We start from the raw sequence: 57671 nt of genomic DNA, 5'->3' as shown, positions 1-57671 counted from the left end.
CCTCTGTAAATGCGTATGGTAAGAAAAAAGGAGTTAAACTATGAAGCGATTCATTTATTTTTTAATGATTTGGAGCAACGTAATGGCTGCTTATTGCCAAGCTAATGACGAAGAAGAGACTCTCATTCCCAAACTGGTTGTAAGAGGGGAGGCGACGGTCTTTAAACCGGCAGACCAAATGGAGCTGACGGTAGGAGTTGTGACACAAGATGCGGATTCGAAAAAGGCTGTGAAGGATAACAATGAGAAAATGCGTCAAGTCTTGGCCAATTTAAATACGGTCGGCTTAGATCAGCAAGAGTATCAAACTGGCCGCTTCCGCGTTATTCCCATTTATCGTTCCGTTGATGACAAATCGCCGACTGGACCGACGATCAGTCACTATGAAGTGAGCAATACCATTCATATTAAAACACAGAAGCTCGATTTAGCGGAAAAAATCATAGGCGCTGTTGTGCAAGCCGGATCAAACCGAATTGAACAGATCAATTTTAATATCAATAATCCCCAGACTTACCGTAGCGAAGTGATTCACTTGGCTACTAAAAATGCCATTTCCGATGCACAGGCTTTGGCTGATGCAGCGCAAGTGAGTCTTATCAGAGTCTTATCCTTATCCCTGGATCAAGCGCAAAGCCATCCTCCTATGCCTATGATGCTGGCTAAAATGGCTAATGCAGATATGTCTTATGATGTGCCCATTGAAGCCGGACAAGTCGAAATCCATGCGGCCGTGAATGTGATTTTTGAAATTGGTCCTGTAAACAGCAACGACAAAGTAAAAATGAAATGAAAAATAGCATTTTGTCTAATGAAGGCCTTTTCTTGCCGCCTGAAAACGGCAAGAAAAGACCTTGAATACTAAGAGGATGTCTTAAAAATCCTTAAAAGTAGTTTTAAGACATTCTCTAAGAGCCAGAAACTTTTAAAAGATAGTCTTTTGCGTGTTGAAGAGCTTCAAGCAGCTTTTGCGGAGCTTTGCCTCCTCCTTGCGCTGCTTGCTGTTTTCCTCCTCCGCTTCCTTCGACGATAGGCATAATGGCCTTGATAATTTCATGCGCCGACACGCCCTTTTTCACCCAATCGTCGCTAACTTTGGCCATGAGCTGGCATTTATCCGGCAAGGCTGTGCCCAATACAATCGCTCCAGAGGAGAAGCGTGCGGACAGCAGGTCCAAGCAAAAGCGCAGTTCTTCAATGGAGCCAGAAACTTCTGCAATGACCATCGGCAATTGAGACGTTTTATCTGCTTGGGCCAATAGGCTATCAACCAGAGTATTCAATTGGTTTTTTTTCAATTCCTTTATTTCTTGGGCAAATTGCTTATTCTCTTCCAACAGTTTTGATAGACGTTCTTCAATTTGATGAGAAGGGACTTTCAGCAATTGGGCAACGTGAATGAGCGTATCCTCTTCCTGACGCTGCAGCATTTCTGCTTCCTGGCCGGTCACCGCTTCAATACGGCGGATGCCTGCAGCAATGCTGCTTTCCTTGGCAATGCGGAACAGGCCAATGTTCCCGACTGCCGACGTATGCGTTCCTCCGCATAATTCCTTGGAATAATCAATGTCGATTACGCGTACGCTCGAGCCGTATTTTTCTCCAAAGAATTGTTTGATGTCGTCTCTTTTTTGCGCTTCTTCATATTTAATTTCGTAATATTTAACAGGCGCATTTTCCCGGATTTTCTCATTCACCAGATCTTCAATATGCCGGAGCTCATCTAAAGTCAGGGCTTTGTGATGGCTGAAGTCAAAGCGTAGGCGCTGGGCATCGACAACAGAGCCGGCTTGCTTGACATGCTCTCCCAGTACACGATGTAACGCCCAGTGAAGCAAGTGGGTGGCTGTATGGTTGTTGGCAATCTTTTGACGGCGTTCGCGATCGATACTAGCCGTGACCGTATCTCCGACTTTAAGTGAGCCTTTCTCCAGTTTTCCTTGGTGAGCAATCAATCCCTTATAAGGCGCGATGCAATCTACGACAGTAAAAGATGAAAGAGCATTCTCTAATGCCCCTGTGTCTCCTACTTGTCCGCCCATTTCGGCATAAAAAGGCGTCTCGGATAGAATCACCAACGCCTCTTGACCTTCCTCTAGTTGGGAAACAAATTGACCTTCTACCACTAGCCCTAGCACTTTGCTATCAGCAAGGGCATGGGTATAGCCTAGAAATTTTGTCTCTCCATTCTGTTTAACGAAATCCGCAAAGATATTCTCCCCTGCGATTTGATGGACGCTCTTATGTACGCTGCGCGAGCGCTGCTTGGCTTCTTCTTCCAGCTGCTGGTAGCGTGGCTGATCCAAGCTAAGGTCGGAATCTTTGGCAATCAGCAAGATTTCCTCAAGGGGAAGCCCATACGTATCCTTTAATTTAAAGGCGTCATCTCCGCTGATCACGCGGTCGCTGGCTTGCGCTTTCTCAATGACTTGGTTGAGAATATTCCCCCCTCTTTTCAAAGTGCGGATGAACGCTTCTTCTTCGATGGTCAGAATTTCGGCAATGCGCTGCTGGCCTTTGATCAGCTCAGGATAGTCGCTTCCCATTGTTGAAACCAACTGGGGAAGCACGTCTGCTAAGAAGGGACGGTCCATGCCTAGTTGGCGTCCATAGCGGACAGCTCGCCTAAGCACTTTGCGTAAAACATATCCGCGGTCTACATTGCTAGGCTGGACGCCGTCGGCAATCGCGAACGCCAGGCAGCGCAAATGGTCGGCTATGACGCGGAAAGCAGGAGCGCGATTATCGTTGGGATGATAGGGAAGTCCTGTAATGGATTCCACTTGGGCAATAATGCTACGCAAGACATCTGTTTCAAATAAGCTATCCACTCCCATTTTTAAGCTGATCACGCGTTCTAGTCCGGCTCCAGTATCAATAGAAGGCTTGGGTAAAGGCTCTTTTTCTCCGCTGGGCTGGCGGTTAAATTGCATGAAGACCAAATTCCAAAACTCTAAGAAGCGCTCTCCATCTGTATCTTCAATAGGCTTAGACGCTTTTCCAAAATGGGATCCGCGATCATATAAGAGCTCTGAACAGGGGCCGCAAGGACCCGTATCTCCCATGGCCCAAAAATTTTCCTTTTCTCCGAAGCGCGTGATGCGCTCGGCAGGTACATATTGTGTCCAGATCTCAAAGGCTTCATCATCTTCTCGAAAAACAGTCGGCCAAATGCGGTCAGGTTCAAAGCCAAAAATCTTAGTGGAGACTTCCCACGCGAATTGGATGGCTTGTGCTTTGAAATAATCGCCAAAGGAAAAATTTCCGAGCATTTCAAAGAATGTCAAGTGGCGGCTGGTATGGCCCACATTTTCCAAGTCATTATGCTTGCCTCCCACGCGGATGCATTTTTGACTGGTAGCGGCCCGCTTATAATCCCGATGGCTATTTCCTAAGAAAACATCCTTGAATTGGTTCATGCCCGCGTTGATAAAAAGCAAGGTGGGATCGTCATGAGGGACAACGGACGAAGAAGGAATGACGGCATGCTGATGATCTTTAAAATATTGTAAAAATTGACGGCGAATGGTTTGTGTTAACATAAAATTCCATGACATGTTAAGCGATTAAAATCTAAGTTTTAAGCGACTGCATTAAGTTTTGCCTGATTGCTAGAGAGGCAGCCTTTTCACTGATTACGGATTACCCTCATTTGAGCTTAACGCACTGGCGTAAAAGGCTGGAAAATGCCTACTAACTTGAGTGTTTTTACCCTTTCGACTGCGTTAGAGCCTCTAATACATGATAAGCAGGTCCATATTAAGGACTCGCTAGTCTTTTCTTCTCTGCGAGGGTTTTCACGCAGTCAAAAGGGTAAAAACACTCAACACTCGGTTACTACTGCCAAATGCTAGCAAATAATTTTAATCAGGAAAGAAGTAATCTTAATCTCTATCTCTCTAAATTTCAACTTTATTCTAAATGAAAAAGGTCTAAATTAAAGCCATTAATTAATGAATTGTTTATGGGAAAAAGTATTATAATGAATGCTTGATAAACGAAGCTTTTTATAAAGAGAAAGACATAGGAATTAATTCCTTACTTTTCTCTGTATGCAGAAGAGGGATTCATTGCCTAATTAGCGAGGTACCCTAACAAAAGATTAAAAGATCTGATAGTTTAGCGACCTTGGTTGGTTGGCATAAGAGGCAAAGGCCTGTACTTGCATTTGATCGCTTGTGTCATCGGGCGGTGGACAAGGCTTGCTATCTCTTATTGCCATCAGCATTTTACCCAGCATATTTTTTCCGGTCCCATTGCTATTGTCCGACCAGTAATTATCCCGCGTTGCCTGATTGTGCTCTAATAAATAAGCTCCTTGGGTGTCTTGCAAAAGTTGAGTTAATTCAGGATTTTGTTGAAATTTTGCATTGAGGACGTCCCACATGACTTGGTCTCGCACCCCATTGCGCCAATTAGAAGCAAACACGTTGGGATATTTGCGCTCAAGCTCTCGATTAAGCTGAAAGGCCTTTTCACCGTCGCAAGTAAAAAATTCACGCATTTTGGGATCGTTGAGCAGGCTTGCATGATTATTATTTTGAGCGGCTAAATAATATTTGCGCCATTGAAAAGCCGCCTCTGAGCACTTGAACGTATGCCCCCAAAGTTGAATGCCATGAGGACAGATCGCAAAATTGCCCAAAAATTCTGTAGGACCTGATTTATAAAAGCAGACTAATTTGGTGCCTTGCGGATTAATTGGAGCCTGTGCAATCGCTCGCACTTGCGTCTGTTGGATAATGGCCGAAGAAGGAAAAGAAGAGGAATCTGATGGATTTGCATTTGATAAGGGGACATGCGGAAGAAGATTGGTGCGGATATGCGCAGCCTTAGCAGCGCCCCATCCATCCGGCTGGTTGATTTTTCCATTGATCAAGGCTTCTAACGTTTGCCTAGGCTGAGGACTTTGTAGCGCTTGATCAAATAAGGAAACAAGAGTTGCTCTTTGATTGTCTCTCAAATGTTTTCCCATCGTGCGATTCATTTCATTTGTCAAGACTGTCTTCAAAGAAGACGCAACAGGATTCGAGGGGGTAAGAAGGTTGCGATTTCTGACTTGGCTAATTCTTTGTAAATGGGGATTATTTGTTCCTGTCAATTCTTGGACTTTTCTTTGCCTAAAATAATAAGAAGCGCCCAGGAAGGCAACTAAGCCGCCGACTAAAAAAAAGAGAGAGCCGATTGCTGTAGCCAATATGATTTTATTGACATCTTTTTTATCAAGCACATGATGCTGGGAATTATATTCCACTGAAAAAGGACGGCTAGTAAAAAGATTGACTTGCATACGAATAACCTGAATTTAGATGACTTATATTTATTACAATTTAATTGTTAAATTGACTTGAAGATTCTGCAAATTAAATGTTAATCAAAATATTTTATTCAGGTGTTGTAATTATATTTTAATATATTTTGTAAAAAAAGCAAACCGTCTGAAAAAGTTTAGAAGAGCCATTCGATGCTAGTTATTTAACAATGAATAGGCTGAAACCAATCTTGGTAAGTATGCTGGGCTTTTTGGGCTAACCAAAAGAGACCATTCAAGGGATCCAAAATAGGCAAGTTTTCTGTTAAATTGCTAATTTGGCTGGCAAGCGGTAAAGCGGGGGATTTGTTGGCCTGTGCTTTAATCACTTCGATCATTTGCCCTCCCCAAGGCGGATAGCGGCCTGGGGGAAGGGGAGAGAGGATAGTCGTTCCTTCCGATAGATCTACTTGTAGAGAACAGATATGGCCGATCGGCAAGACGACATCTAAAGTTTCTCTTCCTGCCTGCTGGATGGCGGGTAACTGCGGACCGATGGCTTGTTCTACCTGCGTTAAACCGGCCTCCAATTGACCTAAAATAAAGGCTGTCGTTTTATCTGTATCTAGCTTGGTCAGGATGCGGTCGGCCAATAAGCGTCCCTTTGCAATTTCTTGCCGCAAAAGCGCTTGATCGTTCCGTAGTTGTTGCTGATAGCGCTCCCAATCCGCTACGAGTTCCGTAAAAGCGTCATATTTGGCTTGCGGATCTCCATTGGCCAATAAATACGCATCCCTTAAACACATGCTAAGCTTAAAAGCCTCCCATAAGACGGACGCGGCGCATCGCAGAACTTTTAGCGTTTGCTGCATTAAGCCCATCACTTCGACTTTCAACCAAAGCTGAAAAGAAGGGGAAAACTGGGTCGGTTGGCTGATCGACGGTTGATTCCAATTGACGCGATGATAAGTGGGAAAATGGCAATAGAAAGTCTGTTGAAGATGGCGATAAGACTGATAAAGCCGATGATATTGATGGAAAAGGTCTTCTGCGCATTTAGTGATAAGAGCGACTTTTAGAGCGTAGGACCCAACTGTTGTATAATCGCTTATCAGGTGGAGGGCAGCTCCATAAACAGCCGGATGGCCGGCATTTCCTTCCTGGGCTCTTTGAAAAAATGCATAACTTTTAGCCGTGCGGTAATAGAGGTGAGCCTTGCCGAAGAGATCTGCAGTCGTATGCAAAAAAGCGGGAATGGGATAGTGCGTCTGGACGTCTTCGCAGACAGTTTCCTTAATGGCTAGAAAAACATTGTCCATAGAAATGATGGAATCCTTATGCGGCATGCATAGCGCGCCTGTCCATTCACTATATAGAATTAATATTTTCTTTGTCAGTAAAGTTTTAAATTGAGATAGGCCCTAAGCGACATGCATTCCGGTTCAGGACCGCGAAAAGGACTCACTTCCCATGCAAAGGAAGAGGAGTTTTGCTTGCCACTTTTTGAGCTTTATCGGTAGATTAATAGGTCAAGATTATAAATCCTTAAGTAATGGTTAAAAAATGAGTACTAGTCTTCAACCCTCAGACCTGAAGCTCGCTTCATTAGAACTTATCAAAAAGACAAAAGTTTTAGACTCTGATTTTAAGTTGGTTATGTCTAAAATTGCCAATACCATCCGGGGGCTTTCCATGGATGCCGTGCAAAAGGCGGATTCCGGCCATCCGGGGCTGCCGATGGGATGCGCTGAACTAGGCGCTTATTTATATGGGGCTGCTCTGCGCCATAATCCTAAAAATCCCACATGGCTTAATCGCGACCGTTTTATTTTATCAGCAGGCCATGGGTCGATGTGGCTGTATGCCTGCTTGCACTTGGCCGGATATAAAGTTTCTCTAGAAGATATTAAGCATTTTCGGCAACTGCATTCCGTTACTCCTGGGCATCCTGAATCTTTTATGACGGAAGGCGTAGAGACGACGACGGGGCCATTGGGCCAAGGGGTTGGCAATGCGGTCGGACAGGCATTGGGTTTTAAGCTTCTGGCTGCCAAATTCAACACGGACAACCATAAAATTTTTACTAATAAAGTTTATGTTTTAATGGGCGATGGCTGTGTGATGGAAGGCATTTCGGCAGAGGTTTCTTCTCTTGCGGGACATTTAAAGCTGGACAATTTGGTCGCCCTCTACGATGCCAATCAAGTTTGCTTAGACGGTCCTTTAGCTGAGGCGTGTTCGGAAGATACAAAGGCGCGCTACCTCGCCTATGGGTGGGATGTTTATGAAATCGACGGCAACGATTTAGACGCCATCGATGCCGTTTTTACCAAAATCCATCAACGGCAAGAGCGTCCTTGTCTGATCATCGCGCGCACAATTATCGGGAAAGGCGCTCCTAATAAAGCGGGAACTTATAAATCGCACGGGTCTCCATTAGGACCAGAAGAAGTAAAAGCAGCCAAAGAAGCCCTCGAAATTCCTCAAGAAGAGTTTTATGTTCCTCAGGCTGTTATGAATTTTTTCCAAAATAAGCTCATCCATGATGCCCAAGAAGAAGAAAAATGGCATCAAACTTTTGAAGCTTGGACGAGGGAAAATCCTGAGAAGGCTAAAGAATTAGAGGCGATGATGCGCCATCAAGTCCCGCAAGACATCGAACAGAGATTAGCCCAGTTGGCCATCAAAGCGCCTATTTCAGGGCGCAAGGCTTCTCAAGAAGTGATCAACTTGCTAGCTGATTCATTCCCCCAACTCTATGGTGGATCGGCCGATTTGTCCTCATCTGATATGACTTCAATGAAAAAATTTCCTTTGGTAGGCCCGGGTCAATTCCAAGGACGCAATATTAAGTATGGTGTCCGCGAATTCGGCATGGCGACCATGGCAACGGGCCTTTATCAGACAGGGCTTATCGTTCCCTTTATTGGAACGTTCTTAGCTTTCTCGGATTATATGCGCAACGCCATTCGTTTAGCAGCTTTGCAGCATGCTCAAGTGATCTACCAGTTCACGCACGATTCGATCTTTTTAGGAGAGGACGGGCCTACCCATCAACCGGTTGAACACTATGCGGCTTTAAGGGCAATTCCTCATTTGCAAGTGATCCGTCCGGCCGATAGCCGCGAAGTTAAAATGGCCTGGATTGCTGCTCTAAAATACAAAGGACCCACAGCCTTGATTTTATCCCGTCAAAATTTGCCTGACCTGGAAGCGACGGATATTCCTTATGCAGAAGGAATGGGCCGCGGAGCTTATATTGTGAAAAAGGAAAAATCGAAGCCCGATTTTACCTTGCTGGCAACGGGATCCGAGCTGTCTTTAGCCTTAAATGTGGCGGAGGAGTTGGAAAAGTTAGGCAAGTCTGTGCGCGTCATCTCTATGCCCTGCTGGGAACTGTTTGAAAAGCAAGAGGCTGATTATAAAGAGAGCTTGCTAGGCGGAGACATCGGCAAACGTGTCAGCATTGAAGCCGGAGTGGATCTTGGCTGGCATAAATATATCGGCCGAGACGGAATAGCCATTTGCATGGAAAGTTTTGGCGCATCAGCCCCAGCTAGCGTATTGGCCAAAGAATATGGCTTTACGGTGGAAGATATCCTGGAGCGGATTTTGTAATGCTGAGCATTATGGCATGAGAAAACTCGTGTTATTTAGCCAATTTTCTCTCAACTTTCCTCTGCGATCTCTGGGTTTGGTTTCTTAGCCGATTGAGAGGTAATTTCAATGGCTATCCATTGATAACCACAGAAAACAGAGATTGCAGGGGAAATATTAGATATTGTTAAGCCAGCGAGTGAGTTTATCGATTAAGAGTTGAATAGATTGAAAAGGAAATTTTTCATTTTCATCTATGGCTATTATTTCTGTAAGGAGGTGTATTAAAACCCATAATAACTTATATTTGAGATTATTTTTTCCCTAGGAAGCGATAGGAAATAGCGGACAATATTGAGCGCATATGGCTATCTCCTATTGCTTTTTAGGAAAAAGAACTCGAATCTAGGTCATTAGCGGTTTTAATATACCCTCTAAAAGGCGGTTCATCATGTTTCCTTTGCCCACTCCATGTCATGCTAGCCACTCTATTGATCTACGGGAAAAGCCCGCGTCTTCCAATTCTTTGCTATTGCAGGCTCTGCAAGGGACCAATCACGCGCGGCCTCCAGTTTGGCTGATGAGGCAGGCGGGACGCCACTTGGCTTCTTATCGGGCGTTGCGCCAGAAGTATGATTTTCTTGAAATGTGCCATCAGCCTGAATTGATTGCTGAAGTCACTATGATGCCCATTAAAGCTTACCAAGTCGATGCGGCGATTTTATTTTCCGATATCCTTGTTATTCCGGAGGCCTTAGGGCTTGGGGTCCGCTTCGAGGACCGCGTCGGGCCTATCATTGAAAGGCCTGTCTCCAGTCGCCAAGCGGTCGAAACCCTTCACGATCCTGTAGACCTTTCCGCCCTGCATTTCGTTCAGCAAGGCATCCAGTGTTTAAAGCCTCAATTAAAAGTGCCCCTTATTGGTTTTTGCGGAGCTCCCTTTACTGTGGCGAGCTATATGGTCGAGGGGAAAACGAGTCGGGATTTTAAAAAAACCAAGCAATGGATGCTTAGCGATCCGCAAGGGTTCCACCAGCTTTTGCGTAAAATTGCCGATTGGTCGATCGCTTATCTGAATATGCAAATTGAAGCTGGTGTCGAGGCTTTGCAGATTTTTGATTCTTGGGCCAACTCCTTGGCTTATGCCCAGTTTAAAGAATTTTCACTCGCTTATCTGGACCTGATTTTAAAAGGCCTCAAGCGATCTGTCCCGGTCATCCTGTTTTGCCGAGGCTCTTCTGTTTTTGCTCCCGAATTAGCCGAGATCCGACCGGCAGGAATCGGACTGGACTGGAATTGCTCCCTTTCCCGCATGCGGCAATTTATTCCCCTTCCCACAGCCCTGCAGGGAAATTTAGATCCTGCCATCCTCTATGCACCGCTTCCCGTTATCGAACGCGAAGTCAATCGGTTGCTTGATGAAATGCGAGGCGACCCGGGATTTATTTTTAATTTGGGACATGGCATTGCGCCCGATGTATCGGAAGAAGCGGTCCGCACACTTGTTCAATGCATTCAAAAGAGGTAGAAAATGGCACGCCAAATAATCATTTTAGGAGCAGGCATCAGTGGACTGGCAACGGCTTGGTTTTTAAAAAAACAGCTTGGTGCGGAAGCTAATCTAACTGTATTGGAAAAAAACTCGCGGATAGGCGGCTGGATTCAAAGCGCGCAAGTCGATGGCTTTTTATTTGAACAAGGCCCGCGCAGCTGCCGCTCGCGAGGGGCAGGGCGCAAGACGTTGGAGCTTGTAGAAGCCTTAGGCCTGCACAAGCAAATCGTCACTGCCCATCCTGCTGCTCGCGATCGTTTCCTCTACTGGAAAGGCCGTTTGCAGGCGCTTCCACGCCATCCATTCGCTTGTCTTTTTTCTCCTCTCATGAAGGGATGGATGCGCACGTTATGGCGCGATTTGAAGGCTGCCAGAGGGAGAGGGGATGATGAAAGCATTTATTCTTTTTTTAATCGGCATTTAGACCCGGCATGGACCGATCGCTTAATTGATCCCTTTGTATCGGGCATTTATGCCGGCGATCTGAACAAGCTTTCGATTAAAAGCTGCTTTCCGCTATTGGACAAATGGGAACAGGAGCAGGGGTCTCTTTTAAAAGCCGCTTGGCGTCATCCGAAACGTCCTCCTTCTTCCAGCGCTTTTGTTCGTGCGCTTGAGCGCTCTTCCCTATTCTCTTTTCAAGATGGTCTAGAAACGCTGCCCCGCGCTCTTGCTGCTCAATTGGAAGGGACGATTCGCTTAAATTGCGGCGCGCAATCCCTGGCTTTGAATAAAAACGGAGTAAAAATCAAACTGGAGAACGGGGAGGAATTGGAAGCCGATCAACTCATTTCTACTTTGCCGGCGCAGCCCCTCTCTTCCTTATTGTCTGCGTCTTTGCCAACCCTATCGGCGGTTCTCCATAGACTGAATTATGCGACTGTTTTTGTCGTCAACTTGGGATATCGGCAAAAAGTGCTCAAACAAGAAGGATTTGGCTATTTAATCCCCTTTCAAGAAGGCGAGCCTGTATTAGGCTGCGTCTGGGATTCTTGCGTCTTTCCCCAGCAAAATAGACAAGAGGGAGAAACGCGGTTGACGGTCATGATCGGAGGAACACGCCATCCTTTGCCAGCGGCACAATCTGACTCTGATCTCCTTCAGCTGGCCTTATCCGCTTTAGAACGCCATTTACATATTACTCAATCGCCTGATAGCTTTTCCATTAAAAGCGCTTGCCAGGCTATTCCGCAATATGAAGTAGGCCACCAAGAGTGGATCCATCACGCAAAAGAACAAATGTCGGCTTGGCCGCACGTCGTCTTGAGCGGCACTCCCTTTCATGGCGTATCCGTCAATGATTGCATTGCCGAAGCAGAACAAGTTGCTCTGCAGTGTGCATTGCAAAAATGAACAGTTTTTTTATAATTAGCATTTACCGTTATTGGTTGCTAAGTTTTGATCTTTATGTTACAATAAAAATGAAATCATTGATATTTCGCATGCATCTATCTGAGAACCTGAGTTTGATTTTTTCTTGCCTTTCGACTGCGTCAGAGCCTTGGAGAGGAGCAAATGACGAGTAGATCCGTATAAAAAAATAGAGACCTGCTCGCCATTTTTCATCTGCATGAGCTTTCATACTGGTTCAAAAGGCAAAAACTCAAAACACAGGTTGAAAATGTAAATGTACTTCCTTTGAGATAGAGATTCTCTTATTTTTTCCTTTAAATTTTTGACCTGAGTTTTTGGGTTTATCTGTTTGGGATGTAGGGGGAAGGGGAGTGAGAGGCAAGGCTAGTTGATGGGCTTTGCTTGGCATCTTTCCTGGCCCATTCCTAAATTTCGAGCAAATAAATCCAAAAAATCAGGATATAAGTCATGAAAAACGGACGTTTGACCCTTAATCCTTAATCAATCGAGCTTAAGACCGGTAATTGAAGAATAGAGTCGAAGGGACGTAAAAAGTGACGGATATTGGTTAGCTTCACGGGCTGCCAAAGTATTTGCTGCTTCTGCTGGCAGATTTCACATTAAAAGATTAGCTTTATAAATCTCGGTTCTTTTAATGTTTTTTTTTGCAAAAAATAGACATGCAATCTAAATTGAAACAAAGTTAGCCGAAGCATTTACCTCGATATTTCATAAAAAAAAAGTGAGTTCGACATGTTTGATAAATTCACTAACCGAGCTAAGCAAGTCATTAAATTAGCTAAAAAAGAAGCTCAGCGTCTTAATCACAACTACTTGGGAACCGAACATGTTCTTCTAGGCCTGCTTAAATTAGGTCAAGGTGTAGCTGTCAATGTCCTGCGTAACTTAAATATTGATTTTGAGACTGTCCGCACTGAAGTTGAAAAGCTTGTTGGCTATGGACCTGAGATTCAAGTCTATGGCGATCCAGCTTTGACTGGTAAAGTGAAAAAAGTGTTTGAATTTGCCAATGAAGAAGCGGCTAATCTTAATCACAATTATGTGGGAACAGAGCATCTTTTATTAGGCTTGCTTAGGCAAACAGATGGAGTGGCGGCCCAAGTTCTAGAGAACTTGAATGTGAACTTGAAAGAAGTGCGCAAAGAGGTCTTAAAAGAGCTTGAGACATTTAACTTGCAGCTTCCTCCCATCAGCGGATCAGGAGTAGGGCCGCAAGGGCAAACGCCTAGCGGGCAGAACAAGCCTCCTTATGATAAGGCTGCTCAAGCCGGCACAAATGATAAAATGCCGGCCCTTAAAGCGTATGGCCATGATTTGACAGAGATGTGCCGGGAAGGCAAGATGGATCCTGTCATTGGGCGCAAGGAAGAGATTGAGCGCCTCATTTTAATTTTATGTCGCCGCCGCAAGAACAATCCTGTTTTAGTAGGAGAGGCCGGGGTTGGTAAGACAGCAATTGTAGAAGGCTTGGCTCAGGCCATTGTAAAGGGAGATGTCCCGGATACGCTGCGCAAGAAGCGGCTGATCACGCTTGATTTGGCTTTAATGATTGCGGGAACAAAGTATCGCGGTCAATTTGAAGAGCGCATTAAAGCGGTGATGGATGAGATCAAGAAGAATGGCAATGTCTTGCTTTTCATCGACGAATTGCACACGATCGTCGGGGCTGGAGCGGCCGAAGGCGCTATCGATGCCTCCAACATTTTAAAGCCGGCTTTATCGCGCGGAGAGCTCCAATGTATTGGAGCCACGACGATTGATGAATACCGCAAGCACATCGAAAAAGATGCGGCCTTGGAACGTCGTTTTCAGAAAATTATGATTGCGCCTCCAAGCGTCGAAGAAACCATTGAAATATTAAATGGCCTTAAGCCTGAATATGAAAGACACCATAAGGTCATCTTTACTAATCAGGCGATTCAAGCGGCCGCTATCTTATCCGATCGCTATATCCATGGCCGATTCCTGCCAGATAAGGCGATTGACTTGATCGACGAAGCTGGCGCTAAGATGCGTATTTCCATGATGAATCAACCTCAAGACATCAGTAAGTTTGAGGCTGAGATCGAAGCGACGCGCTTGGCAAAAGAGGAATCCATCAGCAAACAGGAGTATGAAAAGGCTGCTAAGTTGCGCGATAAGGAAAAGACCCTGCGCGAGCAATTGCAGCAGATCCGCGCTGAATGGGAGATCAATAAAGAAGAGCACGAAGTCATTGTCGAAGATGAAGACGTGGCAAGCGTTATTGCTAAGCAGACGGGGATTCCGTTAAATCGCTTGACGGAGGGAGAACTGCAAAAAGTTCTCAAAATGGAGGACATCTTGCGCGAGAATATCATCGGGCAGGAAGACGCCATCAAGACGGTGTGCCGGGCAATTAGGCGTAGCCGTGCGGATATTAAAGATCCCAATCGCCCCATTGGAGCTTTCCTCTTTTTAGGTCCAACAGGAGTTGGAAAGACGCTATTGGCTAGGCTATTGGCCATTAATATGTTTGGCGGCGAAGATGCTCTCATCCAAGTCGATATGTCCGAATACATGGAGAAATTTGCCGTCAGCCGTATGACGGGATCTCCTCCCGGTTATGTCGGACATGAAGAGGGCGGTCAATTGACTGAACAGGTGCGCCAGCGTCCTTATTCCGTTGTTTTATTCGACGAAATAGAGAAAGCGCATCCCGATGTCATGGACCTGCTCTTGCAAATCTTAGAAGAAGGCCGTCTGACGGACTCCTTTGGAAGAAAAGTTGATTTTCGCAATACGATCATCATCATGACATCCAATTTGGGAGCGGACCTTATTAAGAAAAGTACAGAGATCGGTTTTGGAGCGGTTGAAAGTACGCTCGATTACGATCGCATCAAAGAGAAAATTGAAAGCGAAGTGAAAAAGCGCTTTAAGCCAGAGTTTCTCAATCGTCTTAACGATGTGGTGATCTTCCATCCGCTTAATCGTGATAACTTACTGCAAGTGATTTCTTTAGAAATCAACAAACTGCAAAAACGCTTGGGCAAGCGGGAAATGTATATCACTTTAGACGAAGAGGCCAAGAACTTCTTAGTGGATAAAGGATTCCAAGTAGAGATGGGAGCCCGTCCATTAAGACGCACCATTGAGCAATACCTTGAAGATCCATTGGCTGAAAAGATGCTCATGAATCCCAATGAAGGCCGCCGCTGCCTGGTGACGGTTGAAAATGGAGAGATCAAATTTATTGATGAAGAAATTTTTCCAATTACTAAGCAGAAAACGCCTGCTTCATCTTCTAAATAAAAAGCTGGAAGAGAGCTTGCCTTGAGCTCTCTTCCTTTTGATCCATAGGCAAAGGCGGTTATGGATAGTTCTTTTCCCGAGCCTTATCGTTCGATTCGCGACCTTCCCTTTGACGACCATGGTTGGTTTTACAATCACATTCCCCTCCAGCTTTGCTTAGCTGTCAAGCCAGCTCGGACAGTTATTGAAGTGGGATCTTGGCTTGGCTCGTCCACGCGTTTCATTGCGTCTTTATTGCCTGAAGAGGGGAAGGTCTATGCCATTGATACTTGGCGAGGATCACCGAACGAACCGATTCACATGCAAGATCCACGCCTACCTCATCTCTATCAATTATTTTTATCTAACGTTAAGCAGGCTGGATTGGCGCACAAGATTGTCCCTATCCGGATGGAGTCTCTAGAAGCGGCCGAAGCATTGAATGTGCAAGCCGACCTCATTTACTTAGATGCCGCCCATGATACGCCAAGCGTCTATGAAGATATTATGGCATGGCATCCGCATTTAGCCGATCACGGAATTTTATGCGGGGATGACTTTGACTGGGAATCCGTCCGGATTGCCGTCATCAAAACAGCTGCCATTTTAAAGAAGAGGATTGCCTATTACCGCCGTTTTTGGTGGTTTGAAGACCAGACTTGAATGCTAAGAGGGTATATTAAAACTGTTCAGTCGTTATAAATTTGCAAGTAGGGCAGGGCGGAAAGAGGCTGGCCATCGCTGCTAGGGTCTTATTCTATTCGCTAAATAAAAAGGCGATTTTCTCAGTCTCACATCCTTTTACTGTCAGGCGTACATACAATTCGCCGCGCTCAAAGCCTCCCATTTTGGAATCAATCAATTTGCCTATTTCGATTGCTTTTTCCAATTCATTTTGTTCTATATAAAAAAAAGCTGCGCGGTAAAAAATATAGCTTTTGGCTCTTTCATCGGTTTCAATGATTTTTGCTATAGCAATAGCCCGCTCTATTTTTTTCTTGCCTATATAGAAAAACGCAATCTCTTGCCTCATTTTATTGCGGGCTAGGGGATCTTTTAGCTCAGAGACTGCAGCTAATGCCTGTTCTGGCAGCTCTAGTTGAATGCATTCATTAATAAATAATATAAGGCCATTATCGCTGCTTTCAAAACGCGGTAAATGGGTGATGCGTTTAGCTATTTCTTGAGCGTGATTCAAATGACTTTTTCCTATATAGCTAAGAAGAAGATGCGCTTTTATTCCTTCTTCTAAAGGGCGGCTTAATGCAGAAGAATGCTCATGAATCATCGAATACATGGACCAGATTGTACGTCTATTGCAAGCCATATGCTTAAAATTATTCTCAACCTTTGCTTCAAGTTCTTCATTGGTAATGGTTAAATAGGCGCTGGCTTGCTGAGCACATTTCTCGATTTCTTTCCAATTCTCCATCTTCCAGTCTGTCATCTTTTGCCTAATCTTATTTCCCCAGGCGGCTTTAATATTTGTCTGAAAGGGAAGGCCTGTCAGTCTAGCTAATGGTCGCCAAATCGCATCATCTCGGCTTATGCGCTGTAATTGCTTATTTGCACCCGCCAATCGAACAAGATCCGGTCGGTCTAAAAAGGATGTAACATTAAAAATAAGTTCTTCGGGAAAATCACAAAAATTTAAATTATGCATTAAAACCTCTTAAAGTATTGATTTTTATAAACTTATATTCAATCTATTTTAATTCATTGAATATTATTTAATTAGTAAAATGTTGTTAATTTGTTAATTAAATAATATTTATTTTTTTTGATTTGTTGTTTGTTTTATTGATAAAAACAAATAAGTTTAAAACTAAGTCTACCTTTTTATTCAAAAGGTCTTGATGGAATTGAAGGCTCTTTCGAGGGGAGAGTGGAATTAGCAATTCGACTACCGTCGTAGTCATGTTCTACAGAATTATGGGAAGAAATTTTAGGTGTCTTCTCTTTTGCAGCCTGAAATGTCTCTATTTTTATTTCAAGTCTGAAGGACTCTTTCAAAGAGACTTCTTGGAAGAAAAGGAAAGAAGGAAACGCAGTTGCAATTTTTTTTAAGGGACAATATAAAAGAAGATCCTCAATTTTTTTCTCTAGGAAAAGAGAATAAAGGATGGGGTGTAAAATCATCTTTTTGCCTAAAGCATATGCCAATGATGAATTTCATCTTCCCTTAATTAAATCGCTTTTCCGAAGATCAATAAGCGATCGAGAAAATTTATAAAAACAGTGGCAGATTTATACCAAGCAAGAAGAATGGCATGAGAAAACTATTATTATTTCTATTTATGTTTCCCTTTACCTTATTTGCCGCAACGAAAGTGGGGATCATTGGAGATTCCATTTCTGTGGAAACAGGAGTCAGCTACGTGGATTTCTTAAAAGAAAGGTTAGCTGCAGAGGGTAAACAGGTAGAAATCATCAATCGCTCCTTTAGCGGAGCTAAATCGGATACGGCCATGCAAATTGCTGTGGGGCTTATCACAAAAGAAAGGCCGGATTATATCCTTATTTTTTTGGGGATTAATGATGCGGGTTGCAATACCTCTCAAGACATTTTGCAGCATAACTTTGAGGAAGCGTTTTCTAAAATTGGAACAAATTGCAAGAAGGTAATCTTAGGTGGGGTGAATTGTGAAAGGGTTAATTCTTCTTATAATATAATTTTAGTGCAAACATACCTTCATTTAATCGAGAGGTATCATCCGCATGCAGTTGTTCTTCTCCCGGAAGAGGTTTTGCCCTATACAATCGACGGAATCCATCCCAATCCTATAGGAGCGCGAATGATCGCCAATAATCTTTATTATGCTCTGCAGGAAGTCGGTGTCTTTTAGATCTTAGTTCAAATAAAGAGGTGACACCCTTTTACATCTCTTAACAGGATTCCCTCAATCGAATAAAGGGCATTAAACCAAGTAAGGTGGAATAGGAGGCAAGGGCAAGGATGGAAAAAGTTTGAGGGCTTGTCACTGGTTAGACAGGCTTGTCAGTCCTCTTCCTGATCCAGAATGGTTAAAGCGATCATGCGTGCGCTTTGGCGATAGAGCCTTCCCATTCCTTGATAAAATGAAGCAATTTTTCTTTTTCGGGTTTGGTCTGAAATAACTCTAAGGCTGCTGGCTGGCTGCTCAGGTGGGCAATTTTGGCTAAAAGGTGTAAGTGGCGTTTATCTTCGCACGCAAACAAGAAGAAAAGGGTATGAACAGGCTTGCCATCCAAAGCCCCATATTCGAGAGGTTCTTTTAAAAAGACGGGGATGACCACATCATGATGAGCGTCTAAGAGAGAATCGCGCGTATGGGGGACTGCAATTCCATTATTGAGGGCCGTTGGCATCATATTTTCGCGATCGAGAAGAAGGTCTGTCATCACATCGGCATCGACATGCAGATGTTTGGCGACCTTTTTCATGGTCGTTCGGATGATATCTTCTTTCGTTTGACCAGAGATATGATGAAGCACCTCGCCTTTATGAATGGCGCGAAAGAGGCTGAATTGCTTGCTTCCGCCTGAAGCGGGCATTTTTTTTATAGGCACAGAAATTTCGATGTCTTTTTTTTGGGTAAAAGGAGAGGCTCCATAACTCTTATCTAGCTTATGAGCCATTACCCAGCTTTCAATTTCAGTACGAGAAAAATAATAATGTTGATTAATTCGATAAGTCGGAATTTTACCATCCGTAATCCAACGGCGAATGGTTGTTTCCGATACATTTAATAAATCTGCAACATCCTTAATTTTTAGATCCATACTTACACTCTTTGGCTATCAAAACAATAAAAGCAGCTTTGAATGATCTTATACCTATTTTAGTTAATATGATCTATCAAATTGTTTGAAATAATTCAATAATATCGGTTGGATCCGTAGAATTTAACAATTTTTTCCGTTTATCTTCATCCTTGATGGCTTGAGTTAAACTTGATAATAACTGCAAGTATTCTGTTTGTTTATCATCCGGTCCTCCAATCATGAAAATAAGACGGACGGGCGCTTCATCTAAGGCTTGCCAATCTACGGGTTTTTGTAAAATTCCAATAGCAATAAAAAAGTGGTCATAGGCTGGCAGTTTGGCATGCGGAATGGCTACACCCATTCCAATTCCCGTTGAAACAATTTTCTCTCTTTCAATGATCGCTCGATAAAAAAGCTCTTCATCTTTTAATTTGCCTGCTTGATAAATCACGTGAACGAGCTGGTGGAGGGCGCTGTCTCGATGATCGGCATTCAAGAAAACGATGAGCCGAGGATCCATGTAATGGGAAAGTGGCATTTTCATCATGATTTAACTCTATTTACTTTAACCCGTATGTCCAAAGCCTCCCATGCCACGTTGAGTGAGGGCAAGTTCGGATGAAAGCACGAAATTAGCTTTTAAAACTGGGGCCAAAATAAGTTGGGCAATGCGCATGCCTGGCGTGATGGTAAATTCCTGGGTCCCATGATTGATTAAAATAACTTTAATTTCTCCGCGGTAATCAGCATCGATTGTACCGGGCGTGTTTAACACGGTAATTTGATGTTTAAGAGCCAATCCGCTTCTTGGGCGAACTTGGATCTCATATCCTTCCGGTATAGCGACACGCATGCCTGTTGGAACTAGGGCTGATTGTCCGGGAGGGATAATAAGGGGCTCTTTCAAATACGCTTTGACATCCGCGCCGGCAGCGCCAGAAGTCATATAAAAGGGCAATAATTCTTCATCTTCAATTAAAGTGGGAATATCCAATGTGCCTTGGGATTTATCGTGCATAAGACTTACTCGTTAAATTAAAATTTTGATTCTTTTGAGAGGGAAGATTTTTTATTGGAAAGTTTATTAAGAGAGGAATTGGAATGATTATTGAGTTCTCCTTCTTCTAAAGGATTGCCTTTTAAGAAATCGATTAACTCCGATAATTTTTGCTTCAGCTCTTGCCGTTTAACAATGCAATCAATCATTCCATGCTGAAGTAAAAATTCGGATTTCTGTGCTCCTGGTGGAAGTTGCTGACCAATTGTTTGTTCGATGACCCGTGGCCCCGCAAAGCAAATTAACGCGTTGGGCTCGGCAATAATAATATCTCCCAAAGAGGCAAACGAGGCTGTTACTCCGCCTGTGGTTGGATTAGTCAATACAGAAATATAAGGCAGGCCCGCTTCATGCATTTTAGCTAAAGCAGCAGAGGTTTTGGCCATTTGCATTAAGGATAAGATCGACTCTTGCATGCGGGCTCCACCTGATGTGGAAACAATCACCAAGGGCAAGCGTTCGTGAATGGCAAGCTCAATCAAGCGGGTTAGCCGTTCACCTACAACCGATCCCATTGAGCCACCCATGAAATTAAAGTCTAACACGCCTAAAGCGATTTTGTGTTTATTGAGCAGGCATGTCCCCACAACGACAGCTTCATTATGGCCCGATTTCTCTTGAGCGCTTGCTAAGCGATTGGGATAAGGTTCCGTATCGACAAATTTTAGGGAGTCGATAGGCTGAAGATTATTGAATAAGGGTTCGAAAGTGTCGGCATCGCTCAAACTTTTAATGCGCTCGTCGGTTGGAAGGCGATAGTGATAGTCGCATTTCGGACAACAATTTTGATTTTGCTCTAGTTCATTGGTATGAATCAGCTCATTGCAATGCGTACATTTAAGCCAGCCGCTAAATCCATCCTTTTTAGTCGTTTGAATTTTAATTTTTGGCTTATCTCTAGAGAATAATCCCATCGTGAACTCTTGTTTTATGAATGTTTGACTTTTATTAATCAGAAATTTGAATAAAGGTGTCTTTAACGCTGAATAATAAAAGTTTAGAACAAATATCTATGCTTTTATCGACAAGCTAGGGCATATCTGCCTTTAAAAGGGTGTATTCAAACCCATACTAACCTCAAATATAGGTCATTAGCGTTTTTAATACACCTTCTAATAGATTGTCTGTATTTGCGCGTTTTTTTGACTAGATTAAATCAATTGAATCAAAACAAAGTAATATTAATCGACACGGCGGAATAATACAAGAGCTTTTCAATAATAGGCACTTAGAAGGTTTAATAACCTGAGTTTGGCGTTTTTTTATCCTTTGGACTGACGGGAAAAGCTCTTGCCATTGTTCATTTCCGAGACTTTGACGCAGTCGAAAGAGCAAAAACTCCACACTCAAGTTAATAACCTAAAAAATGCCCACAGAATTAAATTCCTGATTCTCTATTTTTCAAAGTTCCGCTTTGCGAGAACTTTCTCATATAAAAGCCAGGCATCAAATTATGGGATGCCTGTCAGACAAGCTCTTATGGATTGGATAAATTTATTTGCTTTATTTCCCCATTTTTCAATCCATAAACCAATTGACCATCTTTAAAATGAAGGCATGTAATAGAACAGTTTTCTTGTTGTAAAACCTCTTGCTTTGCAGTAGGCAGTCGCATGTCTACGACAGTTATATCTCCTCCTGATGTTCCGACTAAACAGGTGGTGGTGGAAGGAAGGACTGCTAAATCCACGATATCCCTATTTGAAAATACTGTATTTAACACACAATTTTGATTTAAGCGCGTATCTAAAAATTTAATTTCCTTTTTTTCCGCTCCTATCAATTCCTGAGGATTCAGAAATTGTACAGCGATAACTGTTCGCTGAAAGCGCCAATTTGTCCAATATTGAGTTTGCCTGTCTATATCCCAAAGTTGAACGGTGCGGGTGCTGCTTCCGCAGGCTAGATGAGGATATGAGAAATCTAAACTTTCAATTCTTCCATTAGGGCCTTGCAAAGTCACTTTTGGCTCAAAAGTATCCTTGTCATAGACATTCAAATGACCTTTGTTGCTTCCTATAAAGAAGTATTTATCTTTGAATTTTAATTTATATTCAGCTCCTAACAATTTATCGATTTTATAGTGGAATTGAACCTTGGATTCTTGTCCTTTTTCCTCTGTTTGGCTTTTCCATATTTGTATGGCTCCAGAAGAAGAGGAGGTCGCAAGAAGATCATCTTCGCAGTCCAAGTGGACGAACTGTTCATGTGGATCCGGCAAGCCATAACAGAAAAAAGCAGAGCTAGCTTCTCGATCTTTACTTTCATTGGAAATAAACATATTTTTTATGGTGCAAGCGACCAATCCATTTATCGTTTGCCTAATGCTAAGTATAGGGAAAAAAGAATTGCCATTGCCTAACTGACCATAAAGATGACTCTTAAGAGTTTCTTTCTTAGAGACAAGTATGTCAAAATCGAAAGAAAGAAGGTGAGAAATTTTTGCGTTCGTATCGACCGTGGATTTTTTCTCTGCCGAAGCGTGCAGCTCCTGTGTCGCCTTGCGTTTTTTCCTGCGCGCGGAGGTTGGAATAACAGGACCATAATCAACTTCATATAGTAGTTGAGCAAAAAGCTCTCCAATTCTTTCCTTTGCCAATTCAGTTTGCTCGATCTCTTGTAAGGATTGGAGGATGGATTTATTCTGAGGCAAGCCAAGCTGATTTCCGAACTCTTTCTTTAGGAGGGCTGTTCGTATCTCCTGCTTTTTTTCCCAAGCGGCTAATTCTTCGCAATTTAATGAAAGCTTGCATTTTACTTTTTCATGGAAATAGCAGTCTTTTTCCGATAGACCGGGAAAAATTGCCTTTGCTAATTTCATTAAAGTAAGAATCTCTTGTCTTTCCTCTATGAGGCTTTCAATTCTGAAAGGAAGCGTGTCTTTTACACAAGGGGTAAATTGATGGTGTTCTTTTAACACTTGCATAATTCGATGGATATTGTCTAAAGAATCGTGGCAAGAGACTTTAAGCTTGGGAAAAAAGCAAGAGGCTTCACGTGGATGACTACAGGCAGAAATAATATGCATAGATTATCCTATTAAAAAATTATAGATAGATAATAAAAAATAGAGAGGGGAAATAATAAGGAATGGGAATGATTTTTTAAAATTAAATAATTTAATAATTTTATTAAAAGAATTATTCTAACTATTCACATCAACTTATTAAAAAGAGTTAAGGGAAGGGAAAGGAGTTGAAGAAAAAATTAAAAGAGTGTGCACCCGCTAAAGAGGGTGCACTCAAGAGGAGAGAGTCTATTTAGATGCAGCTTTTTGATAGCGCTCGGCGACATTTTTCCAGTTTACAACTTGCCAGATGGCTTTGACATAATCAGCTCGGGCATTTTTATATTGAAGATAATAGGAATGTTCCCATACGTCAATGCCTAATAAGGGGACTAATCCTTTGGTGGAAAGAGGATCTTGGTTATCGCAAGTTGCCAAAGTTAGGGTGTTTTTATTTTTGTCATATCCTAACCATCCCCAGCCGGATCCTTGGATAGCAACTGCTTTGGTGCTGAGGTGGTCGATGAGCGTTTGTAAAGAGCCGAATTCGCGATTAATCGCATCTGCTAACGCTCCTTCTGGAGGGGCGCCGCCATCCTTATTTTTAGGAGAGAGGTTCGTCCAGAAAATGGAGTGATTAACATGGCCTCCTCCATTGAATTTAATTGCTGATTGCAGAGCAATCATAGCAGCTAAATCTTGCTTTTGTTGAGCGTCGGCATACTGTTCTAAGGCTTTATTGAGATTGTTGACATAGGCTTGGTGGTGCTTCGTATAATGCAATGTCATAATTTCTGCGCTGATGACAGGTTCTAAAGCGCCAAAATCGTAAGGAAGAGGGGGCAGTTGATACTGCTGAGAAGATCCTTGTTGAGTCATATCCACTCCTTTTAAAGATTGTTTTTTCTTAAATAGTCTCTTTGAATGGCATTTTGGCTTAAGAAGACTAATTAAGCAAGATCGAATTAGATTGTGAAAGATATGCTTTTAGGCAGGAGGCTGTTATAGGGCCAATCGGCGTTAATTGCTTATGCGCAGGAAGTGAACCGAAAATTTGCACAAAGGCCTTGACGGTCGATGGGCTAGTAAAAACAATTTCGTCAAAGGCGTCTACATCTGGCAAATAAGAGGGGTAATGAGGGAGCGTATCGTAAAGAAGGCAGTCTTGAAAGGCAATCTTGTGCCGGGAAAAGTAATTTTTTAAGACGGGGCGGGATTGAGCGGAATGGGGCCATAAAAAGAAAGCATCTTTTAAGGACATGGAATCCATCTCGTATAGAAGCCCCTCCGCCGTCTCTTCTTTGGCCACCCGCATGGGATGGATGCCGCATGCGGATAAATGAGCAGCGGTTGCGCGGCCAACAGCCAATGTGGATTTTTGGGCCCATTCTTGCAAAGAAAAGCCGAGCCGGCAAAGATAGTCTTGTAAAATGGGGATGGTGCTTTTAGAGGTCACGATGACATGTGTATACTGCGCAAATTGGCTAAGCACAGGCTGGATAGCCGGATCGCTTAGCGGGCGAGGGACGATCTCGATCAAGGGCACATGCGTGACGTTTCCCTTTCCTTGATAGTGATGCGGATCCAGGCCTGTGTAAAGGATCTGCTTGGAAGCAAAATCTTGGGGATCAGCTGCCATTTTTTCTGACGTCTAAACAGGCAAATAAGGTTCTCATTTCTTGGTCTCCTTCTAAGGCAACAACGGCTAGTTGACCTTGTCCTTCAGCCGTAGGGCCCGGCAAGCGAATGCGATTGAGATGCGTCAAGCCCAACCGGATGAGAGCCGCCTCGGCTACGACGACGCCATCCGCCTCTTTTCGTTCAAGCTTGGCCAAACGCTGTTCAATTGTGCCTCTCAGATCGCAAAAAGATAAGTCAGTTCTTAACAGTTTGACGCATTCTTCCCTTCGGGCAGAAGAAGTGGCAATGCAAGCCTGAGAAGGCAGACTCGCCAAGGTTTCGCCATCCCTTAGGACGAGCACATCAGCAGCGTCTACGCCTTTTGTCAGGCAAATGAGGGAAAGTCCTTTTGGAAGAGGGGCAGGCAAATCTTTTGCTGAATGAATGCCTAAGCGAAAATGCCCGGACAAGATGCCTAGATCAATTTCTTTGGTAAAAAAATCCGTTTTATCTAATGTGCGCAAAGAGGTGCTTTGGTCTTGGTCTCCTGTCGTCGATAAAAAGTGAACGATAAAATCAACTAAAGGGTGGTATTGCTGCAAGGCCTGCAGCACCTCTTTGACCTGTACCCGCGAAAGAGGGGAGGAACGCGCTCCCACCGGAATGGCCATTTGAATGACTGAAGCGTATTTATTTGAGCACTGCATCGACGGCCTCCTCCACAAATTCGACCCCTTGGATGGCGATTTTCTGACGGATATCGTCGGAAATGCCTTTGAGATTGCGTTTGGGGATAATGCAGCGGCGGAATCCCATGTGAATGGCCTCTTTCAGACGACTTTCTAAACGGGGCACGCTGCGCACTTCTCCTCCCAAACCCACTTCTCCGACGACGGTTGTTTCCGGATCGATGATGCGGTTGCGCATAGAAGAGGCGGAAGCGAGCAAAATTCCCAAGTCAATGGCCGGTTCGGTAATGCGCAATCCTCCAGCGACCGAAACAAAGACATCGCACTTGTGCAATTGGTAGCCCATGCGTTTTTCCAGAACAGCCAATAAGAGGGCCAGGCGGTTTTGGTCAAGCCCCGTACATCTGCGCGAGGGGGTGCTGAAAACTGTATCGGTGACAAGTGCTTGCACCTCGATTAAGATGGGGCGCGAGCCTTCTAAAGTCGGAATGATCACAGAACCGATTACCTCTTTGCGGCGCTCTTCCAAAAAGATTTCCGATGGATTGGGGACTTCGATTAAACCCGATTGCTTCATTTGAAAGACTGCAATCTCGTCAGTGGGGCCGAAGCGGTTCTTGACCACGCGGATCATGCGGTAGTTGTGCTGCTTGTCACCCTCGAAATAAAGCACAGTGTCAACTAAGTGCTCCAAGACGCGCGGGCCTGCAATTTCGCCGGACTTCGTAACGTGTCCGATCAAAAAAGTGGCAATGCCTCGTCCCTTGGCAAGGTGCATAAATTCTGTGGTCGTCTCGCGTACTTGAGAGACAGAGCCGGGGGCTGACGTGATTTCGCTTTTATAGACAATCTGGATAGAATCGACGATGAGAACATCCGGATTGAGCTGGTCAATTTGAGATTTAATCAAAGAGAAGTTGGTCTCGCAAAGCAGCAATAAATTATCCGTTTGGATGCCCAAACGCTGGGCTCGCAAAGACGTTTGCTCAACAGATTCTTCGCCGCAAATGTAAAGGACGATCAGACCTTGTTTGGCTAAAGCATAAGAAAGCTGAAGCATCAAAGTCGATTTGCCGATGCCGGGATCGCCTCCGACAAGGGTTAAGGAACCTGGCACAAGCCCGCCGCCGATCAAGCGATCGCATTCGCCGATATGCGTTAAAATGCGGGGGGTCTCTTGCAGTTTGACCTCTTGGAGCTTGACAGGCTTGCTCGTTGCCACCGGTTGCGCCTCAAAACGACGAGGCAAAGATGACATTTCTAACTCTTCATGAAAGGTATTCCATTGGGTACACGAGGGACATTGTCCCAGCCATTTGAGCTGTTTATGTCCGCATTCTGAACAGTACCAAACGCTTTTTTGTTTGGCCATGGCAAGCCGCTCCTTATTCAAAATTAAGAAAAAATCTCGGGAAGGTTGAATCGTGAAAGCGCATCGGCTGCGGCCGCTTGTTGAGCCTCTTTTTTTGAAGCTCCCGTGCCACGGCCTAATTCTTGCTGGTTGATGAGAACGGAAATTTGAAACACTTTGCTGTGGTCGGGGCCGGATTCTTGCAGAACATTATAGACGGGTGTTTGCTGATACTTTTTTTGGCAGTAGTCTTGAAGCAGCGCTTTCCAATTTCTCAAAGGGGTTGCTAGAATGGCTTCAATCTGTTTGGTGAAATTCGCAAAAATAAATTGCTTGGCGGCTTCAATGCCTCCGTCCAAATAAATTGCTCCAATGATCGCCTCAAAAAGATCGGCTAAAATGGATTCGCGCCCCCGTCCGTCATTCATTCTCTCGCCTTTCCCCAATAAAATGAAAGACGCAATATTGAGCGTCTGAATGTAACTGACGCACGAACTGGCTTCTACCAATCTGGAACGCAAATAAGACAATTGTCCCTCTGGCGTAGTCGGCAAATAGCGGTAAAGGTAATCGGAAATGAGCATGCCCAGAACGGCATCCCCTAGAAATTCCAAGCGTTCATTATGCTGAGTGATTTCTCGGTTTTCATTAATGAATGAGCGATGGACAAAAGCTAAAACAAGCAAAGAGCGATCTTTGAAAGAATAGCCTAACCGAGTCTCAATGACAGAAGCGTTTTGAATTAAATGTTCAATCTGATTCATGTAAAGTATTCTAGGCAACAATCTCTTTTTCTGCTAGCCTTATTATTGCTTTAAATAGACTTTTATTTATCTGATTAATTAGGACTTATGAAATTTGCTATAGCTAAAGAACATAAAAATTTCTTTCAAAAACAAGGAATGATCGAATTTGAAGGTTTTATTTCAAGCGATCAGCTCGCTTTATTTAATCAAGCGATCGATCAGGCATTGGAAAGCCGCATGGATATTCCAGCTGAAAGATTGCGATTGCAGTCTTCGGAAAATCTTTTCCTTCAAGGACGGGACTTATGGCGCGCTAATGAATCGCTCCGCAAGCTGGTTTGCCAGCCCCGCCTAGCGGAGATTGCCTCTGAGCTTATTGAGAAAAAGCCTTTGCGATTAGGCTATGACCAGCTTTTTCCGGCGCGCTATCAAGAAAAATTTTCACCCTCTCCTCAGCAACGCACTTATGCCCAATTTTTGGCTCAAACGACAAATTTGGAGACAATTAGCAGCTTGCAAGGCGTGGCATGCGGACTCATGCTTTGCCTCGGCGCGGCAGGCAATACCGTTAGGGAAAGCGAACCGGCCTTAGAGGGGCTAGATATTTTTCCCAGCAGTCCGGGACAAGCGATCTTTTTTCAGCCGCAAGCAATGGCTAATTTGGAATTTCTCTATGCGCATCCAGGGCATCGCTTTTATCTCATCGTTTATGCGCAGGCGTCTGCTTATTATCAATTGCAGCCGCAAGATCCGCATACGCATGCCTTGAAGCATTTAGGCTATGTTTTCAATGACAAGCTCAACGATAAACTCAATCCAATCGTCTATCGCTAAATGGGCTGGCAAGTCATCGATTCAGGCTCTCTTCCTCCCGGCCAAATTATGGCAAAAGATGAAGCGCTGCTCCATCAATTGGATAAGCAAAGCGATCCTATTTTGCATTTTTACGAATGGGACAGAGACTGCTTGACTTATGGCTATTTTACGGATCCAACACGTTATTTAGACCTAGATGCCATCGCTTCCCATAAGATAGAAATGGCCCGCCGTCCTACCGGCGGAGGGATCATTTTGCATTTAACGGACTTCGCCTTTTCCGTGTTGGTTCCAGCTTCCCATCCCCATTTTTCCTTGAATACTTTGGAAAATTATGCCTATGTCAATCAATGCATTGCCAAAGCTGTTGTCCTTTTTACCGGAAACCAAGTCCAACCGGAATTATTAGCCGAAGAGGAAAACTGCACAGCTGCCTGCCTAGGATTTTGCATGGCAAAGCCTACCCAATATGATTTAATTGTACAGGGGAAAAAAGTCGGGGGGGCTGCGCAGCGGCGCACCAAACAGGGATTTTTACATCAAGGCAGTCTTTCTTTGGCTTTTCCTCCTGCTTCCCTTTTAGAGTCTATCTTAAAGGATAAATCACAGGTGTTAGCCGCCATGCAGCAGCATACCTATCCCCTATTGGGAAAGGAATGGACTTTTTCTCAGCTTTATCTTGCCAGGCAGGAGTTGAAGCAGCTTATTCAAGCAGCTCTCCTAGCTTGATTTTTGAAAAACTAGCCTTCTATCTTTTGATTAGATTCATTTTCAAGCTTTTTATAGTGGGGCATGAGGGGACGATGGGCATGATTGATTAGCCAATATGCGATTCCTAAAGCCACAATGATCGCGCCCATGGCCAACATGTGAAACGCGGAGGTATGGGCATAGTCCAAGATGATAATCTTTCGCGCAATTGCCATCAAAGCCGTTGCAATGACCAGGCGCAAATGCCCCATGTCTTTGCGCAAATATAAAATAATATTGAGAAAGATTTCTATGGCAATCAAGACAACGAGAAAGCCGCCGAAAGCCTCCAAGAGGGAATCGATATTAATTAGGAGAAAAGGGGTCTCTTTAGCTTTCTGATATAAAATAAATGCGACATCTAAGATGGACCAAATAATCACCAAGGCCATCAAGCAAGCGAGGATTTTTAAGCCAAATAGCAGAAGCTTTTGCAAAAAATTGATGAAGGGGCTCTTCACTTCTAGAGGAAAATTGGTATCGCTATCGTCTTGCATGCCGGCTTCTTTTCCCTTATCTAATTGTTGAGCGAATGCTGTTTTAATGAATAATTAGAAATTCAATTTTTGAATTCGCTTTGATGTAAAGCTATTCCTTTACTGCGGTCTGTACATCTTACGCGATATAAATTTCTCCGCTATATTCCCAAATAACTCAAACTATAGGTTTTATCGAAGAGTAATTTATTGTGTGTAGCTTCAAGAAGGAATTTTACACAAGAAGAAAGACAAGGATATTTTAATTTTTTTTAATAAACAGTCGCGTTGAAAATCTTCCCTTCCCTCTCATTTTAGATGATCGGCAAGTGTTCAAGGATGGCCGGATGAGGAAAGCCTTCGTTCTAATATGCATTGAATTTTTCCTAAGCCCCTATTTGCTACATGTGAAGAGACTAACGAGACGGGTTGGCTTGTAAATCAACTTCTTGAGAATAAATCGGATTGATAAAAAATCAGGTTAAGAGAATTTAAATAAACGAAGGATATTATTTATTAATCATGCGGTTTTGAAAATTTAATAAAAAATAAATTAGTTGAAATGTTTCGCTTAAAATTTAATTTTTGAAAATTAAATTCTATAAGCAATTCGACGATAGGCTGTAAATCTTCGCTTGTCAAAAGACAATCTGTCTAAAATGATTTTGTAGGAAAGCCTATTTTTGATAAGATGACTCCTCTTGTAATTGAATCAGTTAAGACTTCAGTTCAAGCCTATACTCGTTCCCGTTTTGAACTAGAACAGGTATGGATTGGCTGAGAAGAGAAGAACTTATCCCTCAAAAATAAAAGTATTGAATCAATTCGGTTACTCTTCCCTGAAAGCCGATGAGAAGAGAATAATGATCTGCACCTTTATTTGAGAGGAATAAATTAGATTTAAATCCGGAGATTTTTTACCCATGCTCGATTTTTTTCGCAGATATCAACGTTATTTTTTTCTTGTGATTACCGTTGTCGTCATCATTTCTTTTTCCTTCTTCGGAACGTATAGCACCCTAGGTTCAAATACGTGGCGGGAGCAGCTCGCATTCAAAGCGGTTGACGGAAAAGAAGTGACGCGCTCGGATGTGGATGAGATGGCGATATTTTTAGCTACAGACAATGAAGACAAACAACTATATGGAGGAGCATGGGGACCTAATTTTCTGAATGATGGCGTCATTCGCAAGGATTTCCTAGAAACAGGCCTTGCGCAGGAACTCGTGAGTGCTTATCGGGCTGACGTACAGGACGATTTGCAAAAGCGCCTTCAAAAGGAAAAAAAATATACTCCTTATATGCACCCTCAAGCGCCTTTTTTGAGTATGGAAAATGTGTGGAGCTATTTTATTCCAGATATGACTGCCAATTTTGATACGCTGCGCGCCGCTCAAGACGCAACGGATCCCGGCGCATTTAACAGCCGTATAGCTCTTTTCCTGGGAGAAAAGACGTTTCCCTCCTCTTCTGTTAAGCAGGTTTTGCGCTATCAAGAGAAGCAATATTCTTGGTTGAAGCCAGATGAAGATTTAAATCAGCGCGATCTCTCTTTATTCGGCTATCATACGCTAGAAGATTGGTTCGGTCCGCACTTTACGCGCCTAGTCAGCCAATTTATCATCAATGCAGCCATTTTAGCGGAGGCCCAGGGCTATCAAGTCTCTAAGGCAGAAGCAATGGCAGATCTGATTCGCAATACGCAGACGAGCTATCAACAAAATCAGAACAAGCCTTCTATCGGCGTCGCTTCCCCAGAAGAATATTTTACCGAGCAACTGCGCCTATTAAATATGGATCAAGCGCGAGCTGTGAAAATATGGCGTCAAGTGCTTTTATTCCGCCGCTATTTTCAAGATGCCGGTCATTCGGCTTTAGTAGATACGCTAGCCTATCAACAATTCAATCAGTTCAGCAATGAAAGCCTGTTCGTTGATGTCTATCGATTGCCGGCAGAACTGCGTTTTGGAGATTACGACACTTTGCAAAAATTTGAGGTTTATCTCAATGCCGTCTCCAAACAAACGCGAAAAGATCCCTTGGATTTGCCAACGGAATTTTTATCGGTTGCCGAGGTATCAAGAACTTATCCTGAGCTTGTCCAAAAAAGATATGTATTGGATGTGGCTCAAGTAAATGACAAAAAGCTGCAGGCTCGCATTGGCATTAAAGACATGTGGAATTGGGAAATCGACGAACAAAATTGGGCGACTCTCAAAAAACAGTTTCCTGAATTAAACCAGAAGGCTGGAAAGACGCGAGAAGAGCGCTTCGAAACACTGGATGGTTTGGATTCAGCGACTCGCTCTAAAATCGACGCCTTTGCTAAAAAAGCGATTCTTCGTTCCCATCCCGAATGGATTGCTCAAGCTTTAGCGGATGCTCAGCCGCAGAAAATGGCTGTCGGTTTGCGCACAGAGGGAGGAAAAATGCCGTTTAATGGGCTAGATGCAAAAGATAAGCGCCAGGCATTCATTCGCTTGCTTGACCAAGCGTCCCTTAATGAAGGGCCTGCGGAAGGATCTCCGCTCTACGCTTATACAGCAGATGATCAAAACTATTATCGCATACGGGTATTAGAGCGTTCTCCTGATTCGGAAATTTTAACTTTCGCCGAAGCCAACGCAGACGGCACATTGAACGATGTCCGCCAGCGGGCTCTTGAGAAGTATTATGTCGCTATCCGCGAACAAGATCCGGCTGCTTATCAAAAAGAGAATAAGGAATGGAAATCTTTCAATTCGGTTAAGGAACTGGTTGCTGAGCATTATTTAAATAAAACACTCGCTGCTCTGCAAACGGTGCAAAAGACCCTATTCGTCGGCGACAAAGAGCCTTCTTCTTGGAGTAAGGATCAAGCGGCTTCTTTCCGTTTCTATGCCCATCTGCAAAAGGCTAAGGAAGCCTTGCAAAAAAAACCTGAGGAGGCAAGTCAATTTGTCCGTGCTTCTGAAGGCGAAGATAAGGAGCAGCCATCAAGTCGCCGTCCTTTAAAAGACCAATGGCTACTGGAAAAAGCAACGACTTCTATCAGCCGTCAAAAGCAAGAAGCTGGCATTGATCCAGCGGTAGCTTTTGCCATGGTAGAGAATACGTGGTCAGCTATTGAGACGCCAGTCAATGGCAATATTCTATTCTTCCAACTTAAAGGCAAGAGCGATGAATCTTCCAAGCAGGCAACGGCAATGGCTGAACAGGCAAGACAAGCGCAAGCTTTATTGTCTGCCGAGGCTCAGCGCCAACTGATGCGTCATGTTTTGCAAGAAATTCAAGCTAAGGGAGCGATTTCCTTGGCTTATCTGAAGATTCCTCAAGACAGTCCTGCCAATGAGCCAGAATCCCTTTCTTCAGGTTTCTAGATCAAATCAGAGCCGGGGCTGTAAGAAAAGCCCTTGGTTCTGGACTTTAAATGGTTTGTAAGCCTTGAATGATAGAATTTGGGTTTCCAAATCATGGGGCATAGAAAGCATATATAGACAAGCGTTAACTTCATTTCTTAGCGGATTCAGTCGCCCAACTACGTACGTTTAACCTCGGAAGAATAAGGGACCCCTTATTCTTCCGAATGGCGCAATCGTTCAAATGAAATTTGAACGATTGGCGAAGCCTATATGTTTTAAGGAAAGCTTTCGTGGTCCCCTGTCGTTTTTAATTTTAATCCCTTCTCGAGGTGTCTATGTTCGGCGATGTGCCTTTCTCTCTTAATCCTTCTAATTTTTTTGCTCTATCTTGCGATTGCAAGCATTTAGCAAAGAAAGAGCAGACCCTAACATGGTCTGCTTATGCGCTTCCTGATACCAGTCGCTTGTGTCATGAATATGCTTTTGCAAAAGTGGCGATGGGGTGGCATGAAGAAGGCCTTGCCTTTCAGATCCAAGTCGATCAGCCATTTGTCAGGTCTTCCTATCCCGACTTATCGCGCGGAGATAGCGTCGAATTATTCATTGATACAAGAGATCTAAAATCGGCTGGTTTTAATACCCGCTTCTGCCATCACTTTTATTTTCTTACTCAACCTGTTGAAGATCATCTGTGCGGAGAGATTACTCATTTCCGTACAGAAGACAACCATCCGTTATGCGATCCTCAAGCTCTTCAGTGTCAAACACAACTTGGCAGCAGTCAATACAAAATGAAAATTTTTATTCCCACTCAATGTCTATATGGGTATGATCCCAAGCAATTTGATCGCTTAGGATTTACTTATCGAATCAACCGCGTAGGGGGGCCGCCGCAGCATTTTTCGGTTGTTTCCCAAGATTACCAAATTGATCAACAGCCCTCGCTTTGGGCTTCTATAAGGCTTATTGCATGAGAACCGCTCTTTATGATCGCCATTGTGAATTGGGAGCTAAAATGGCTTCTTTTGCTGGATGGGACATGCCAATCCAGTATAAAGGTATTTTAGCGGAGCATCAAGCTGTTCGTCAGGCTGTGGGATTATTCGATGTATCCCATATGGGACGTATTTTAGTCAGCGGTCCAATGGCTGAGCAGTTGCTTGATCGCTTGTCTACCAATCGCATTGCGGGGAAGCCTCCTTTTTCTGCAACCTATACAGTCTGGTGTAATGACCAAGGCGGATGCCTTGATGATGTCATTGTCTACCGCATCGATCAAACGCATTTTTTTGTCATTGTCAATGCAGGCAATCGGCAGAAGGATTTAGAGCATCTCAAAGCACATGCGCAGGAATTGGAGGTGACGATTGAGGATTGTTATGCGGGAAGTGGTATTTTAGCTTTGCAAGGCCCCCATGCCAAGCCCTTATTGGCTAGTTTTTTTCCTCAAATTGAAGCACTGAAGCCTATGCATTTTCTTCAAGCTTCGGAAAAAGGAGAAAACTTTTATATTTCACGGACTGGCTATACGGGAGCTGGCGGGTATGAAATGTATGCCTCCAATGAGGTCATTATCTCCTTATGGGATCGTTTACTTGAAAAAGGGGCGGTCTATCAAATTCTACCGGCCGGATTGGGCGCTCGAGATACGCTGCGTTTGGAAATGGGTTTTGCGCTTTATGGCCACGAGCTTTCCGATACCATTTATCCCAATGAAACGGTATCTGCATGGACGATAAAATGGGACAAAGCGGACTTTATTGGGAAAGAGAAAATAGAGCAATTAGAAAAAAATCCCTCTAAGCGAAGAGCTTATGGAGTTAAGCTGACAGACCCTGGAATTCCTCGACAAGGCTATGCTGTTCTCAAAGGAGACAAGAAAATCGGCGAGGTTACATCGGGATCTTTTTCTCCCACCTTGAATCAAGCTATCGCCCTTATTTTAGTGGACGCTCCCCTGCAGATCGAAGAAGAGGTTGCTATTCAAATTCGTCAAAACTTATGCCACGCCCACGTGGTTCAATTGCCTTTTGTGAGGAAAAACGCATGAAATTTACAGATTCGCATGAATGGATAGAAATGGAAACTACAGATGTCGCTCGCGTAGGCGTCTCGCAGTATGCTCAAAAAGAATTGGGAGACATTGTCTACATTGAATTGCCTACTGCCGGCAGGCCGCTCAATGCAGGCCAAGAAGCCGCAGTCTTAGAATCGACCAAAGCGGCAGCCGATGTCTATTCTCCTGCAAGCGGGACGATCATAGAGGTCAACGAAAGATTGGCCAATGCGCCTGAGCTTGTCAATCAATCGCCAGAAAAAGAGGGATGGCTGTTTAAAATCCGTCTATCAAATCCGTCCGAATTGGACCTTCTAATGGAACAGAAAGATTATCAAGCCATGTTGAATGGAGCATAAATGGACTTTATTTCGAATCAGGAACCGCAAATTCAAGAGATGCTAAAAGCCATTGGCATAAGCTGCATTGACGAGCTTTTTCGAGCCATTCCTTCTTCCCTGATTTTGAAAAAGCCTTTTGTAGAAGATGGTTTGTCTGAATATGAAGGCATCCGCTTAATGGAAAGGTTGGCAGCTCAAAATACATTTCCCTCTTTCGAGAATTATTTGGGTGCCGGAGCCTATGAGCATCATGTTCCCGCTATTGTGGGAGCAATTTGCAGTAAATCGGAGTTTTTGACGGCTTATACTCCTTATCAGGCCGAAGCCTCTCAAGGTATGCTTCAAATCATTTTTGAATTCCAATCCGCTATTTGCGCGTTGACCGGAATGGACGTTGCCAATGCTTCGGTTTACGATGGAGCATCGGCTTGCGCAGAAGCTTTATTGATGGCTCTTAGGCAGCAAAAAACGCGCCGCAAGGTCCTTGTTGCAGAATCGGTTCATCCTCATTACCGCGGAGTCATTGAACAATATTTGAAAAATCAAGAAGGGGAGATTGCCCTCGTTCCTTTTTATCCAGGAGGCAAGCTGGATAGCGAAGCAGTGAAAAAAGCTTTAGATGAACAGACAGCAGCTATCTTGATCCAATCTCCTAATTTTCTCGGTAATATAGAAGAAGCCAAGCAGGTCTTTGCAATGGCTAAGGAGAAAGGTGCCTTATCTATCCTTTGCGCCGATCCGCTAAGCTATGGGCTTTATGCCTCGGCCGCCGAATTAGGCGCAGATATTGCAGTAGGAGATTGCCAACCGTTAGGACTGTCTTTATCGTATGGAGGCCCCTATGCAGGTTATATGGCTTGTCGCCAGGAATTGATGCGCCAGATGCCGGGGCGCATTGTGGGGGAAACGGTCGATCGGCAAGGAAAACGGGGATTTGTACTGACCCTGCAAGCGAGAGAGCAGCATATCAGGCGTGAAAAGGCAACGTCTAATATCTGTACGAACCAGGCTCTAGCGGCTTTAGCTAGTCTGATTGCCATTTTATGGTATGGCAAAGAAGGGCTGCCGGCCTTGGCCTTAACCAATTATCAGCGGGCAAACTATTTGAAGCAACAATTGACTGAAGTGAAAGGAGCGACAATCTGGAATCGAGGCCAGACTTTCAACGAATTCGTTATTGAATTTAGCCAACCGCTTGATCAGGTATTGGCGCATTTTCGCAAGAAAGGGATAGAGCCCGGCCTTCCTCTTGGACGCTATTTTCCAAGCTTGAGTCATGGCCTATTAGTGGCTGTGACCGAAACAAAGAGTCAAGACCAATTGAATCGCTATGTGCAGGCTGCCAAGGAATTGAATGATTTATGAAAGAGGCGATGTTTGAAATGACCAGAACGATATTTGAGAAAACGCAATCTAAACAGCATGCTTTCAGCCTTCCCAAAAATGAGCAGGCTTTTCAATCTATCCAGCCTTCTCAAGAAGGGCTTCGCCAAACCCCTCTTCCCTTGCCGGAGGTATCGGAAATCGATTTGACCCGCCATTTTGCGGGTTTAGCCAAGCGGAATATGGGCATTGATACCAATTTTTATCCGCTGGGCAGTTGTACCATGAAGCTTAACCCGCGCGTGAATGAGCTGTGTGCTAGCTTGCCAGGATTTACCCGCACACATCCTTTGGCGCCTGACGAGTCTGTCCAAGGCAATTTAGCCCTCATTTACGAGCTTATCGAACTGCTTTGCCAAGTGAGCGGAATGGCAGCCGGATCTTTAGTTCCCAATGCGGGCGCTCAAGGAGAGTTTACGGGCGTCCAGATGATTGCGGCTTATCACCAGCAACGAGGCGATTCGGAGAGAGTCGAACTGCTTATTCCCGATAATGCCCATGGGACGAATCCGGCGACTGCGACAATGGCCGGCTTTAAGACCATTCCCATCCGCACCAATGCGCAAGGGGATCTAGATATTGAACATTTAAAGAGCGCGGTATCGTCCAAAACGGCTGGCCTGATGCTGACAAATCCCAATACGCTTGGTCTTTTTAGCTCGGTCATCAATGAAATCGCTGATATTGTCCATGGAGCGGGCGGATTTCTATATTATGACGGCGCCAATCTCAATTCCATTTTGAATATTGCTAAGCCAGGAGAGATGGGATTTGATGTCATGCACATCAACTTGCATAAGACATTTTCCACCCCGCATGGAGGAGGAGGGCCAGGATCAGGGCCTGTCTTATGCAATGATCGACTTAAGCCCTTTTTGCCGGTTCCAAGAGTAGAAAGAGATGAAAAAGGATACCATATGCAATGGAACAGTCCGACAAGCATTGGACAAATCGCTTCTTTTCATGGGAACTTTGCCATTTACCTTAGGGCCTATTTATATGCCAAATTACATGGGCAAGCTGGCTTAAGGCGTATTGCTGAAGTGGCAGTATTAAATGCCAATTACTTAAAGCACAAAATCTCGTCCTTGCTGACAGTGCCTTTTCCGCAGTTTTGCATGCATGAGTTTGTTGTGCAAGCAGATAACTACTTGGATAAGGGCATTAGGGCGCTTGATATTGCCAAACGGCTTTTGGATTATGGCGTGCATGCCCCGACAGTCTATTTTCCTTTAATTATTAAAGAGTGCATGCTGATTGAGCCAACGGAAAGCGAATCGAAAGAGACATTAGATCAATTTGTGCGCATTCTCGAGGCAATCATAAAAGAAATCGGGCAAGATCCGAATATCTTAAAGAATGCACCCCATCAGATGCCTGTTTCCCGTCTTGATGAAGTGCAGGCAGCAAAAAATCCGATTTTAAAGCATCTGACAAGAAACTAAAGGCCTCTTCTCCCTAGCGGCTTTATTCTTGGCTGCGTCTGTACGCGTTTGATAAATAGGCGCAAAAAGACATCCTATTTCTTCATCGAAGGATTGATCTTAATTAAATTTGCAAAAGGTAAAGATAACTTAAGATTTTTCTAAACCTGAGAGGTTTGTCAGTTTACAGCCTCAAAAAAAACTCTTGCTTGGGCATCATTGACACGTTTGAATAAATTAAAAAGCCGCTCGAACGCCTCTTCTGCTTGCTTGATATTTTCCCGATATTCTTGAATAAGGCCATCCCGTGTTCTATATACATGATCGTATATGTACAATTCAGTATTGGTTAATTGGGCAAGACTGGATGAATTCTGGTTAAGAAAGCCAGACAAAATAAAAAGATTTTGTGCCTTGTTGAATCCCTGTGTGAAACGTGCCCTGCAATGCACATATTGACCCAAAGCAGATTCAATGACATGGAAATAGCGATTATAGGCTGCTATTTTTTTTTGAATGAGTGTTTGCTGCAGGTCTTGGCAAATAAATTTCCATTCCAAAGCCAGCTTTTTGTCTCTAAGGCGCATGCGCCCTTCTGCCAATTCGGTTTCGAAAACAATTAAACCGATGCATTTATTTTGTCTAGAAAAGGGGGGATGGAAGCTGATAGGCTTGTTAAGTTGAAATGAGCCGGTTAAGGCCATATTGCCTATACGCATGATGCCTTCCTTTTTAACTTGAATTTTGAGGGTCTATTACCGTTTTAAATGGCTTTTTCTCTTAAACATGCTCTTGCTAATGGGACAACCCCTTGGGCCTCAAGGAGGCTTTAAATGGGATGTATGCCTAATATGCCCTCTAAGAGGTTCATAGACAAAATGGCGATTCGATTTTAAAGCATCCGGCAAAATCTAAAAAGGTTTTTTCGCCTGGTTTTATTCTTTGCTACGTGTCATGTAGAAGTACTTGATAAACATGCGCACGAGATAAATGCATAAGGACATGCAGGCGAAGATGAATAGACCCAAATAAATAAATTCGGTTGGATGGGCATAGAATAGAAAGAAGAGATTCAAACTGCTCTGTGAATCAATCAAGTAAGCGCTTAAAAGGACAATTAAAAAATAGAAACTAAAAAAAAGGCTTCCAAGCCCGATTGTCATCCACATTTTTTGCTTAAATCCCTTAAGTAAGGGATGGAGGGAAAATTTCTTGTCTCTGATCAACTTGAGAAAATACTTTCCACTATAAAAAATCATCCAGCCTACTAAAAGAAGGCTTAAGATCATGCCTGCCAATTGGAAAAGTGCTACATAACTTTCAGTCATTGCTTTCTCATTCGATTAAGAAAAAAATATTGAATTTTCTCCTTCATTTATATACATAACTTAGGCATTTTAGGATGCTGCTAATAGCTTGGCCTTCGTATTTCCTCTTATTTATAAGAAGAAATATCACCTATCACCTTGAATCTAGGTTATTAGCAATTCGACGACACCCTCTTAGCGGATTTGCAAAGTCAATCAATTTTATAATTTTTGGGAAGAATGAAAAAGCTTTTTTTCTTATGCTTTCTATGGATATTGCCATTAATGGCAGAAATTAAGATAGGCGTTATTGGGGATTCCATCAGTTCTTCGGAAAATAAAGAGCAGGGGATTACTTATATTAACCTTTTGGCAAGCTATCTGCAGGCCGATGGTTATTCAGTCCGCATGATTAATGATAGCTTTGCGGCTTCGAGAACCGATTCTGCCCTATTACGCCTGGAAAATATGATTCAAACGGATAAGCCGAATATCCTGATTATTACATTGGGAGTAGCTGATTATGTGTTTAATTGCCCTCATAGGCAAATTAGAGATAATCTTAGTGCTACTATTAAATATGCCTTGAATGAGAAAATTGAAGTCATGCTAGGCATTGTTGATCCCTTTTATTTAGACGGGATATTGAATCGAGGAAAAGACTTCTACTCCCTTTATTTTAAGGAAATTTTTACAGGCTTGGCTGAGGCTTATCCCATTACCGCCTTTCCCTTTTTTACTTTTCAAATTGCAGGCGATCCTTACTACCATCTAGGCGATTTCATTCATCCCAACCTAGAAGGCCACAAGGTTATTGCCAATACGATTCGTTTTAAGATTAAAGCAATCCTGGATCGCATCCAGAAAAATGAAATGCCCTCATCCGCTTCCAATTCAATGGATCACCTATCAAACCATCGTGCGATCAACGAATCAGCGGGGCTTTCAAGGAAGTCGCTCATTCATTATGGTTAAGTCATGAGACGATCGGAAAGGTAATCTAAATTGCCATTAATAAAGCCCCACATAGCTCCTCCGCAAATAATGAAAGCTGTATTTTTTAGTAACGCGGCATTAATTCCGAAAGGAAGGGCGGAAGCGAGGAATTTCTCTTGTTCCGAAAAAAGGCCATCAGAACAGCTTTGACCAAAGAGAGTGGAATTTGTTTGAAAAAAGGATTGACTGATGGATACGGTCAAATAGGCTGTTCCCAATAAAGCACCTTGTATGGTGCTGTGCCTGATTTGCTGCCAGTAGTTTAAAATTTTAAACTTTTTTCTGCAAAGGGGGCAAATGGGGTTGTGCAATTCCCATTGCTTAATACAGCTTTCATGATAGAGATGGTGGCAAGTAATCTCAATGCGTTTTTTTTGAAAGGTTTCGGCGAATGATTCTTGGCAAATGGTGCAAGTGTCTTGACTGTCTGATCTTTTTTCAATTGCTGAAAAATTCATAAATAACTCGGCATATTTGGACAGAAGAAAGGATTAGCTTCATAAACATTGTGTTTTTTTCATTCATTTATGGCAATCGGAAAGCCAAAGCCTGAGAGATAAGCGCTTCTTTTTGGTTTTTATGTAAAAAAAAATGTTAATAAGCCAGAATGCGGCTTTCTGACTGCCAATCTTATCTTAGGTTATATATCCATGCGCGCGGCCTTATTTGATTTAAAGGATTTGATTTGCTCGATAGGGAAATGGGGGTTCCTGAGCTTGTTAGTGTTAGGGTGCTGTCCTAAAGATCCTTCTTGCCGTGGAGCGACATCGCTTTCTCCAGGCTATTTCTGGAAGCCAACAGAAGATTATTATCGGCTTCCTTGCGATTATGATTTAAGCCAAGACGAAGATTTACGCGCGGCAATAGAGCAAATCCAGAAGCATCGCGTAGAAGTGGCAGATTTAATCGATGTTGCTTTGCAAAACAATCCCACGACTCAAATGACCTGGGCCAATGCGCGTGCGGCCGCCTTTGGGGTCGAAATAGCTAAAAGTGCACTTTATCCAAGCATTATATTAAATGAAGACCTCAACTATACCAGTGCACAATTGGACGATGGGCCGCCTGATGTCATCAGCGCCACCTCTGCAACTGGAACAGCGGCCGCAACGACAGCAGCGACAACTGCGGGAGCGGCAGGATCTCCTCCTAATCAAGTCAATCTCTTAAATGCTGTTTCACGATCTAAGGCAATTCGTGCACAGGTGCTTAATAACGGTCAAGGAAACGCACAAACAGGAGTTACGGGCACGGGAGCTGGCGCAGGAGGCACAACTACAGCTGCAGTTGCAACGGCAACTACGTTTACTCCTCCTACTGGCACAACTAAAACCTTGACGAGTGATTTGACTGTTTCTTATTTACTGCTTGATTTTGGAGGAAGGGAGGCATCTATTGAAGCGGCGAAACAAGCATTATACAATAGCAACTGGACGCATAACCGCCAAGTCCAACAGGTCATTTTATCCGTTTTACAGAATTATTATACGTACAAGGGGTTAGACGCTTTGTTAAAAGCCCGGCAGAGCGATCTTAAGAATGCGCAAGAAAACTATGAATCAGCCAAGGCTTTATTTGATGCCGGAATACGCACAATTGTCGATGTGCTTCAAGCTCAGTCAGATTTGATTAATATTGAACTTAGCATCGTCCAGATAGAAGGGCAAAAAGAAGTTGCCTATGGGAATTTAGCAAATGCTTTGGGCCTTCCGGCCGATACCCGCTTTAACACGCCGGATATTCCCAAAGATTTACCCTTAGATGTTGTTTCGGCTAATGTCAACCAATTGATCGATCAGGCGATGAAGCGCAGGCCTGATCTAGCGGCTGCCTATGCCTTGCATGAGCAACGTAAAAAAGAAGTGATAGTGGCCCGCTCATCCGGACTTCCCACTCTGGGATCATTGATCAATTTAGAAGAAAACAATGATTTAATGAATCCCAGCTTCAATAATCATAGCTTATCAGCTAGCTTGATCGTAAGTGCGCCCTTGTTCAATGGATTTTACTATATGAACTTAGAGCGGCAGGCGAAAGAAGTGCTTAGGGGAGCGTGTGCCAATCTGCGCAATGTGGAGATTGGAGTGACGTTAGATGTTGTGACAAGCTACTATAACTTTAAAACAGCAGTAAAAAGCGTCAAATTTAGCCAGGAATATCTCAAGTACAGTCAGGAATCTTATGAAGCCGCTTTCATTACTTACCGAGAAGGAATTAGCACGATCCTAGATTTGCTGAATGCTCAACGTTCGCTTGCCAATGCGAAAGCGCAGTTGATCCAAGCGCGTACCAATTGGGCTATTGCCTTATCGAATATTTCTTTTGCGGTGGGAACGCTTGGAACAGGCGAAGAGATCAAGCCTTTGAAGCAAAAAATAAAATAGTTATAAGGAGCTTATGTCAAAAGCTTTTTCCCCTGTTTATCTTCTATTTTGCGGCATGCTGGTCCTTGCCGGCTGCAAAAAAGAGGCAACTCCTTCAGCACCTGCTTTTGAGCGTCCCTTGCCGGTCGCTGTGGGGCAGGTGATGAAACAAGATGTGCCTGTTTATATCGAAGCCATCGGCAATGTGTCTGCTTTTAATAGCGTCGAGATCAGGCCGCAAGTCGTAGGCCGGATCATTGATATCCGCATTAAAGGAGGAGATGATGTCCAAGCGGGCACTGTTCTTTATCGCATCGATCCCGTGCCTTATCAATTAGCCTTGGAAAAAGCCAAAGCGACTTTAGTCCGAGATGAAGCCGAGCTTGAATTTGCCCGCCACAAAGTTGAGCGGTATTCCACTTTGCTTAAAGGCAATTACGTTTCTAAACTCAGCATAGAGGAATATAAACGCGATGTAAATGCATTGGAAGGGCAAGTATTAATTGATAAGGCCGATATAGGAGCGGCGCAAAATAATTTAAACTATTGTACGATTTTATCGCCGATCGAAGGCAGAGTGAGTTTGCAGAAAATCGATTTGGGCAATGTCGTCTCGCCAAACGACCCTTTGCCTTTGGCAACCATTTTACAGGTCTCTCCTGTCTATATCAATTTTTCTATTTCTCAAAAAGAATTTGAAGATTTAAAACCGATTTTGGCTGAAGGAAAGCGCCAATTCCAAGCTGTATTGCCTCATTGCCTTAAAGAATTCGAAGGCGAAGTATTTGCCTTTAACAATCAAATCGATCCGCAGACGGGAACACTTCAAATCAAGGGGATTATTTCCAATAGAGATAAAGTGTTATGGCCAGGAGAATTTGTCCGGGTCCGCCTTTACATTAAGACTAAGAAGGATGCCGCTGTGGTCCACGCATCTGCCGTGCAACTGAGCCAAAAAGGAGCCTATGTATATGCATTGAAGCCGGATCAGACAGTCGAGCAGCTCTCTGTTAAAACGGGCGAACAGCTTGGAGACATGATCGTCATTGATGAAGGGCTGAAGCCGGGCGCAATGGTCATTACAGAAGGGCAGATGAATCTTCGGCAGGGAGCAAAAGTGATCGTTACGAATGAGGTGCCTTCAGCAAATAAGGATAGCGGCAATGAATTTATCAGCTCCCTTCATTAAGCGACCGATTATGACCATCTTGATCATGGCGGCCCTCTTCCTAGCGGGCGTTATGGCTTTTAACCACTTGCCTGTCAGCAATCTTCCAGATGTCGACTATCCCACAATTGACGTATCTGTAAGCTTTCCGGGGGCAAGCCCCGAGGCGATGGCTAATACGGTGGCAAGCCCTCTTGAAAAGGAATTCATGACAATTCCTGGCATTGAGGACGTCGCCTCTACCAATACATTGGGCAGCTCGAGCATCATTCTTCGCTTTTCTTTATCTAAAAGCATGGACTCTGCCGCCCAAGATGTGGAGGCTGCTATTTCGCGTGCTAAGATAAAGCTGCCTCCCGATTTGCCAAACGATCCTTCCTATAAGAAGGTTAACCCTTCCGATACACCTATTATCTACATAGCTTTGACTTCTGATACGATGCCGCTTGCGGATTTATATACGTATGCAAATATATATATTGGCCAGCGCTTATCCATGCTCGATGGAGTGGCTCAAGTGACGACTTATGGCTCGCCTTATGCCATTCGCATACAAGTCAATCCGCATACCCTAGCTAATTTGGGAATTACTTTAGAAGATATCAGCCGCACGATTATCAAAGGCAATCCTTATTTTCCCACAGGCGAGCTGAATGGCCATGTCCGCTCTTCAACAATTATTGCAAAGGGGCAGCTAGAAAAGGCTGGCCATTACGCCCCCCTTATTGTTGCCTATCGCAATCAAGCGCCCGTCCGTATTCAAGACTTAGGGCATGCGATAGATAGCTTGCAAAATGACAAGTTCGCTATGCGTTATGTGGATGCAGAAAAGAACCAACCCACAGTGGTATTAGCTGTGCAGAGGCAGCCGGGAGCAAATACTGTCAAGGTGGCGGAAGAGATCCATCAAACGCTTCCTATTCTGGCGGCAGACTTGCCAGCCTCTGTCCAGTTGAAGATCGTGTTTGATAAGTCGGAATCAATTAAGCAATCTGTCGAAGAGGTTGAGCTAACGCTTATCGTTGCCTTGGCTTTGGTCGTTTTAGTGATTTTCTTTTACTTGGGCAAAGTCGTCGATACACTGATTCCGGCCCTTGTCCTGCCGCTATCAATCTTAGGAACATTTATATTCATGCATTTGCTAGGGTATAGCATTGATAATCTGTCGCTTTTAGCCTTAATATTGGCAGTGGGATTTATTATCGACGATGCCATTGTGGTTCTTGAAAATATTGTTCGCAGGGTGGAAAAAGGAGAAGATCCATGGCATGCCTCTTTAGAGGGAGCTAAGCAAATCGGATTTACCATCTTATCCATGACGCTATCATTGATAGCCGTCTTTATTCCCATGATTTTTATGGGAGGCTTGATCGGGAAGATTTTTCAAGAATTTGCCATCACGCTGGTCATTGTGACCTTCTTCTCAGGCTTGCTATCTTTGACTTTAACTCCTATGCTTTGCAGCCGCTTGATTCAAAGAAGGCAAGATGCGCAACTAAACTGGATTGAAAAGCTGTCTTTTAAATTAAATCATGCATTGATTGCTTTATATAAACGGTGCTTGCAGGGGATGTTTCGCTATCGTTGGTTTGCCCTTCTATTGGGAGTCCTTAGCATAGCGGCCAGCGGCTATTACTTTTATCAGCTGCCAAAAGATTTCATTCCTGACGACGACATGGGTTTTATTATTGCTTATACGCAATCTGAAGAAGGAACGTCTCCTAGCCGCATGATTGGCTACCAGGAAAAAGTATTGGAAACCATCAAATCCGATCCGGGCGTCGATAACTTAGTTTCCATTGCTGCTTATCCACAATATCGCAATGGCATTATGTTCATCCGGTTAAAACCCAAGGGAGAGCGGCCTCCAATCAATCAAATTATCCAACGGCTTTATGGAAAGCTGCTATTCATTCCCGGCATTAATACCTATTTGAAAAACGTTCCTTTAATTGATCTATCAGTGGGAACAGAATCAAAAGCAAGTTATCAATATACTCTTCAAGGATTGCATGAGCAGGCTCTTTATCAGGCAACTGAGAAATTATTGGAAAAAATGCAAACGATGCCTATCTTTCAATCAGTCTCAAGCAATTTGGAAATAAAAAGCCCTCAATTGCATGTCCATGTATTGCGCGATCAAGCCTCTAGCTTAGGCGTGTCGGCAGAATCCATTGAAACAGCCCTACAGCTTGCTTATACAGGCGGACGGGTATCAAGGATTCAAACCCCGCTAGATCAATATGATGTGATCTTAGAATTAGAGCCCCACTTTCAAAAGCAGGCAGGAGCCTTATCTGACATTTATGTACGCTCGTATAATACAGGTCAATTGGTTCCTTTGAATGCCGTCGCCAAATGGGAAGAGATCATTGGACCCGCCAGCATTAACCATATTAATCAGTTTCCTGCCACGACGATTTCCTTTAACCTTGCTCCAGGCATTCCCTTAGGTGAAGCGCTTGAGCGGCTCCGCCAAACTGCCAAAGAAATCTTGCCCTCGTCCGTAACAGGACAAGTGAAAGGGACGGCAGAGACATTTGAAGAGTCTATTCAAAATACCTCTGTTTTATTGCTCATTGCTGTTTTGGCCATTTACATTGTATTGGGCATTCTCTATGAAAGCTTTATTCATCCCTTGACTATTTTATCGACACTTCCTCCTGCTACTTTAGGCGGCTTGCTCACTTTGGCTTATTTTGGGCTGCCGCTTTCTCTTTATGCTTATTTAGGCATGATCCTCTTAATTGGAATTGTCAAAAAAAACGGCATTATGATGGTTGACTATGCCCTGGAAAACGAAAGGATCCTGCGTTTATCTCCTCAAGAAGCGATGATGGAAGCCTGCCTTGCCCGCTCCCGGCCTATTATGATGACAACCATCACCGCCATTATGGGTGCCGTTCCCTTGGCTTTGGCTATTGGATCCGGAGCAGAGGCCAGGCGTCCTCTTGGACTTGTCATCATTGGCGGCTTACTTTTCTCGCAGCTCATCACGCTGTTTGTGACACCCGTCATCTACTTATATTTGGCTCGCTTTAATGCCAAAATGGGTTTAACCGCTCCCGTTTCTGTTCAAGCCGGATCCCATCCTTGAATAACTTGATGTTGATTTTTTTGCCCTTTCGCCTGCATTAAAGCCTAAAGCCTTGGAGATGATAAATGGCAAGCAGGTCATTATTGGAAAAATATGGACCGCCTTGCCATTTTTCATCTGCAAGAGCTTTCCCGCCAGTCCAAAGGGCAAAAGCTCAAAATTTCAGGTTAATAGGCAAGGATTTTGAAAAAAAATAAAATGATTGGCTTATTTACGTGTAAGGATAGAAGAAGTTTTTAACAGTGTTTAATACGGCGATTAATTTAGCTTTTCTGTTTTCTGGCTTGTTCTCTACTGCTTTCAGCTCAATGGTAGATAATTTAAGAAAGGAAAAAGACTGAATTTTAGAGCTTTCGCAAAAAAGATAGTGGGGAGAAAAACTCGCAGGTTTAGGAATGGTGGTAAGGCACACTGCTTGATGATAGTCCCACACTTGAATGACGCCTGTTCTTAAAAGAATGGTAAGCTTGTCCTTATCCCAAGATAAATCGCTGATAGGATTGATTGCGCGTTGAAAATCCTCTATTTTGATTGTTTGAAAGCAGATTTGATTTTGTAAATTGTGAATATGAACAACTCCGGCTTGATCTGCACTGGCAGCAAAAAGGGAAAGAGCTTGAAGGGCAATAATGCCGGCATGATGGGTTTTAATCGTTTGATGGGAGAAGCCTTCCTCCTTCCGCTGCCATAGAATTAAGGTGTTATCAAAGGATCCACTGATAAAGCGCTGTGAGTCAATAAAGTCTAGGCAACTAACGGCCTTTGTATGTTCTTTTAATTGATAAAGGCTTTTATCGCTTAGGAGAGACCAAATGCGGATGGAGTGATCGCCTGAGCCGCTGTAAATCAACTCTCCCTGTGCTCTTAAGGCTGTAATCGGGCCTGTATGTTCTATCCATTGGCGTTTAAATTTTCCCTTAGAATCGTAAACGAAGATTTTTCCGCTAGCCATTCCCAATGCTATAAAAGAGGGACGGACTAAAATATGATGAATTTCATTGGCATTAAAGCGGCGCGGAAAAGCCTCTAATTTGACTTCTCTGGACAGATTAGCTGAGGGAATTAACGCTTTAAGGCTCGCTTGAGCAACATGAACAAAAAAGCCTCTCGAGTTAGGGCGGCGGCTTAATTGAGAGGTGGAGACAAAGGTGTCCCCTCCTTCCTTGTAAAGAATAAGCTCTTGCTGATTAGATAAGAAAATTTGTTCAAGCTTAAAGTCCTGGACAGAGCTTATAGCTGGCAGCTGAATTCTCTTTGAAAGGCTATGCGCGAGCTTAAAGGTCTGCTGCCAACTAGCTCCCGGAGAAGGGGAATGAGCCAGAATTTGAAAGGCAATGGGATAATAATATTGATAACTTGTCTTCCAATACGATTCATTCTGAATGAGCGTATAATACTGTTTGCAAGTTTTACCTAAATTCCAAGCCTCCTTGGGAGGTAAGTAAGAAATCATATTTAGCCCGACTTCAGCGGGGATGGTAGCTAGCGACATAGGAGCATCCTCCCTTTCTTATTTAATGGCATAGCAGGCAAGATCGGCAAAAGATAGATTAATGACGGGATAAAGAGCTTCATTTTGCCATCCTTTTAAATCAAAATGCCACCATTCAAAAGCAAAAGGCTCAAACTCTTCTTTTTTCATTGCTGCCTGCAGAAGCGACCGATTTTGGCATGCCCCGGCAGAAATGGATTTAGAATGGCTATGTGCTTGTTCTGTAAAATCGTCAAAGCCTGTAGGCATTTCCAGCTCATTCCCTTGGCTATCGACAAGCGTGACATCAACGGCCGTTCCTCTTGCGTGGCGAGCCCGATTTTTAGATGGATTAGAAACAAACCTTTCATCCTGCACAATGTCCCACATTTTTTGCTGAACGCAAAGAGGGCGATAGCCATCGAAAATTTTTAAGCCGAGTCCTTGCTTTTCTAGGGACAATTGGACGCGATTTAAGGCTGAAGCCGTATGGAAATGAACCACGCAAAAAGGAAAAGGATATAGGCTTTGATTGGTAAAATTATTTGGCGTTGCATAGACAATATCAAGCTTGATTTTGGAATTGACTTGTCTGATATCCACTAACGAAGGCCGTTGCATAAGATCCCTAAATATAAGATCCCTAAATAATTATGCCTATTCTTTTGCCCGTGTGGGAGCGCCTTGAATGGGCGAATCGCCGGGCATTGTTGTGTCCTTGATGGGAAAAAGCTGTTCCGGTCCTGCTTCCGGTAAAGAAGGAGCAGCAAGCTTGATGCCTGTAAATCCCATAAAGGCCATGGACATCAATCCCGACATGATAAACGTAATTCCCATCCCTCTTAAGGCGGGTACAACATTGGAAACGGCAATTTTTTCCCGGATCGCCGCAATCAGGGCAATGGCCAGCCACCAGCCCACTGCTGATCCAAATACATAAATTAAATTGGGAACAAAGGGATAATCACGTGTGACGGCAAATAAGCAAGCTCCTAAGATAGCGCAATTGACGGCGATCAAGGGAAGGTAAAGCCCCAAGGACATATAAAGTGCAGGAGAGAGCTTTTCAATGATGATTTCAAGAATTTGCGTGAAGCCGGCAATCACAGAAATAAAGAGTAGGAATTCTAAAAATCCTAGGTTGATTTGAGAAGCCTGTATGCCAAATATATCCAGCCAGGACAAAGCTCCGGGACCTGTGACAAAGCGGTGGACAAACCAATTTAACACTCCAGAGACGGTCAAAACAAAGACGACGGCCACTCCCAATCCGTTGGCTGTTTTAAGCTTATTGGAACAGGCTAAATAGGTACACATGCCGAGAAAGTTGACAAGCAGAAAGTTTTCAATAAAAACGGCCTGGATCAACAGTCCCAAAAGATTTAACGCGCTATAGCCACCCATCCACATAAAAGCTCCTTTCGCTATCCATTCAAAACATGATTAAGCATTTCCCTGCATTTTTCTGGAAAGATAAATAAGGCCGCCGATAATAAAAAAAGCCGCCGGCGGGCTGACCATCAAGACAAAGTTATCGTAGGCATCCGGATGCTCTGCCGTTGCATACCAGGAGAGGGGAATGACCTGATAGCCAAATAGTTGTCCAAATCCGAAAAGCTCACGAATAAAAGCGACGATAAATAGAACAATGGCATATCCCATTCCCGCTCCTAGCCCATCTAAAAAAGCAGGCAGCGGCTCGACATTTTTTGCCATTCCTTCCGTTCGCCCCATAACGATGCAGTTGGTGATAATGAGCCCGACAAACACGCTAAGGACTTTGGAAATGCTGAAAAAATAAGCCTGCAAAAATTGATCGATGATGATCACAAAAACAGAAATGATGGCAAGCTGGGCAATCATGCGGACGCTGTCAGGCGTAATTTTTCGCAAAAGCGAAACAAATAAAGAAGAAAAAGCGGTCACAAAGGAAACGGAAAGTCCCATTGTAATGGCCACGCTCAAACGATTGGTGATGGCAAGCGCGGAGCAAATTCCCAAAACGGCCACAAGCACTTGGTTGCCTGTCCATAGCTGAGAAGTAAAATAAGTCGATACAGGAGGTTTAGATTGGCTCATCGCTTTACCTCTTTGTTTGAGAATTTTCAAGTTCATCATGTGCACGGATTAAGAAAGGCCGATAGGCCGCTAGCACATCTTTATAGGCATTAGTGACTCCATTGCCTGTTAAAGTGGCTCCTGCCATGCCATCTACTGCACTCAAGGCTTTAGGAGAGTTGCCAAGGACTTCATTGACTTTTCCTTTGACAACTGTAATGCCTAAAGAAGCTGTCTTGAAATCGGTTTTTCCTCCGCCGCTTTCTTGGAAAATATGTTTGCCAGGAAATTGGCTTTGCCAGTCGGGTTCAGCAATATTGGCTCCCAAGCCTGGCGTTTCTTTTTGATCGTACCAGGAAATGCCAATGACTGTATTTCCATCAGGCTTAATCGCTAAATAACCATAGATAGCATCCCACAAACCCATGCCGTTGATGGGAATGACGTAGCCTTCAATGGCTTTTTCTTTTTCCTCTTTTTTTCCTGCTTGAGGATTGGGATAGATTTTGTAGATCAGTTTTAACGGCTCGCGGTAATAGCCTGTTTTGCGAAAGTCGGACACATATTTCTGCTCGTCTATTCCTGCCTGCTGGAAAGTCGTTGGCTCGCCTGAATCATTGACTAGAAAGGAGCTGATGCGCGTACGGTAAACGTCTAAGATTTGGTCTCCGCTCGGAATAATTTTTTCCTCGGATGGCTCTAAAACTCCTCCTTTGGTGAATTTAGCCGGGACAAACTGGCCTTGCTTGTCTTGGATGAGGAAATAGCCATAAGGACTGATGATGCGCGCAGCAATGAGCATTTGTTTGCTTCGGTCTAATTCTTTGGCCATTTCTTGAGGCTTTTGCAGAGCGCTCGCTAAAACGGAAAGAATAAGCGCGCAAATGAGGCTCAAGATGACCATAAAAAGCAGGGTGTACTGATTTTGGCTAATTCTAAAGGCGCGTTTAGGCTCTTGCACGGCGCATGCTCCTCTTTCTATAGTAATGAACGACATAGTAATCGATTAACGGCGCAAATACATTTGCCATTAAGATCGCTAGCATGACTCCTTCCGGATAAGCGGGATTAATATCCCTAATGACAATTGTGACAACCCCTGCTAAAGCCCCATAGATCCATCTTGAAAGCTTCATGGCAGGAGAGGACACTGGATCGGTTGCCATGAAGACAATTCCAAAAGCCAATCCTCCTAAAAGAAGATGCTTATAGGCCGGAAATCCCAAAACGGCCGGATTCCACGCCCCTCCGTCAGATCCAAAAAAATGCGCCCCCGTCTGAAATAAGAGAGCGGTTAAAAAAGCTCCCAATGCCATCCCTGCCATAGTCCGCCAAGAACCGACACCTGTCCAAATTAAAAAAAGCGCTCCGATTAGACAGGCTAAAACAGACGTTTCGCCCATGCAGCCGAGCTTATCTCCTAAAAAGAAATTCCAGTCTCCATTATGCCCTAGTCCATAGTTCAAGGATGCAAAGTGATAAGCATCCTCATAATTGCTTGGGGCCAGCCCCAATCCTCCTTCGGCTAAGGGAGCGGTTACGAATTGCTTGAGCTGTTCGGGTTCCATTTGAGTAAGAGTGGCCTGGTGATGCCCAGTTTCGTTCCAATGATTGAAATGCTTTTCAATGGCTGGATAAGTGTTGACATGCGATCCTAAATTGTTAGTGGCGATGGCATCCACGTGAATCCGTTTAATGTCCTGATTGATATTGAAGCGGGCAAGATGCGTGGCTTGGCTGTAGCCGTCTAATGCATTCGTATGCGCCTCTTGATTCATCTTCAATAGGCTTTCACGGACTTGCGTCGGATTTGTTCCTACCCATACATCGCCCGACATTTTTCCTGGAAAAGTAAAGAATAGGAAAGCCCGGCAGGCTAAAGCTGGGTTGACAATATTCATACCCGAGCCTCCGAATACTTCTTTCCCTAAAATAACGCCGGCAGCAACTCCGACAGCAACCATCCAATAAGGAATAGTTGGAGGAAGAATGAGTGCATAGAGAATGCCCGTTACAAGAAATCCCTCTCCAATTTCATGGCCTCGTACAATGGCAAATAGGGCCTCGCACAAACCTCCTACGGCATAAGCAATAATGACGACAGGAATAAGAGCGATGAAGCCTTCTTTAAGGATGGATAAGTAGCGGTTCTCTTTAAAGGCGAAATCGAAATATCCCTGCAGCGTATTGGCACCCGCCAAATATTCATCCATCAACTTATAATCGCCGCTTGTGTAAACGAAATTTTGCAGTCCCGTATTCCAAATAGCCATGAAAATACAAGGGACCAATGCTAATACAACAAGGAGCATCCAACGCTTGATATCCACTGCATCGCGGATATGCGGACTTCTTTTGGTATTGATGGGCGCTTCATATAAAAATGTATCGGTCGCTTCAATGAGTGGACGTATTTTATGGAAAATTTTTCCTTTTTCCGTCAAAGATAGCTGATAATCTAGCAGTCTTCTTAACATGCTTTTACCATTTTAATTTTGCTCAATCAGGTTAAGATGAATAAGAAGGCTAGAAGAATAATTCAGGCTAAAAAATTAAGATGTGCCGACGGGTAGGCAGCAAATCTATTCGAATGAGGGATCAAGCGACGAAAAAACAGACCAAAAGGCTTTCTTAACGTGATTTTCAATCGCTTTTTAATCTGAAGATAGCTCTCTAGCCTTCTATCCCAATATCTTCATTTAATTGGTGTCAGGCTATCAAATTCAAATGATCTTGCAAATAAAAAAATTCATTCTTTAATAGGCAGAATTTGATAGTGAACAAAAGGGGAAGTGGATGTATAGGGAAAAGGGCAGACAACTCGATACGGAAGGCCATTGCTGACATTGTAGACGAAGTAAATTAAGGTATCTTGCTCAACTTTAGGCTCATGCATAACCGATACATCAAAGATTTTATAATCCGTCAGCCGATATTCAAAAATGTCAGCCGGATATTTTTTTTCCATTTCCACTTGTTCGATATAGCGCTTCTGGTAGGCAGGAACCGAATCGATATATTGAAAAAGCAATCCTTTCCAAAAGAAATTGGAAATTTGAGCAAATTCTTTGATATACAAAGGATTAGATAGCTCGGGAAGTTGGTTGACCAAGAACCATAAATGATTGAACGTCTGATTTTGAAAGTCAACTAAGGGGGTTTGCTGTTTGAGGGATAAATACACGACATGGGGGCCGATTGAAAGTTCTTTGACGGGCACTTTAATATCCATATATAACCGCCTTTAAGAATTAGAGAGATAAATGCTAGGGCGTGCCTTCAATTAGCTAATGAACCCTGTCCGAATTCTTTTTTCCCTGAAGAAAACACCTTCAAACCCAAGCCATTGACTAATTGACGATGCGTCCCAGCATTCATCATCTTTAATCAGATGGCTAATATGACACAGTCTTAATCCGAGCTTTGTTAAAGTTAAATGTAGGGTATTAAAAATTTCATTTCATAACAAGGAATATTGATTTATCCCTATTCTGCGTTCGATTTTGAATGGAAATCAAAGAATAGGAATAACGCGATCTTCTATGAAAACACTCCAAAAGAAACCGCCTTGCCGCTATTGTATATATCAAGCTTTATTGATATTAATCACTAGTAGTGGCTTGCAATGATAAAAAAAATCTGCTTGATCAGTTTTGTAGGTATTTTTGCCCTGGCAGTTTTTTTTCAAAATTCTCTGCGCACATCTATTTTTAAATGGATCATTCAGTCTTATCTTTCCCAGCATTTTGGCAGCCAGCTAGTTTATCGGGATATGTATTTCAAAGAGGGGCGCCTCGTCATTGAATATCCCCGTTTTGACTCTTCGCAGGCTTTTTTGGCTAAGCAAATTGATATTGCTTATGAGGTTTATTTTTGGGAGCGCCAGCTTGATCTTTCCTTAGCAATAGATCAGCCTAGTTGGAAGATCGGCGATATGAGTGAAGTCACGTGGGCAAAATGGCAGGATTTATTAAGTCCGCAAGAAACGTGGTTTTATGTCCATCCAAGCATCCAAATTAAAAATGGCATGCTCAATTGGGCTTCTTCTCCTCAATTCCACCCTCACGCTCTTTTATTGAATGCCAATATTAATAGCGGTTCGGGAGGATATCTCCAAGCTTATTTAAATGGGCAATCATCCAATGAAAATTACTTTTTAATTCAGGCCTCCAGCCAACCCCATGCGATGGAATTGAGCTTAGAGTGCAGAAAAGTAGATTGCCTTCCCTTGGCCGAATTGATAAAAATAGCGCTTCCTTCCCTAGAGCCTTGTCAAATAGCTTCGGGGCAGATAGATGGGCATATTAAAGCTGTTTTTCCTCTGGATCATCGCCCTTATTTAGATGGAGAGCTGCTGATTGAAGATTTAAATTTTGTGCATAGCCAAATCTATTTGACCGGTTCAGTGGGAGAAGCCCGTTTAAAGCTGGCAAAAAATGCCGGGTTTGACCCTTCCTCCGAGCTTTCTTCAACAACTGTTGGAGAGCTGGCTCTTTTAAAGCCGGCCGCTCTGGCCTATGATCATCCATCCCAAACGAGCTGGAAAATCAATCAGATAGAAGGCTATGCACGCATAGATGGGCTAAGGAAAGCAAAGCTTGATTTTCAAGCGCAAGGCTCTCAGCATGAGTATTGTTCTCAACTTAAACTGCAAGGGGAGGCGCATTTAAATGCCCAGCGCAGCTTAAATTTAGATGTCAATTTGTTTTGCGCTTCGCCTCTTTATTCCGAAGGTAAAATTCATTTGCTTCTCCATCCCATTGCGGAAAATGGCAAACAAATCGAAGTAAAATTGGAAAAGATATCTTACAAGGACTGCAATTTGCTACAGGCTTTCTTTGCTACCTATTGGCCGCAGGCAAAGCTAATCGAGTTGCAGAGGGGCATGCTGGATGCCTTGATAGGACTTCATTTAAATGATCAAGAGATCACGGACCTGCATTTTAGGGATGTAAAGGTTTCCGATTTGGAATTTAAGCTTCCGGCTTTTGAGGCAACTTGCTCGTGTTCGCAAGCAAGCGGGCAAGGGAAAATTAATCTGGCCGAACCCGATATTTGGCGTTCTTTTACTGCTGATCTAGACTTGGATAATGGCTATGTTCAATTGGAAAGCGTCAATTTCAAGCTTCCTCTGACGGCTATTCAGACTCATTTAAAGGTTAATCAGGGAACCATTCCCCATGCTTTAGTTGCCATGGAACTGGCAGGTTTAAAAGGCGTGATGGACATTGAATGGGGAGAGCATAAAGAATTGATCACGCTTAAATTGGACGGGCAAGTCCATGATCTGGCGGAGCTTTTTCCAAGCTGCATGCAAGAGGGGTTGCAAGCCCAATTTAAAGATCACCGTTTAGGCGTCTTGGCAAATGTCAAGCAGAATGGGCAGCAAATAGACATGGTGGGAACCCTTCATATTCAAGAGAGTTCTTCTAAACAAGCCGATCTCATTCATTTCGGATGCGAGCTGAAGCGCATTTCAGAAGGGCTAGCAAACAAGCTGGTTCCTATCGGGTGGTTTTATGCAGGAAACCTCCCCTTAGAAAAATTTGTCTCACCCTTTATCTTCCGGCAAGGCATTCTCCAAATGAGCGGGAGAGGCGAATTTAAGGGGTCTTTCGACCATCAAATGATCTCTGTCAAATATGATGTGAAGAATTTAAAAATTGAAAATGAAGACCTGCTCATTGAGGCACCCCATCTTCAGTCGACGGTTCCCGGAGAATTGATCGGATGGCATCAATTTGACTTAAGTTCTTATTCCCATCAAGGGCTTCTGCCTATTCAAAAAGCCTCTTATTTTGAGAAAAACAGCGGCCTTCATTTCAATGATATCCAAGGGGCAATCTTATTTAAAAATAAAATGCTTCATATCCGTTCTATGGAGGCTTATTGCCAGGATGTATATTTTGCCGGGTGCCTAGACCTCGATTATAGCGATCCGGCCCCGGGCGTCTTTAGCGTGACTATTAAGAGCCCCACGTGCTTTGGAAAAATTTCCCATGTTCAATCCTTGCTTTCCCATCTTCATTCTTCTTCCCCCCTTTATAAAATTCCTTTGGACGGCGACCTGAATGGCCGCAATAAAGGGTTGTTTTTGCATTTTGCCTTTGTGCCTAAAGATTATCAGCTTCAAGCCAATTTCCAGGGGACGATTTCGAATGGCTTTCTACCTGCAGAAAGCGCTGATATGGCTCTCAAAGGGCTGTATATGGATGTGGACTATCACCATGATCGTGAATGCCTAGAATTTACAGACATCCAAGGCTCCCTGCTTATCGGCAAGCCTCGCCGCGTGGAAGAATACACATTTGGAGGCCATCACATCACTTTGCAAGGAATCGAGCGTCAAGACTTGAATATAGACATCTGGATTAAGGACCGCGAAGACGAATTAATGCGCCTTGCCGCTTTTACCGCGGACCGCGAAGAAGGGGTAAAAGACATTATCTTTGATTTAACAACGTCCCACCTAAGCCACATGTATCCAAAAGCGTTGATTTGCCGCGTGAAGGATTGGACAGCGCTGGATGCTTTAAAAGGCGAATTTCAAATTGACCTCGGAGGCGTTATTAAAGACTTGAGGCGTTTTCGCCGCACGGGCTTGCTTTGCTTGTCCCATCAAATGCTGGAAAAATTGAATCAATTAGAGAATGTAGAAGGGATCTTGGAACTTGCTTTGCATTACGATCCGATTGAAGGAAGCTATAGTTATGCCCTTGAAAGCTCTAACATTAAGGCGCAGTCTTCCTTCCTCCACTCTTTTCTCGCAAAAGGCAAAAAACAAGATAAGAGATGGATAATCGATCCTTTGCAGTGGGACCAGCTCACTCTTTTTGCAGATCTGCAACAAATGCCGGACAAATGGAAAATTAATTTCCTAGGATTAAATGACGGAGGGGCTTTGCTCCTTGGTTTGGAAGGCGATCTTTTTCCGGAAGAGGGATATGCCAATGCCAAAGTTAAGCTGGGAGAAGTCAATTTATCCAAGCTGAATGAATGGGAAGCTTTTAAGGAATCAGCCGAAAAGTGGCGGCCGCAGGGCACCCTGCGCCTGTCTGGAGATATGAGAGTGAATTGCCTGCCCATCGCACCTTGGTATTGCATTCAAGCGGATTTGATGGCGGAAACCCAGCAAGTGTCTTGCAAAGATTATGCGTTTAACATCAAACAGCCTTTTCGTTTGCAATTGCAATCGGATAAAAAGGTCCGTGTAGAGAATTTAGAACTGCTACTGGGGGATCGACTTAATCCCCAGGCAAAGCTTTCCATGAATCAGCTCAATTACGATGGCAATCAAAGCTGCCTGGGCTGTCCTTCTTTAGCTTTTACATTTTTCTGCCCGCACCTGAAAGAGCTTGCCGACGCCTTTCAACAGCATTTT

The 57671-nt window shown here is 43.6% G+C and carries 45 protein-coding genes (1 of these 45 only partly in view); 20 read left to right on the top strand and 25 right to left on the bottom strand.

Going from position 1 to position 57671, the window contains the following annotated elements; translation table 11 throughout:
• Window positions 1-40: 40 nt before the first annotated feature.
• The gene (locus tag BN3769_RS07295; RefSeq protein ID WP_068469090.1) at window positions 41-793 is read left to right on the top strand and encodes an SIMPL domain-containing protein; all 753 of its coding nucleotides are present in this window, start codon (window positions 41-43) and stop codon (window positions 791-793) included.
• A gap of 115 nt (window positions 794-908) precedes the next feature.
• Here BN3769_RS07295 and alaS read toward each other — a convergent pair whose 3' ends face one another.
• The 3 genes from alaS to BN3769_RS07280 form a co-directional block, all read right to left on the bottom strand.
• Window positions 909-3542 carry an alanine--tRNA ligase gene (alaS, locus tag BN3769_RS07290; RefSeq protein ID WP_068469089.1) on the bottom strand — a complete coding sequence of 878 codons (2634 nt, stop codon included), beginning with the start codon at window positions 3540-3542 and terminating at the stop codon, window positions 909-911.
• Window positions 3543-4102: 560 nt separating this feature from the next.
• On the bottom strand, window positions 4103-5290 hold the full coding sequence (locus BN3769_RS07285) for an NADAR family protein (protein ID WP_068469087.1): 1188 nt from the start codon (window positions 5288-5290) through the stop codon (window positions 4103-4105).
• Window positions 5291-5475: 185 nt separating this feature from the next.
• Window positions 5476-6597, bottom strand: a complete 1122-nt coding sequence (locus tag BN3769_RS07280) for a hypothetical protein (protein WP_068469085.1) — start codon at window positions 6595-6597, stop codon at window positions 5476-5478.
• 310 nt (window positions 6598-6907) lie between these two features.
• On the opposite strand from BN3769_RS07280, the gene tkt reads away from it, so the two are divergent.
• The 5 genes from tkt (at window position 6908) to BN3769_RS07255 (ending at window position 15689) form a co-directional block, all read left to right on the top strand.
• Window positions 6908-8869, top strand: a complete 1962-nt coding sequence (gene tkt / locus BN3769_RS07275; RefSeq protein ID WP_068469160.1) for a transketolase — start codon at window positions 6908-6910, stop codon at window positions 8867-8869.
• A gap of 430 nt (window positions 8870-9299) precedes the next feature.
• On the top strand, window positions 9300-10376 hold the full coding sequence (gene hemE, locus BN3769_RS07270) for a uroporphyrinogen decarboxylase (RefSeq protein ID WP_079989462.1): 1077 nt from the start codon (window positions 9300-9302) through the stop codon (window positions 10374-10376).
• Window positions 10377-10379: 3 nt separating this feature from the next.
• Window positions 10380-11753 (top strand): protoporphyrinogen oxidase, encoded by a 1374-nt coding sequence (gene hemG / locus BN3769_RS07265; protein ID WP_068469084.1) that lies wholly within the window; start codon window positions 10380-10382, stop codon window positions 11751-11753.
• A gap of 753 nt (window positions 11754-12506) precedes the next feature.
• Window positions 12507-15047, top strand: coding sequence for an ATP-dependent Clp protease ATP-binding subunit (locus BN3769_RS07260; RefSeq protein WP_068469082.1), 2541 nt, complete (start codon window positions 12507-12509; stop codon window positions 15045-15047).
• Between the two features lie 60 nt (window positions 15048-15107).
• Window positions 15108-15689, top strand: coding sequence for a class I SAM-dependent methyltransferase (locus BN3769_RS07255; RefSeq protein WP_068469080.1), 582 nt, complete (start codon window positions 15108-15110; stop codon window positions 15687-15689).
• A 94-nt stretch (window positions 15690-15783) separates the two neighbouring features.
• On the opposite strand, the gene BN3769_RS07250 is transcribed toward BN3769_RS07255, so the two are convergent.
• Entirely contained in the window at window positions 15784-16689 is a 906-nt protein-coding gene (locus BN3769_RS07250; RefSeq protein WP_068469078.1) for an F-box-like domain-containing protein, read from the bottom strand.
• 607 nt (window positions 16690-17296) lie between these two features.
• Here BN3769_RS07250 and BN3769_RS07240 point away from each other — a divergent pair.
• Window positions 17297-17872: an SGNH/GDSL hydrolase family protein gene (locus BN3769_RS07240; protein ID WP_068469074.1), complete on the top strand. Its 576-nt coding sequence runs from the start codon at window positions 17297-17299 to the stop codon at window positions 17870-17872.
• A 187-nt stretch (window positions 17873-18059) separates the two neighbouring features.
• On the opposite strand, the gene BN3769_RS07235 is transcribed toward BN3769_RS07240, so the two are convergent.
• From BN3769_RS07235 to rnc, 10 genes are all read right to left on the bottom strand, one after another.
• Window positions 18060-18788, bottom strand: coding sequence for a PTS sugar transporter subunit IIA (locus tag BN3769_RS07235; RefSeq protein WP_068469072.1), 729 nt, complete (start codon window positions 18786-18788; stop codon window positions 18060-18062).
• A 76-nt stretch (window positions 18789-18864) separates the two neighbouring features.
• The gene (locus tag BN3769_RS07230; RefSeq protein WP_068469070.1) at window positions 18865-19320 is read right to left on the bottom strand and encodes a PTS sugar transporter subunit IIA; all 456 of its coding nucleotides are present in this window, start codon (window positions 19318-19320) and stop codon (window positions 18865-18867) included.
• Window positions 19321-19338: 18 nt separating this feature from the next.
• The gene (gene dut, locus BN3769_RS07225; protein ID WP_068469068.1) at window positions 19339-19791 is read right to left on the bottom strand and encodes a dUTP diphosphatase; all 453 of its coding nucleotides are present in this window, start codon (window positions 19789-19791) and stop codon (window positions 19339-19341) included.
• Window positions 19792-19808: 17 nt separating this feature from the next.
• Window positions 19809-20744: an acetyl-CoA carboxylase, carboxyltransferase subunit beta gene (accD, locus tag BN3769_RS07220; RefSeq protein WP_079989461.1), complete on the bottom strand. Its 936-nt coding sequence runs from the start codon at window positions 20742-20744 to the stop codon at window positions 19809-19811.
• A gap of 563 nt (window positions 20745-21307) precedes the next feature.
• Window positions 21308-22858, bottom strand: a complete 1551-nt coding sequence (locus BN3769_RS07215) for a WD40 repeat domain-containing protein (RefSeq protein ID WP_068469066.1) — start codon at window positions 22856-22858, stop codon at window positions 21308-21310.
• A 228-nt stretch (window positions 22859-23086) separates the two neighbouring features.
• Window positions 23087-23716 (bottom strand): superoxide dismutase, encoded by a 630-nt coding sequence (locus tag BN3769_RS07210; protein WP_068469064.1) that lies wholly within the window; start codon window positions 23714-23716, stop codon window positions 23087-23089.
• A 67-nt stretch (window positions 23717-23783) separates the two neighbouring features.
• Window positions 23784-24476, bottom strand: coding sequence for a uroporphyrinogen-III synthase (locus BN3769_RS07205; RefSeq protein ID WP_068469062.1), 693 nt, complete (start codon window positions 24474-24476; stop codon window positions 23784-23786).
• Window positions 24466-25164 (bottom strand): hydroxymethylbilane synthase, encoded by a 699-nt coding sequence (locus BN3769_RS07200; protein ID WP_079989460.1) that lies wholly within the window; start codon window positions 25162-25164, stop codon window positions 24466-24468. Before BN3769_RS07200 ends, BN3769_RS07205 begins: the two co-directional genes overlap by 11 nt.
• Window positions 25148-26518 (bottom strand): DNA repair protein RadA, encoded by a 1371-nt coding sequence (radA, locus tag BN3769_RS07195; RefSeq protein WP_068469061.1) that lies wholly within the window; start codon window positions 26516-26518, stop codon window positions 25148-25150. Before radA ends, BN3769_RS07200 begins: the two co-directional genes overlap by 17 nt.
• A gap of 23 nt (window positions 26519-26541) precedes the next feature.
• Window positions 26542-27261 carry a ribonuclease III gene (gene rnc / locus BN3769_RS07190; RefSeq protein WP_068469059.1) on the bottom strand — a complete coding sequence of 240 codons (720 nt, stop codon included), beginning with the start codon at window positions 27259-27261 and terminating at the stop codon, window positions 26542-26544.
• Window positions 27262-27348: 87 nt separating this feature from the next.
• Between rnc and BN3769_RS07185 the strand changes: the two genes are divergently transcribed.
• Window positions 27349-28077, top strand: a complete 729-nt coding sequence (locus BN3769_RS07185; RefSeq protein WP_068469058.1) for a hypothetical protein — start codon at window positions 27349-27351, stop codon at window positions 28075-28077.
• Window positions 28078-28788 carry a lipoate--protein ligase family protein gene (locus BN3769_RS07180; protein ID WP_068469055.1) on the top strand — a complete coding sequence of 237 codons (711 nt, stop codon included), beginning with the start codon at window positions 28078-28080 and terminating at the stop codon, window positions 28786-28788. It abuts the gene before it with no gap.
• Window positions 28789-28799: 11 nt separating this feature from the next.
• Here the strand turns inward: BN3769_RS07180 and BN3769_RS07175 are convergent, their stop codons facing one another.
• Window positions 28800-29306: a phosphate-starvation-inducible PsiE family protein gene (locus tag BN3769_RS07175; RefSeq protein ID WP_079989459.1), complete on the bottom strand. Its 507-nt coding sequence runs from the start codon at window positions 29304-29306 to the stop codon at window positions 28800-28802.
• Between the two features lie 902 nt (window positions 29307-30208).
• On the opposite strand from BN3769_RS07175, the gene BN3769_RS07170 reads away from it, so the two are divergent.
• From BN3769_RS07170 to gcvPB, 6 genes are all read left to right on the top strand, one after another.
• Window positions 30209-32644, top strand: a complete 2436-nt coding sequence (locus BN3769_RS07170) for a SurA N-terminal domain-containing protein (protein ID WP_068469051.1) — start codon at window positions 30209-30211, stop codon at window positions 32642-32644.
• Window positions 32645-32961: 317 nt separating this feature from the next.
• The gene (locus tag BN3769_RS07165; RefSeq protein ID WP_068469049.1) at window positions 32962-33600 is read left to right on the top strand and encodes a DOMON domain-containing protein; all 639 of its coding nucleotides are present in this window, start codon (window positions 32962-32964) and stop codon (window positions 33598-33600) included.
• Window positions 33597-34676 carry a glycine cleavage system aminomethyltransferase GcvT gene (gcvT, locus tag BN3769_RS07160; RefSeq protein ID WP_068469047.1) on the top strand — a complete coding sequence of 360 codons (1080 nt, stop codon included), beginning with the start codon at window positions 33597-33599 and terminating at the stop codon, window positions 34674-34676. Before BN3769_RS07165 ends, gcvT begins: the two co-directional genes overlap by 4 nt.
• Window positions 34673-35041, top strand: coding sequence for a glycine cleavage system protein GcvH (gcvH, locus tag BN3769_RS07155; protein WP_079989458.1), 369 nt, complete (start codon window positions 34673-34675; stop codon window positions 35039-35041). Before gcvT ends, gcvH begins: the two co-directional genes overlap by 4 nt.
• Window positions 35042-36388, top strand: coding sequence for an aminomethyl-transferring glycine dehydrogenase subunit GcvPA (gene gcvPA / locus BN3769_RS07150; RefSeq protein WP_068469044.1), 1347 nt, complete (start codon window positions 35042-35044; stop codon window positions 36386-36388).
• 8 nt (window positions 36389-36396) lie between these two features.
• Window positions 36397-37851: an aminomethyl-transferring glycine dehydrogenase subunit GcvPB gene (gene gcvPB / locus BN3769_RS07145; RefSeq protein ID WP_420885321.1), complete on the top strand. Its 1455-nt coding sequence runs from the start codon at window positions 36397-36399 to the stop codon at window positions 37849-37851.
• 158 nt (window positions 37852-38009) lie between these two features.
• On the opposite strand, the gene BN3769_RS07140 is transcribed toward gcvPB, so the two are convergent.
• Together BN3769_RS07140 and BN3769_RS07135 are read right to left on the bottom strand one after the other, a co-directional pair.
• A complete protein-coding gene (locus tag BN3769_RS07140) occupies window positions 38010-38549 on the bottom strand; it encodes a hypothetical protein (RefSeq protein ID WP_068469042.1) in 540 nt (179 codons plus the stop codon).
• Between the two features lie 216 nt (window positions 38550-38765).
• The gene (locus BN3769_RS07135; RefSeq protein ID WP_068469039.1) at window positions 38766-39158 is read right to left on the bottom strand and encodes a hypothetical protein; all 393 of its coding nucleotides are present in this window, start codon (window positions 39156-39158) and stop codon (window positions 38766-38768) included.
• A 264-nt stretch (window positions 39159-39422) separates the two neighbouring features.
• Between BN3769_RS07135 and BN3769_RS07125 the strand changes: the two genes are divergently transcribed.
• Entirely contained in the window at window positions 39423-40112 is a 690-nt protein-coding gene (locus tag BN3769_RS07125; protein WP_068469035.1) for a GDSL-type esterase/lipase family protein, read from the top strand.
• Here BN3769_RS07125 and BN3769_RS07120 read toward each other — a convergent pair.
• A complete protein-coding gene (locus BN3769_RS07120) occupies window positions 40109-40591 on the bottom strand; it encodes an RING finger domain-containing protein (protein ID WP_068469034.1) in 483 nt (160 codons plus the stop codon). The two genes, BN3769_RS07125 and BN3769_RS07120, sit on opposite strands and share 4 nt — an antisense overlap.
• Window positions 40592-40783: 192 nt before the next feature.
• On the opposite strand from BN3769_RS07120, the gene BN3769_RS07115 reads away from it, so the two are divergent.
• From BN3769_RS07115 to BN3769_RS07105, 3 genes are read left to right on the top strand one after another with little or no spacing between them, the layout of a single operon-like run.
• Window positions 40784-42517 carry a TolC family protein gene (locus BN3769_RS07115; RefSeq protein WP_068469032.1) on the top strand — a complete coding sequence of 578 codons (1734 nt, stop codon included), beginning with the start codon at window positions 40784-40786 and terminating at the stop codon, window positions 42515-42517.
• 13 nt (window positions 42518-42530) lie between these two features.
• On the top strand, window positions 42531-43685 hold the full coding sequence (locus BN3769_RS07110) for an efflux RND transporter periplasmic adaptor subunit (protein WP_068469031.1): 1155 nt from the start codon (window positions 42531-42533) through the stop codon (window positions 43683-43685).
• The gene (locus tag BN3769_RS07105) at window positions 43660-46761 is read left to right on the top strand and encodes an efflux RND transporter permease subunit (RefSeq protein WP_068469030.1); all 3102 of its coding nucleotides are present in this window, start codon (window positions 43660-43662) and stop codon (window positions 46759-46761) included. The genes BN3769_RS07110 and BN3769_RS07105 overlap by 26 nt, the downstream gene beginning before the upstream one ends.
• 211 nt (window positions 46762-46972) lie before the next feature.
• Here the strand turns inward: BN3769_RS07105 and BN3769_RS07100 are convergent, their stop codons facing one another.
• From BN3769_RS07100 to BN3769_RS07070, 7 genes are all read right to left on the bottom strand, one after another.
• The gene (locus BN3769_RS07100) at window positions 46973-48253 is read right to left on the bottom strand and encodes an F-box-like domain-containing protein (protein WP_068469029.1); all 1281 of its coding nucleotides are present in this window, start codon (window positions 48251-48253) and stop codon (window positions 46973-46975) included.
• An 18-nt stretch (window positions 48254-48271) separates the two neighbouring features.
• Window positions 48272-48853, bottom strand: coding sequence for a M15 family metallopeptidase (locus BN3769_RS07095; protein WP_068469027.1), 582 nt, complete (start codon window positions 48851-48853; stop codon window positions 48272-48274).
• 36 nt (window positions 48854-48889) lie between these two features.
• Window positions 48890-49642 carry an NADH:ubiquinone reductase (Na(+)-transporting) subunit E gene (gene nqrE / locus BN3769_RS07090; RefSeq protein ID WP_068469026.1) on the bottom strand — a complete coding sequence of 251 codons (753 nt, stop codon included), beginning with the start codon at window positions 49640-49642 and terminating at the stop codon, window positions 48890-48892.
• Window positions 49643-49675: 33 nt separating this feature from the next.
• A complete protein-coding gene (nqrD, locus tag BN3769_RS07085) occupies window positions 49676-50311 on the bottom strand; it encodes an NADH:ubiquinone reductase (Na(+)-transporting) subunit D (protein ID WP_068469025.1) in 636 nt (211 codons plus the stop codon).
• A gap of 4 nt (window positions 50312-50315) precedes the next feature.
• A complete protein-coding gene (gene nqrC, locus BN3769_RS07080) occupies window positions 50316-51251 on the bottom strand; it encodes an NADH:ubiquinone reductase (Na(+)-transporting) subunit C (protein ID WP_228840645.1) in 936 nt (311 codons plus the stop codon).
• Complete coding sequence (locus tag BN3769_RS07075) at window positions 51238-52767, bottom strand: Na(+)-transporting NADH-quinone reductase subunit B (protein WP_068469022.1); 1530 nt, start codon at window positions 52765-52767, stop codon at window positions 51238-51240. The genes nqrC and BN3769_RS07075 overlap by 14 nt, the downstream gene beginning before the upstream one ends.
• A gap of 272 nt (window positions 52768-53039) precedes the next feature.
• Window positions 53040-53522, bottom strand: a complete 483-nt coding sequence (locus BN3769_RS07070) for a hypothetical protein (protein ID WP_068469020.1) — start codon at window positions 53520-53522, stop codon at window positions 53040-53042.
• 393 nt (window positions 53523-53915) lie between these two features.
• Between BN3769_RS07070 and BN3769_RS07065 the strand changes: the two genes are divergently transcribed.
• On the top strand, window positions 53916-57671 hold the 5' portion of the coding sequence (locus BN3769_RS07065; protein ID WP_068469018.1) for a hypothetical protein. 1392 nt of this gene lie beyond the right edge of the window; the window shows 3756 of its 5148 coding nt (coding positions 1-3756); it begins with the start codon at window positions 53916-53918; its stop codon lies off the right edge, out of view.

This window comes from Candidatus Protochlamydia phocaeensis (genome assembly GCF_001545115.1).
GTDB classification, from domain to species: Bacteria; Chlamydiota; Chlamydiia; order Chlamydiales; family Parachlamydiaceae; genus Protochlamydia_A; species Protochlamydia_A phocaeensis.
Note: the sequence above shows the minus strand (reverse complement) of the source record. Positions and strands in the feature narration are given on the sequence as shown.

Excerpts from the sequence above, each read along its gene's own strand:
- BN3769_RS07295 (WP_068469090.1), top strand. The coding sequence starts at position 41 with ATGAAGCGATTCATTTATTTTTTAATGATTTGGAGCAACGTAATGGCT.
- alaS (WP_068469089.1), bottom strand. The coding sequence starts at position 3,542 with ATGTTAACACAAACCATTCGCCGTCAATTTTTACAATATTTTAAAGAT.
- BN3769_RS07285 (WP_068469087.1), bottom strand. The coding sequence starts at position 5,290 with ATGCAAGTCAATCTTTTTACTAGCCGTCCTTTTTCAGTGGAATATAAT.
- BN3769_RS07280 (WP_068469085.1), bottom strand. The coding sequence starts at position 6,597 with ATGCCGCATAAGGATTCCATCATTTCTATGGACAATGTTTTTCTAGCC.
- tkt (WP_068469160.1), top strand. The coding sequence starts at position 6,908 with ATGTCTAAAATTGCCAATACCATCCGGGGGCTTTCCATGGATGCCGTG.
- hemE (WP_079989462.1), top strand. The coding sequence starts at position 9,300 with ATGTTTCCTTTGCCCACTCCATGTCATGCTAGCCACTCTATTGATCTA.
- hemG (WP_068469084.1), top strand. The coding sequence starts at position 10,380 with ATGGCACGCCAAATAATCATTTTAGGAGCAGGCATCAGTGGACTGGCA.
- BN3769_RS07260 (WP_068469082.1), top strand. The coding sequence starts at position 12,507 with ATGTTTGATAAATTCACTAACCGAGCTAAGCAAGTCATTAAATTAGCT.
- BN3769_RS07255 (WP_068469080.1), top strand. The coding sequence starts at position 15,108 with ATGGATAGTTCTTTTCCCGAGCCTTATCGTTCGATTCGCGACCTTCCC.
- BN3769_RS07250 (WP_068469078.1), bottom strand. The coding sequence starts at position 16,689 with ATGCATAATTTAAATTTTTGTGATTTTCCCGAAGAACTTATTTTTAAT.
- BN3769_RS07240 (WP_068469074.1), top strand. The coding sequence starts at position 17,297 with ATGAGAAAACTATTATTATTTCTATTTATGTTTCCCTTTACCTTATTT.
- BN3769_RS07235 (WP_068469072.1), bottom strand. The coding sequence starts at position 18,788 with ATGGATCTAAAAATTAAGGATGTTGCAGATTTATTAAATGTATCGGAA.
- BN3769_RS07230 (WP_068469070.1), bottom strand. The coding sequence starts at position 19,320 with ATGATGAAAATGCCACTTTCCCATTACATGGATCCTCGGCTCATCGTT.
- dut (WP_068469068.1), bottom strand. The coding sequence starts at position 19,791 with ATGCACGATAAATCCCAAGGCACATTGGATATTCCCACTTTAATTGAA.
- accD (WP_079989461.1), bottom strand. The coding sequence starts at position 20,744 with ATGGGATTATTCTCTAGAGATAAGCCAAAAATTAAAATTCAAACGACT.
- BN3769_RS07215 (WP_068469066.1), bottom strand. The coding sequence starts at position 22,858 with ATGCATATTATTTCTGCCTGTAGTCATCCACGTGAAGCCTCTTGCTTT.
- BN3769_RS07210 (WP_068469064.1), bottom strand. The coding sequence starts at position 23,716 with ATGACTCAACAAGGATCTTCTCAGCAGTATCAACTGCCCCCTCTTCCT.
- BN3769_RS07205 (WP_068469062.1), bottom strand. The coding sequence starts at position 24,476 with ATGGCAGCTGATCCCCAAGATTTTGCTTCCAAGCAGATCCTTTACACA.
- BN3769_RS07200 (WP_079989460.1), bottom strand. The coding sequence starts at position 25,164 with ATGCAGTGCTCAAATAAATACGCTTCAGTCATTCAAATGGCCATTCCG.
- radA (WP_068469061.1), bottom strand. The coding sequence starts at position 26,518 with ATGGCCAAACAAAAAAGCGTTTGGTACTGTTCAGAATGCGGACATAAA.
- rnc (WP_068469059.1), bottom strand. The coding sequence starts at position 27,261 with ATGAATCAGATTGAACATTTAATTCAAAACGCTTCTGTCATTGAGACT.
- BN3769_RS07185 (WP_068469058.1), top strand. The coding sequence starts at position 27,349 with ATGAAATTTGCTATAGCTAAAGAACATAAAAATTTCTTTCAAAAACAA.
- BN3769_RS07180 (WP_068469055.1), top strand. The coding sequence starts at position 28,078 with ATGGGCTGGCAAGTCATCGATTCAGGCTCTCTTCCTCCCGGCCAAATT.
- BN3769_RS07175 (WP_079989459.1), bottom strand. The coding sequence starts at position 29,306 with ATGCAAGACGATAGCGATACCAATTTTCCTCTAGAAGTGAAGAGCCCC.
- BN3769_RS07170 (WP_068469051.1), top strand. The coding sequence starts at position 30,209 with ATGCTCGATTTTTTTCGCAGATATCAACGTTATTTTTTTCTTGTGATT.
- BN3769_RS07165 (WP_068469049.1), top strand. The coding sequence starts at position 32,962 with ATGTTCGGCGATGTGCCTTTCTCTCTTAATCCTTCTAATTTTTTTGCT.
- gcvT (WP_068469047.1), top strand. The coding sequence starts at position 33,597 with ATGAGAACCGCTCTTTATGATCGCCATTGTGAATTGGGAGCTAAAATG.
- gcvH (WP_079989458.1), top strand. The coding sequence starts at position 34,673 with ATGAAATTTACAGATTCGCATGAATGGATAGAAATGGAAACTACAGAT.
- gcvPA (WP_068469044.1), top strand. The coding sequence starts at position 35,042 with ATGGACTTTATTTCGAATCAGGAACCGCAAATTCAAGAGATGCTAAAA.
- gcvPB (WP_420885321.1), top strand. The coding sequence starts at position 36,397 with ATGTTTGAAATGACCAGAACGATATTTGAGAAAACGCAATCTAAACAG.
- BN3769_RS07140 (WP_068469042.1), bottom strand. The coding sequence starts at position 38,549 with ATGCGTATAGGCAATATGGCCTTAACCGGCTCATTTCAACTTAACAAG.
- BN3769_RS07135 (WP_068469039.1), bottom strand. The coding sequence starts at position 39,158 with ATGACTGAAAGTTATGTAGCACTTTTCCAATTGGCAGGCATGATCTTA.
- BN3769_RS07125 (WP_068469035.1), top strand. The coding sequence starts at position 39,423 with ATGGCAGAAATTAAGATAGGCGTTATTGGGGATTCCATCAGTTCTTCG.
- BN3769_RS07120 (WP_068469034.1), bottom strand. The coding sequence starts at position 40,591 with ATGAATTTTTCAGCAATTGAAAAAAGATCAGACAGTCAAGACACTTGC.
- BN3769_RS07115 (WP_068469032.1), top strand. The coding sequence starts at position 40,784 with ATGCGCGCGGCCTTATTTGATTTAAAGGATTTGATTTGCTCGATAGGG.
- BN3769_RS07110 (WP_068469031.1), top strand. The coding sequence starts at position 42,531 with ATGTCAAAAGCTTTTTCCCCTGTTTATCTTCTATTTTGCGGCATGCTG.
- BN3769_RS07105 (WP_068469030.1), top strand. The coding sequence starts at position 43,660 with ATGAATTTATCAGCTCCCTTCATTAAGCGACCGATTATGACCATCTTG.
- BN3769_RS07100 (WP_068469029.1), bottom strand. The coding sequence starts at position 48,253 with ATGTCGCTAGCTACCATCCCCGCTGAAGTCGGGCTAAATATGATTTCT.
- BN3769_RS07095 (WP_068469027.1), bottom strand. The coding sequence starts at position 48,853 with ATGCAACGGCCTTCGTTAGTGGATATCAGACAAGTCAATTCCAAAATC.
- nqrE (WP_068469026.1), bottom strand. The coding sequence starts at position 49,642 with ATGTGGATGGGTGGCTATAGCGCGTTAAATCTTTTGGGACTGTTGATC.
- nqrD (WP_068469025.1), bottom strand. The coding sequence starts at position 50,311 with ATGAGCCAATCTAAACCTCCTGTATCGACTTATTTTACTTCTCAGCTA.
- BN3769_RS07075 (WP_068469022.1), bottom strand. The coding sequence starts at position 52,767 with ATGTTAAGAAGACTGCTAGATTATCAGCTATCTTTGACGGAAAAAGGA.
- BN3769_RS07070 (WP_068469020.1), bottom strand. The coding sequence starts at position 53,522 with ATGGATATTAAAGTGCCCGTCAAAGAACTTTCAATCGGCCCCCATGTC.